We start from the raw sequence: 57,671 nt of genomic DNA, 5'->3' as shown, positions 1-57,671 counted from the left end.
TCGTGCTAAAGGTCTAAGCTACCGTTACATCATCATCAAGCACGCCCTTAAGCCGGCACTTCTTCCTGTTGTTTCTTACATGGGTCCTGCTTTCGTAGGTATCATCACCGGTTCTGTTGTTATCGAAACCATTTTTGGTCTACCAGGTATTGGTAAGCTATTCGTTAACGCTGCGTTTAACCGTGACTACTCGCTAGTAATGGGTGTAACCATCCTGATTGGTTTCCTATTCATTTTATTCAACGCGATTGTAGATATTCTACTTGCAATGATTGACCCGAAAATTCGCTACTAACAGGGACGTTTGGTTATGTTAACGAAAAAAGAAAACCTAGAAGCGATTGAGAAATTCTCCGAAAACTTGGAGATTGAAGGTCGCAGTCTTTGGCAAGATGCTCGTATCCGTTTTATGCGCAACAAAGCGGCAATGGTGAGCTTATTCCTTCTTGTTCTAATGACGTTGGCGGTGATTATTCTGCCAATGATCGCACCGCACACCTTTGATGATACTGACTGGTACGCGATGCACGTTGCACCGAATGCTGACCATTGGTTTGGTACCGACAGCTTAGGCCGTGACTTATACGTGCGTACGTTAATCGGTGGCCGTATTTCTTTAATGGTGGGGGTCATGGGTGCTTTTGTAGCCGTACTGATTGGTACGCTCTATGGCGCAGCATCTGGTTTTATCGGTGGTAAAGTTGACCGTGTGATGATGCGTATTCTAGAGATTTTGTACGCGGTACCGTTTATGTTCCTGGTAATCGTACTGGTAACATTCTTCGGTCGTAACATCATGCTGATCTTTGTCGCGATTGGTGCTATCGCATGGCTAGATATGGCGCGTATCGTACGTGGTCAAACACTCAGCTTACGTAGCAAAGAGTTCATCGAAGCGGCGCATGTGTGTGGTGTTAGCAACTGGAAAATCATTACTCGTCATATCGTGCCGAACGTACTGGGTATCGTAGCGGTTTACTCTACGCTGCTTATCCCAAGTATGATTCTAACTGAATCATTCCTATCATTCCTTGGTCTTGGTGTTCAGGAACCAATGACAAGTTGGGGCGCGCTTCTACAAGAAGGTGCACAGACAATGGAAGTAGCAATCTGGCAGCTGGCATTCCCAGCAGTGTTCATGGTTGTGACGCTATTCTGCTTCAACTACGTTGGTGACGGCCTGCGCGATGCGCTGGATCCAAAAGACAGATAATTAAAAGATAAGATTAAGGAAGCAATGATGAGCTTATTAGATGTCAAAGATCTGCGCGTCGAATTCACCACGCAAGATGGTATCGTAACCGCAGTAAACGATTTGAACTTCTCTCTCAACCAAGGCGAAACCTTAGGTATCGTTGGAGAATCGGGATCAGGTAAATCTCAAACCGTATTCGCAATCATGGGCCTGTTGGCTAAGAACGGTATTATTTCTGGTAGCGCAAAGTTTGAAGGCAAAGAAATCCTAAACTTACCAGAAAAAGAACTGAACAAAGTGCGTGCGGAACAGATCGCAATGATCTTCCAAGACCCAATGACATCACTGAACCCTTACATGAAAGTAAGTGATCAGTTGATGGAAGTGCTTATGCTGCACAAAGGCATGGGCAAAGCGGAAGCATTTGAAGAATCAGTACGCATGCTGGAAGCGGTGAAAATCCCTGAAGCGCGTAAGCGTATCACGATGTACCCGCATGAGTTTTCAGGCGGTATGCGTCAGCGTGTAATGATCGCGATGGCGTTGTTATGTCGTCCTAAACTGCTTATTGCCGATGAGCCAACAACAGCACTTGATGTGACGGTTCAAGCACAGATAATGGACCTGCTTAATGAGCTTAAAGACGAGTTCAACACTGCGATCATCATGATCACGCACGACCTTGGTGTTGTTGCAGGTTCGTGTGACAAAGTGCTGGTGATGTATGCAGGTCGTACGATGGAGTACGGCAACGTAAACGAAATCTTCTATAATCCAAGCCACCCTTATGCAGAGGGTCTGCTGAAGGCGATTCCTCGCCTTGATACGGAAGGTGAAATTCTGCCAACCATTCCTGGTAATCCACCAAACTTGCTTCGTCTACCACCGGGCTGCCCTTATCAAGAGCGTTGTCACCGAGTGATGGATCGTTGTAAGCGTGAAGCGCCAATTCTGACTCCATTTGGTGATGGCCGTCAGCGCGCATGTTTTTCTGAATGGGAGGCTTGGAACAAATGAACGAAGTAGATAAAAAGCTAATTCTGGACATTTCAGAGCTGAAAGTTCACTTCAGCATTGCGTCAAAATCGGCATGGCCTTGGTCAAAGCCTTCAAGCCTAAAAGCGGTTGATGGGGTGAACGTTCGACTATACGAAGGGGAAACACTTGGTGTAGTAGGCGAGTCAGGTTGTGGTAAATCGACGTTTGCGCGCGCCATCATCGGTCTTGTTGAAGCGACGGATGGCGAAGTAGTTTGGTTGGGTCAAGATCTAACTAAGATGAAAGACGTCCAACGTCGTGAAACGCGTAAAGAAATCCAAATGATTTTCCAAGATCCTTTGGCATCTCTTAACCCACGTATGACGGTTGGCGACATTATTGCTGAGCCTCTTGAAACGTTCTACCCAGAACTGTCTAAGCAGGAAGTGAAAGACCGCGTTAAAGAAATGATGGCGAAAGTGGGTCTACTACCAAATGTGATCAACCGTTATCCGCATGAATTCTCGGGTGGTCAGTGCCAGCGTATCGGTATTGCGCGTGCGCTTATCCTTAAGCCTAAGATGATCATCTGTGATGAACCCGTATCGGCGCTTGATGTATCTATTCAAGCTCAGGTTGTTAACCTGCTTAAAGAGATTCAAAAAGAACTAGGCCTTTCTCTGGTATTCATTGCGCATGATTTGTCAGTGGTTAAACACATCTCAGATCGTGTTTTGGTCATGTACTTGGGTAATGCTGTCGAGCTCGGTGAGGCGGAGGCGCTGTTTGCTGATCCTAAGCACCCATATACACGCGCATTGATGTCAGCGGTTCCGATTCCGGACCCGAACATTGAGCGCAGTAAGAAAATCCAAATGCTGGAAGGCGACCTTCCTTCGCCGATCAGTCCACCATCGGGTTGTGTGTTCCGCACTCGTTGCCCACAAGCAACCGAAGAGTGTGCGAAGACGAAGCCAACGATTCAAGGCAACGACGTTCACGCGGTATCTTGTTTGCACGTTAGTGTATAAATTCAGCCTGTGACGGGCTTAAGCGCGACACCTTCATCGGGTCGCGCTTTTTTTATGCATCTGATTTATACATTCGAATTTCTTGAACATGATGTCCTAAGTTCAGTGATTTTCTGTTTGATAGGAAACGCTAATATAGACATAAACAGAATGAGAGGAGCGCAATCATGGGTAAGTTGGTCGAAGGTGTTTGGCATGACGTCTGGTATGACACAAAATCAAATGGTGGCAAATTTGTGCGTGAAGATGCCGGATTCCGTAACTGGGTTAAAAACGAACCTGATGCGGAGTTTAAACCAGAGTCTGGTCGATACCATTTGTATGTCTCTCTTGCTTGTCCTTGGGCACACCGAACGCTCATCTTCCGCAAGCTGAAAGGCTTAGAACCACATATTGATGTCACGGTTGTTTGCCCTGATATGTTAAGCCAAGGCTGGCAAATGGGGCTTCCTGAGCCACTATTTGGTCACACTCGTATGCACCAAATCTACACGCAGGCCAAACCAGATTACACAGGCCGTGTAACTGTGCCTGTGCTTTGGGATAAAAAGACCAATACGATTGTGTCGAATGAGTCGTCAGAAATTATTCGTATGTTTAACTCGGAGTTCGATGAGTTAACAGGAAACCACGATGACTATTATCCAGAACAGCTAAAGCATGTTATTGACGAGTGGAACGATTTTGTTTATCCAAACGTCAACAATGGAGTGTATCGCTGTGGTTTTGCGACCACACAAGAGGCATATGAAGAAGCATTCGATTCTTTATTTGCTGCGCTAGATAAAATCGATTCGCACCTAGCGACGCATCGTTATTTAGCGGGGAATACTATTACTGAGGCTGATTGGCGTTTGTTTACGACTCTGATCCGTTTCGATGTCGTGTATGTGGGTCACTTCAAATGTAACAAGCAGCGCATCGCAGACTACGAAAATATTCAAGGATACTTAAAAGAGTTGTATCAAGTCGAAGGCGTCGAAGAAACCACGGATTTCTACCATATTAAACGTCACTACTATTTCAGCCACACTGGTATTAACCCGACGCAAGTTGTACCCAAAGGGCCTGATTTAGACTTAAACTCTCCTCATGGAAGAGAAATAATTAGCTAGTTTGCTGCCTCCATCAGAAATGAAAAAGTACTTAACGGTTAGCAATATCGTTAAGTACTTTGATGCCAACTAAATACTAGGAGCAGGAGAGTGACTCTTAAGTGTGCGCTCGTCTACTTAGCGCGTACGACGTCCATCACTAATTTTCCGTCGACTTTTACAGGGCCATCTTCTTTGGCTCCGAGTGTATATTCAAATACGCCAGTCTTCATTCCCCCTTTTTCTCCGTGGACCATTAGCATCAGCATGTCGCCAGACTCAACCGGTTCCATCAAAATTGCATTCACGTTCTCATTCTGTCCCATCTTTAGTGGGGCATAGCCGATAACAGGGCCAGGCTTCATTGATTCGTCCGTTCGGTGGACGACCATCCATCCGTTGTCGTCAGCATGAGCCATTTTTGCGGTTACCGTTCCTCCGGACATATCTTGATCAACGCCTTTAATGCTTGGGGCAGAAAAGCTGAATGAAGAAAAACTGAACAGAATTGCAGCTAAACCAAGCTTTAGCAGTGAGTTGTTGATGGAGTTGTTCATATGTATTCCTTAATTATGTGTGAGTTTGCTTAATAGCAGTCCATCTTCGTTACGTAGTTCGAGTAAGAAAGTTCAGTTGAAATGTAAATAATGCTGATAAATTGAACAGGGAGGGCCGCTTCGTTCTATTACGTTTTGGTGGTAGATAAAAGAATAATGAAATTATAAGACGCAATGGTAAGCAGGGAACCGGGGCCATTTTCTGATTATCCTCTCATCGTCACAGCTTCTTACCCATATTCAAATAAACTAATGATATAACAACCGCTTTTTAACGGGGTGATGCATGGATATCAATGAGTTTGTCAGTGGCGAGCATCTAATTTGGAATCTGCTTATTGCTCTATTACTAGGGGCAATTGTTGGCACCCAACGTGGCTGGGTGATGCGCAATAGCGTAGAAGGCAGTCGTGTAGCAGGCATTCGTACTTTTTCTTTAGTCGGTTTACTCGGTGGTTTAGTTGGCATTCTCGCCAACATCTATACACCTTTACTCATTGGTTTTGCGCTTATCGCTTTAGTCATCCTCACTTGCATCGCTTTTGTTATACAGCAGAAAAAGAGCGGAGATGTGAGCATCACTGGCGTGGTTAGTATCATGGTGGTGTTTGTTCTGGGTAACCTTACCGTGTCGGGTGAGGCTGTTTTGGCTGCAGCAGCGGCCGTTATTACCGCGGTGGTGCTTGATAACAAAAGAGAGCTACATCAAGCGCTACAAAAACTGCAAGAGTATGAGTTAGACGCAGCACTGCGTTTATTACTTATCTCGATAGTCATGTTACCCCTGTTACCAAATCAATCTTACGGCCCTTGGAATGCACTTAACCCGTATGAGATTTGGTGGATGGTTGTGTTGATCGCTAGTATCTCTTTTGTCGGTTATTTTGCGATAAAAATCGGCGGGGCGAAGCGAGGTATTTTGTTTACGTCTGTATTTGCGGGGCTTAGCTCTTCGACAGCATTAACGTTGCAGTTTTCCCATCTTTCTCGTGAGCAAGCGAGCATCAGCCCGTTACTCGCTAGTGGTATTCTTTTGAGCTGCGGAACCATGTTCCCTCGTTTACTTATCGTACTGTCCGTTATCAATCCACAATTAGTGAAACTGCTTTGGCCAATTGTGATGGCGATGATGGTTGCGCTGTACATTCCGGCATGGTGGATTTGGCGCAGAAGTGAAGTTGAGCAGATTGAGCAATCAAATAAGCAAACGAACCCTCTTGCTTTGCAGTCGGCACTGTTCTTTGGCCTCGTGTTGGCGGTGATTATGCTGCTTGCTCATGCTTTGTCTGACTGGTTCGGCAACGCGGGTGTGTTGATCCTTTCTGCTTTATCAGGGATTACTGACGTTGATGCGATCTCGTTAACCCTCGGGCGTCAAAGTACGCAAACATTGAGCGTGACCACTGCTGCGTTAGGCATTTTGATTGCCGCTTCGGTTAATACCATTGTGAAAATGGGGATGGTCATCGCGATAGGGGATAAGAAGCTTTGGCGCCGAATCGCACCAGTGATGACAGGTTGTGTTGTGGTTGGGGCTGGGGTATTTATGGCGCTGTATTCGTAAGAGCGTATTAGTGCTATAGCTAATAGCCTCTTTGCTGTGTGGCCAACAATAGAAAAAGCCCTCGACGAATCGAGGGCTTTGGATAGTTGTCCAACTAGATGTCAGAAGCGATTATTTAGCTTCTTGGTCTGCTTGGATTGCTGTTAGAGCGATTGTATACACGATATCGTCTACTAGCGCGCCACGAGACAAGTCGTTTACAGGCTTGCGCATACCTTGCAGCATTGGACCGATAGAAACTAGGTCAGCTGAACGTTGTACCGCTTTGTAAGTCGTGTTACCCGTGTTTAGGTCTGGGAATACGAATACTGTCGCTTTACCTGCTACTGGAGAGTTAGGCGCTTTAGACGCTGCCACGTTTTCCATGATAGCTGCGTCGTACTGTAGAGGACCGTCGATCACTAGATCAGGACGCTTCTCTTTCGCGATGCGAGTTGCTTCACGTACTTTATCAACGTCTGCACCCTTACCAGATTCACCAGTAGAGTAAGAGATCATAGCAACGCGAGGGTCGATACCGAATGCTGCTGCAGAGTCAGCAGATTGGATAGCGATTTCAGCAAGCTGTTCAGCGGTTGGATCTGGGTTGATCGCACAGTCACCGTAAACCAGTACTTGATCAGGCAGAAGCATGAAGAATACTGAAGATACGATAGACGCATTTGGTGCAGTCTTGATGATTTGGAACGGAGGAACGATAGTGTTCGCCGTAGTATGAACAGCACCAGAAACTAGGCCGTCAACTTCGTCGTTCTCAAGCATCATTGTGCCTAGGAATACTGAATCTTGTAGCTTCTCACGAGCCACAACTTCAGTCATGCCTTTCGCACCGCGCAGCTCAACTAGACGAGCAACGTAGTTTTCACGAACAGCATCGGCATCGATGATGGTTACGCCAGTACCTAGCTCAACGCCTTGTTGAGCTGCTACGCGACGGATTTCATCTGGGTTACCTAGAAGCACACAGTCTGCAATACCGCGTTCAGCACAGATTGCTGCTGCTTTAACTGTACGAGGTTCGTCACCTTCTGGAAGAACGATACGCTTGCCTGCTTTACGAGCAAGTTCAGTTAGCTGGTAACGGAACGCTGGTGGGCTTAGACGACGAGACTTCTGAGTACCTTCAGTCATTGACTCGATCCAGTTACCGTCGATGTGACCAGCAACGTGCTCGTTGATGAACTCGATACGCTCTTTATCGTCTGCAGGTACTTCGATGCTGAAGCTCTGTAGGTTTAGAGATGTCTGCCAAGTGTTACCTTGTGCTTTGAAGATAGGTAGACCAGTGTCGAACGCTGGTTTACATAGACCTTCGATTTCGCGAGGGATGTCGTAACCGCCAGTTAGCAGTACAGCACCAATATCCACACCGTTCATTGCAGCAAGAGAAGCAGCAACGATAACATCAGGACGGTCTGCAGAAGTAACAAGTAGAGAGCCAGGTTTGAAATGCTCAATCATGTTTGGCAGAGAACGTGCACAGAAAGTGATGCTCTTGATGCGACGAGTGTTGATGTCACCTTCGTTGATGATATCTGCTTTCAGGTGCTTAGCCATGTCGATTGCACGAGTCGCAATCAGATCAATGCTCCATGGCACGCAACCTAGTACACGAATTGGAGAAGTGTTGAAGATTTCCATCACTTTCAATTCGTTTTGTTTCGCGCTATCTGCATCGTCAAAGATTTCAGATAGGTCAGGGCGAGTACGGCCAGCTTCGTCAACAGGAGCGTTTAGCTTGTTGATGATAACGCCAGAGATGTTTTTGTTCTTAGTGCCGCCGAAGTTAGAACATGCTACTTCGATACGCTCTTTCAGTTGCGCTGGGTTATCAGTACCTGGAGTCGCAACTAGCACGATTTCTGCACCAAGTGTTGCCGCGATTTCCGCGTTTACTTGGTTTGCAAATGGGTGCTTACGAGTAGGTACAAGACCTTCGATTAGCGTAACGTCTGCGTCTTTGTTGATTTGGTTGTAACGTTCAACAACGGTTTCTAGCAGCTCGTCCATGTTGTCGTTACCGATTAGGCTTTCAGCAACAGACATCGCCATTGGTTCACCGATCTTCATATCGCTGTTGTGGCCAACGATAGTTGAAGTCAGATCTGGCTGATCACCACCTGAACGTGGCTGACAGATTGGCTTGTAGAAAGAAACTTTAACGCCTTTACGCTCCATAGCGCGAAGAACACCCATGCTAACGCTTGTTAGGCCAACGCCTGCGCTAGTAGGGATAAGCATAATAGTACGAGACATTCGTAGAGTACCTTTAGCTATTTGGGGGATAAAAGCTCAACTCTTATTCCATGAAGCTCGAAGAATAGGAGTTGAGCCCCTAAGAAATTCGTTTGAATGAAAATCTGGCTAGCCGAGTGGCTAGCCAGTAATTCAATTAAAGACCTGTCAGGCGTGCAGTGTCTTCAGCGATGACTAGCTCTTCGTTAGTAGAGATAACCATTGCAGGGATACGGCTGTTTTCAGTCGTGATAACGCCTTCGCCGCCGAAGCGAGCTTTAAGGTTAGCTTCGCTATCTACTTCGATACCGAAGATGCCAAGACGGTTTAGAACCATTTCACGGATAGGGCCAGAGTTCTCGCCGATACCGCCAGTGAAAGTGATTGCGTCTAGACGACCGTCCATTGAAGCAGTGTAGCCAGCTACGTACTTAGCTAGACGGTGGCAGAACACGTCCATTGCGCGTGTTGCTTCTTCTTTCTCACCGTAGTTGTCTTCAACGAAACGACAGTCAGAAGTCACTTCAGTTAGACCTTGAAGACCAGACTCTTTAGTTAGCATCGTGTTGATTTGATCAACAGAGTAACCTAGAGCGTCGTGTAGGTGGAAGATGATCGCAGGGTCGATGTCGCCACAGCGAGTACCCATTACTAGACCTTCAAGTGGAGTAAGACCCATAGAAGTGTCTACAGATTGACCGTTCTTGATTGCACATACAGACGCGCCGTTACCTAGGTGACAGTTGATGATGTTTACTTCTTCAACTGGTTTGTTTAGTAGGCCAGCAACTTCACGAGTGATGAACAAGTGAGAAGTACCGTGCATACCGTAACGACGGATACCGTGTTCTTTGTATAGGTTGTATGGAAGAGCGTATAGGTAAGACTCTTCAGGCATAGTTTGGTGGAACGCAGTGTCAAATACAGCAACGTTTTTCAGCTCTGGGAAGTTTTTCTTAGCCGCTTCGATACCGATGATGTGAGCAGGGTTATGAAGAGGTGCAAATGTTGCAGCGTCTTGAATACCTTTTAGAACTTCATCAGTGATTAGTGCAGATTGAGTGAACTGCTCGCCGCCGTGAACGATACGGTGACCGATTGCGCCTAGGTTAGCTTTAAGCTCTGGCTTAGAAGCAAGAATAGTTTCTACCATAAACGCTAGTGCTTCTTCGTGAGCTGCACCATTGCCTAGTTGAGCTTCGTGCTTGCCATCAAGTTTCCACTTGATGCGAGCTTCAGGAAGGTGAAGACACTCAGCAAGACCTGATAAGTGCTCGTCGCCGTTCTCGGCATCAACAACGGCAAATTTAAGAGAAGAACTACCGCAGTTTAAAACTAAAACTAGCTTAGACATGTATGACTACCTGTTATTCGTCTGATAAAAAATCAGTTAAAGAATGAAAAATTAATCACAAGAATAGCCGATACCCAGAAGGCTGCGTACTAATCCTGGTCAAAAATTGTTCTAATTCCATATAAAGAAATAGTGATGAACCCATCCATCACTATGATGCGATCCGTGCAGATAGATATCTCGGAGTTGCTTAAATTGTAAATAACAGCAACAATGAGATTGAGGGTCTGCAAAGGATAGCGATAATAAGCAATGATAACAAAAAAAATTTGAAAGAATATTAACTTTCATCAATTTTTTGTACCTTCAGTTGAAATGTTCAACTATTTTTTAGTGAGAGAGCGGTATGAGTAATAAAGTCGGATTGATCCATAGCCTGAAAGATGGCCAGAATTACATGGAGATCTGGCCGGTTCGTAAAGAGCTAAGCGCCATATTTCCGGAACAGCGTATCATTAAGGCGACTCGCTTTGGCATTAAAGTCATGCCAGCCGTTGCTGCGATCAGCGTACTCACTCAAATGGCATTCAACAATTACCACGCGTTACCTCAATCCATTGTTGTTGCCTTGTTTGCGATTAGCTTGCCACTTCAAGGCATTTGGTGGCTTGGTGCTCGATCCAACACGAAATTGCCGCCTTCTCTGGCGTCTTGGTATCGGGAGCTACATCAAAAGATTGTGGAAACAGGTTTTGCACTAGAGCCTGTTAAAGCTCGCCCTCGTTATAAAGAGCTTGCGATAATACTGAATCGAGCGTTTCGTCAGCTTGATAAGTCCTCACTAGAGCGTTGGTTCTAATCTAAGTTTTTTGAAATGGAGTGTGCATTAGCCGCTCCATTTTTGATCCTGCCTCTATTACCTACTTTGACGGTCGTTGATGAAGCGAGCGAAGCTTTGTTTACCAAAGATTCTTTCCGGATGAAGAAGTCCCCCGATCACAAATGTTGCTTTAGTGTTAAATCTTTCTTTTCTTTACTAAGACTTAGTAGTAATAATAAAAACAAGATGCGCAAGAAGTGCACAGTTATACGAACACAACATTACCCCCTTCAAACATTTGAATTCACGAGTCGATATTCATGTTGAATGCTCGCGAAACAAGGACGAAGTCACATCAAGGAGTTATGATGAAAACGAAACGTTTATTAGCCACTGCCGTTCTATCTGCTACTGCTATTTTCTCTTCTGCCAATGTACTGGCCGCCACTGCAACCGTTGCAGTTTCACAAATTGTCGAACACCCGGCGTTAGACGCGACGCGCCAAGGATTGCTTGATGGTTTGAAAGCGAAAGGCTACGAAGAAGGCAAAAATCTAGAATTTGATTATAAGACCGCACAGGGTAACCCTGCGATTGCAGTGCAAATTGCCCGTCAGTACGTCGGCGAAAATCCTGATGTGTTAGTGGGTATCGCGACGCCTTCGGCACAAGCCTTGGTGTCGGCAACGCGCTCTATTCCTGTTGTCTTTACTGCGGTAACAGACCCGGTCGGTGCGAAATTGGTTAAGTCGATGGAACAACCAGGCAAAAACGTAACTGGCCTGTCTGATCTTTCACCCGTTGCTCAGCATGTCGATCTCATCCAAGAAATTCTCCCTCAGGTGAAAAGCATCGGGGTTGTATTTAATCCCGGTGAAGCTAATGCCGTGACTTTGGTTGAACTACTAAAAGAAAGCGCAGAAGCAAAAGGCATACAAGTGGTTGAAGCGACCGCACTAAAAAGTGCTGATGTTCAGTCTGCGACTCAAGCCATTGCAGCGAAATCAGACATTCTTTACGCCCCAACAGACAATACAGTTGCAAGTGCGATTGAAGGGATGATTGTGGCAGCGAATCAAGCGAAAAAACCTGTATTTGGTGGTGCGACGTCATATGTCGAAAAAGGTGCGATCGCCGGTCTAGGTTTTGACTACTACCAGGTTGGTGTACAAACCGCGGATTACGTGGCGGCGATTCTGGATGGTCAAGAACCAGGCAAGTTGGATGTAAAAGTCGCGACGGGCTCTGACCTCGTAATTAATGAAAGCGCAGCATCTAAGCTCGGTATCAAGCTGCCAAGTTCTGTGGTTGAACGTGCGACAAGCATGCAATAAGTAACGCTCTTTTTTGGGGTTAGGGCCGTCACGTCTGTTGATAGAGGCTTGCCCCAAAATTGATACTCGCCGGACTTCTCGTGTAGAGCATTCTGCTAGAGAAGAATGGGAGTATACGTTAGAAGTCTTAAGTTCAGGTTGGTATTAGCCAGCCTGAACATGCAGAAAGGAGCAGTTATGTCTGCATTTGCTTTTTTTGGCGCACTCGAAATTGGCTTAATTTATGGCCTAGTTGCCTTGGGTGTGTATCTTACGTTTCGTGTTCTCGATTTCCCCGATTTGAGTGTGGATGGCAGCTTTCCAATGGGAGCGGCGGTGGCTGCAACGGCGATTGTCGCAGGTATTAATCCTTGGCTTGCGACAATAATGGCGATGATAGCCGGTAGTATGACGGGTTGGGTAACCGCTTTTCTGGCTGTTCGATGTGGTATTTTGCACCTGTTAGCTTCCATTCTTACCATGATCGCGGCATTTTCAATCAATATTCGTATTATGGGCAAACCTAATATGGCGTTGCTTGGAAAGGATACGATTCTCACTCCGTTTGAAGCATTGGGCGATGCGATGTTTATTCGCCCTCTGGTTGTTGGGGTCTTAGTTCTTCTGTCCGCTTTCTTTGTCATTCGCCTGCTGAACAGCGACTTTGGTCTTGGTTTACGAGCCACGGGCGTTAATGCGCGTATGGTTTCTGCGCAAGGGGCGAGCACTGGTTTTTATACCTACTTTGGGTTGGCTTTATCCAACGGTTTTGTCGGATTCGCAGGCGCGTTGTTTGCACAAACGAACAGCTTTGCAGATGTGACCTCTGGCGTGGGCACCATTGTGGTTGGTTTGGCAGCTGTGATTTTGGGCCAGACCCTTATTCCCGGGCGAAAAATTTGGGTTGCGGTATTTGCTGTCATCATCGGTTCGGTGCTTTATCGTCTTGCTGTAGCTTTCGCTTTGAGCTCTGGCATGTTTGGTTTACAAGCTTCAGACCTCAACCTGGTTACCGCAGTATTGGTGGCTGTGGCGCTTATTGCTCCAAAGCTAAAACAGAGCATGAGAGCGAAACAACGCGTTACCGATGCTAAACAAGCGGCATCAAAAAATGGTTCGGGGGAGGCGTTATGATTGAACTTAATAACATTCAGGTCACGTTCAACCCAGGGACGATTTTAGAAAATCGTGCATTGAAAGGCGTCTCTTTAGAGGTTCCAGAACATCAGTTTCTGACTGTGATTGGTTCTAATGGCGCAGGAAAATCGACGTTGCTTGGTGCGGTGACAGGTGAGACACCGATGATAGGTGGTCAGGTGATCATTGATGGCAAAGACGTCACCAAGCAGACGGTTGCCCAGCGTGCGACGCAATGCGCACGAGTGTTTCAAGATCCATTGGCCGGAACTTGTGGAGAGCTAACGATAGAAGAGAACATGGCTTTAGCGTACATGCGTGGTAAAAAACGCAGCTGGGGGTTGGCGCTCTCTACTAAACGTCGCAAGCTGTTCCAAGAGCGAATTAGCATCCTAGGGCTTGGTTTAGAAGACCGCTTGGGCGATAGCATTGGGTTGCTGTCTGGTGGGCAACGACAAGCCGTTAGCCTTGTGATGGCGACGTTATCGGAGAGTAAGTTGTTACTGCTTGATGAACACACGGCTGCGCTTGATCCCCGTATGGCGGCGTTTGTTATCGACTTAACTAAGCGTATTGTCGATGAGTTCGATTTAACCGTGATGATGGTGACGCATTCGATGAAAGACGCATTAGCATGTGGCGATAGGACCGTAATGCTTCACCAAGGTGAAATTGTGCTAGATGTGGCTGGAGAGCAGCGCGCTAACATGCAAGTACCAGACTTGTTGGATATGTTCTCCAAAGTGCGTGGTGAAGAGCTTGCAGATGACAGTCTCTTGTTGAACTAAGCAGTATCCTACTAGTTACTACGCCTACTAAGTGTGATCCTCCTTGGGAAAATTGGCTGATATGTCAACTCGCAAGGAGGATTTCTTGTCTCTCATTCTTCAATAACATAGTGGCATATCCGATGACGAGGAGTGCCCATAATGAACCTGCCATTTATTTTTCATAGTCAAACTATTGATGGTTTAGCTTTTAATCAAGAGCAAGTCACAGTCAGACTGAAAACCGAGACATTGGATTTTGATTCCGTATATGTGCGTCTTGAGCCGGACAATGAAGAATATCTGGTCGACATGGCTCAAATTGGAACAGCTGGGGAATTGTTACTATGGGAAGCATCGTTCCGACCAAATCGAGATCGAGATGTCACACATTATGTGTTTAAGCTTCTCAAAGACGGACAACAATACTGGCTCGATGCACGAGGCGTACAAAAGCGTATTCCACCCAAAGAGTTCCACTTTAAGTTGAATGTAAACCATCAACCACCAAGCTGGGTCCAAGAGCAAGTGTTCTATCAAATCTTTCCTGACCGTTTTTCTGCTAGTAAAAGTGAATCTGACATTCGTAAAGCTTATGCTCAGCATGATTCAGAAGCGATCATTAAATCGTGGGGAGAAGCGGTGGGGTCTCACAAAAATACAGGAGCAAGAGAGTTTTTTGGCGGCGATCTCAAAGGTGTGGAGCAGAAGTTGGATTATCTTGAGCAGCTCGGTGTAACAGCGCTTTACTTCAATCCGATCTTTTCTTCACCAAGTAATCATAAATACGACACCACCGATTATTTCACTGTTGACCTTATGTTCGGCACCAATGATCAGTTTGCGGAACTGTGTGAGAAAATCCGTGGTAAGAATATGAAGATTGTCTTAGACGCGGTGTTTAACCACACGTCAGTGCATCATCCTTGGTTTGATATCCAACAAAAAGGAGAAGGGGCGTATGGCAATCCGCAGTCAAAGTTCCGCGATTACTACTTTTTCGAAGGCGAAACCAATCACTATATTGGTTGGAAGGGCATTGGTAACTTACCGGTTCTGAACTTCGAAAATGAACAAGTGCGTGACTATATCTATCAAAGCGAAGCATCTGTTATTAAGCACTGGCTTAAGCCGCCATACTCAGTCGATGGTTGGCGATTTGATGTTATTCATATGCTTGGCGAAGGAGAGGGAGCGAAAAACAATGCTCATTATGTTGAAGCGTTTCGCCATGCGACGAAGTCAGTCAATCCGAATGCCTATGTGCTAGGTGAGCACTTTTTTGAAGCGACACAGTGGCTGCAAGGTGACCAAGAGGATGGGGCGATGAACTACTACGGTTTTGCTCATCCAGTTCGAGCTTTTATCGCGCAGCAAGATATTATGTATGAACCAATCAACATTGATGGTTTGGAGTTTAAAGCATGGTTGGACGAAGCCAGAGCAAAAATTCCATTTTCGAATCAGCTATCGCAGCTAAATCAACTCGATAGTCATGATACTGCTCGTTTTATCACACTGGTTGATGGTGATAAGCGTAAAATGAACATCGCACTTGCTCTGCTCATGACATACGTCGGTACACCTTGTATTTACTATGGGAGTGAAGTCGGACTAGAGGGAGGGCTGGACCCGGATAATCGTCGCTGTTTCCCTTGGAATGAAATCGAAAACTCAGCATGGCTGTCGATTTACAAGCAATGGATTTCGATACGTAAACAGTACAAGTCTTTACAGTCTGGTAGTATTCAATGGCTGCATTGCGATACCAACGTGCTGGCTTATGCGCGCGTACTTGGAAGTGAAGCGATCGTTGTTGTGATGAATCTAAGTGGCGATGAGTGTTCAATTGACTTGCCTCTGTGGCAACTTGGTTTGGAGGCTACCCATCTTTCGCCACTACTGGATGGACGCGAACTTATTGATTATAAGGGTCATCTTTCTGTCAATATACCTGCACAGAGCTTCAAATTGTGGCAACTGAAGTGACACTAACTTCTATATTGATTAAACTTCTTTAATATATAAACAGTCTCCTACAATGCGTACACATTTGTTGGTTATCTGATCAACTGGCGATGCGCACTACGCATTGCCAGTTGATAAGACAGCGTAATCCCATTGTTTGATAAGAGACGGTCTACCTTTCACATACATGGTACTCAATGGTTAACCAAAGGCGATTTAGTCTCTCATTTGTCATCTTTTTCCCCCTCGCATTATTTGTAGTGGTTTTGCTTGTTACGACAAAAAACTACTACGATGCGGTCAATCGCTATATTGATTCTGAGTATGCACGTATTGATCGTGCCATGTCCCGTGGTATTAAAGTCCTCACCGCCTTAGATTATAGTTTTACTAACTATACGAATTACGCTAACCCATTGTTTGAAGAGCACAATTCTTTAGTCAAAAAGGGGCTTTGTTATATTTGGCCGATAGACGTCTTATTGCTAGAGAGTGTCTACAGTGAGGGGTTACCTGCGGTTGATCTTGATTACATGATTGTGGGCGATGAAAGCTTATGTCAGCAAGGTTCAACGATTAACCAATTAGCTGAACAAAAGGCGGGTTTTGCACCGTCATTGTCTTTTCTGCACGATATTGAATCCCATATCGTTGGTATTCATTACATCGATAAGCGTGGTTACGTCATTTCGTCTCCTGACACGTACGCGAAAAACTTCACTAGAGAGCTTTGGTCAACGCTAAAAGCGCGCCCATTTTGGCAAAAAACCGCACAAGATAAAGTGAACATCACATTGGCCGGACCTGGGCCGATGTTGGATTCGATGGAAGGTCAAATCATTAGTATGACGGTGCCTGTTTACGAAAAAGGGAGGCATCAAGGTGTGCTGTCCATTGATTTTGATGTCAATGCGTTGATGGCTTCGTCGCTAGGTCTTGTTGGTAAGTTTCATTTGGTTTCCAATTTACAATCCATTCCTTCTAACAGTACACGTATCAAACCAGTCGAGTTAGAGCGATTGAGTGCGAATCACAGCATGTATTACGAGTACAACCTTTGGAATGAAGCTAAGAACCTAGCGGTTTTCGAAAAATACAGCCTTATTGTTGCGATCTCTATTTACGTTTTGAGCACAGTCGTATTGTTCTATGTGAATATGCATAGTGAGCGACGTTATTTTAAAGATCTCGCCGCCAGAGATCCGATGACGAGCTTGTTGAACCGTCGAGGAATGCAAACCGTGTGGCGCAATAAGATGACGAAAAAACAGGTTGCATTAGCAGTGTTCGATATTGATAACTTCAAGAAGATCAATGATACCTATGGTCATGATGTAGGCGACTCTGCGATTCAGCTAGTTGCAAAATGTATACGTGAAAATATTCGCCACACCGATGTCGCCTCAAGATTTGGTGGCGAAGAGTTCGTGTTGGCGATTTACGACGAAGACTCGGAAGGCATTAAGCTGATTCTAGAGCGGGTAAAAAAAGCCATAGACGAACGCTCGACACGCGTGACTAAAGAAGGTTTTACGATCTCTGGCGGTGTGGTGTTCAGTAAAGAGAACCGAGTGGAAAGCTTTGATGAGTTATTTAAAGCGGCGGATGAAAAGTTATATCAAGCCAAGAGTACAGGCAAAAATAAGATTTGCTACGAAGATCTAAGCGCTTAAAGGGCGAGCAGTTCGCCCTTTGCAATGCTCAGATTTTATGCAACCTGAGAATTTAACTCATCACGATAACGTTGAATATGCTCAACAATCGGCGCGGCTTTGTTAAACGTTCGGATTTCTCTGAATAGATCTTTTGCTTCAGGATAGGCCTGACGTAAGTAAGAGAACCATTGTTTTACACGGTTTGGATAGTACAAGCCTTTGTCGCCTTTCATCTCAAACTTGGAGTAGTAGATCAGTAGCTCAACCACCTCGGGCCATGACATTGGCTGGTGGTTGTGTTTTACCATGTTGCCCAAGTTAGGGATATTGAAAGCGCCGCGGCACACCATCAAAGAGTCAACGCCAGTCGTTTCAATGCAACGTTGACCATCTTCATAATTCCAAATTTCGCCATTCGCAATAAGCGGAATATCAAAACGTTCGCGAATTTGGTTGATGTAATCCCATTTTATCTCAGACGCTTTGTAACCACCCTGCTTAGTCCGAGCGTGAACGGTGAGTTCATTTGCACCAGCAGATTGAATGGCATCAACAATTTCAAAGCAATCTTCAGGGTTTTCCCAGCCAAGACGAATTTTTGCGGTCACAGGAATAGCCTCTGGAACAGCTTCTCGACAAGCTTTAACCACACGGTGAATTAGCTCAGGATGCTGAAGTAGAGCAGCACCACCCTTACTTTTATTGACCATTTTGGCTGGGCAACCAAAATTTATATCGATGCCTCTAGCGCCAAGGCTTGCCGCTTTAATTGCGTTCTCAGCCATCCAGTTTGGTTCTTGTCCTAACAATTGCACATGTACTGGCACACCTGATGCGGTTTGAGAACCTTGCAACAGCTCCGGGCATAAACGGTGAAATACATGATCGGGCAATAACTGGTCGATGACTCGAACAAATTCCGTAACACATAGGTCATAGTCGTTTATCTCGGTCAGGATTTGGCGCATCAAATGGTCTAAAACGCCTTCCATTGGGCCTAGTACAACTCGCATAGTTTGCCTAATACAGTTTGGTGATAAAAAGGAGGGCGATTGTAGCGATGTAAGCTAAGTTTGTCATTAAAAGACTCAAAGCACTCAATACAGTCAAACTCGCAACTCCCGGTTACGTGCTTTTATGCTCTGAGGTATAATGCCGCCAAATTTATGGGAAACCAGATGTCATGCAATACACATTGATTGAGAAAGGCGAAATTCACATCGATGAATCTTGCCTATTTATCGAAGGCGCAGTGCTCGCTGCTAATCTGACGACAAAACCACTCGCTCCTGAAAAGTGGTTAGAGCCGCTATTAGGTGAAGGATTCAAAGCGATTCAACCGGCAGTAGAAGAGCAAATTCACAAGCAGCACAACCGAATTCAACGAAACGAATATTCCGTGCTAAAGCTAACAGGCAAAGAACCTGAACAACTTGCTGATTTTGCCGAAGGCTTTATGTCTGTTTGGCCAATGATTGAAGAACAATGGCAAGACGTTGAGCTCAATGATGGATTGCAACGTATGCTACAAGCATTACTGACCACTTTGATGCTGGCTATCGATGAGTCGGCAACGCAGCAACAGATGCGCGACGCCGGTATTGAAACGCCTCCAGCTCTTGCAGACTTGGTCGACCAGCTTGATTTGATGGTTGGTGAAGTGGCGTTAGGAGCGGATGAGTTGATGGTAGGCAATAAGGCTCAAAGCCTAAACCCATTCAAAGGTATCGGGCGCAATGATCCTTGTCCTTGTGAGAGCGGCAAAAAGTTCAAGCAGTGTTGTGGTCAATCACGTGGTTGAGTTAACGTGGTTAAGTTAAATAGCCGCGATGTTTACTCAGTAAAAAGCCGACCATCTGGTCGGCTTTTTTCGTTATCATTTCTCTGAAGGATTAACGAATCGGATTAGTGCGTCTTGCTGGGAAGAATTGTGCGATCACAATTAATGCTAAAGCGATTAAATTGCCCGCGAAAATAACTACTAACCATTGTGGCATTGATAAATCGAGGAATTGCCAAACAATCTTCGAGCAATCGCCGTATGCTTCGAACATCCAAGGAACCCACTGATTAAGCGGAGCCCAGCTAGGGAATGTTACGAATAAATCACAAGTCGCGAATGGTGATGGGTTAAACTGATAATCAACGTGCTGCTGAGCAAGCAACAGTCCTTTGTAAGAGCTTAATCCCCAGCCAATCAAACCTAGCCAACGGAAAACTGGGTTATTTGGTGCCATAAGACCAACGATTGCAGCGACACCCACTCCCATCATCGCGACTCGTTCGTAGATACACATGACACATGGAGCAAGCATCATGACGTGCTGAAAATAGAGGGCACATGCTTCAAAGAAAACGACGAATAGCAGAAGCAGCAGCCACGATAAGCGTCCCTTCGAAAACTGGTTAAGTGAATTTAAAATAGTCACGTTTTTGTTCCTGTCTGAAATAGAAAAAGCTCTGAATACTCAGAGCTTTTTAACGTGGATAAGTTTCCTAATCAACTCAAATTTTAGTGACCGCCGGAGACTACGGGAGTCAGATCACCACTATGAGGTAAAATCCAGCCTGCATCGTAGAAAGAAGCCGTTGCAGGCTCTAGGAAGAACATAATGCCCATTAGCCCGACAATCGCAAGAACGATGGTGTAAGGCAGCGCCATGATAACCATTCGACCGTAAGACAGACGAATTAATGGAGCGAGAGCCGAGGTGAGTAGGAATAGGAATGCCGCTTGACCGTTTGGCGTAGCAACAGATGGTAGGTTAGTACCAGTGTTGATAGCAACTGCCAGTAAGTCGAACTGCTCGCGAGTAATGAGACCTTCAATGAGTGCTGTTTTTACTTCATTGATGTAAACCGTACCGACGAATACGTTATCCGACACCATTGATAGTAAGCCATTCGCGACATAGAACAGAGCTAACTGAGTGCCTTTATCTTCAACGGCAAGCACTGCGTCGATAACTGGTTTAAACAACTCTTGGTCGATGATTACCGCAACGATCGAGAAAAATACCGCAAGTAGTGCAGTGAAAGGCAGAGCCTCTTCAAACGCTTTACCCATGGAATGCTCTTCAATGACGCCAGTGAAAGCCGTCGCTAAGATGATCACTGAAAGACCAATTAAGCCTACCGCCGCCAAGTGCAAGGCTAATGCCACGATCAACCAAACGGCAATAAGCCCTTGAACCCATAGCTTTGCAACGTCTTGATTGGTACGCGTTTTGCGTTCTTCATTGTCAAAGTCAACGAGGATTTGACGAACGTTGTTAGGAAGTTTTGCACCGTAGCCAAACACTTTAAGCTTTTCGACTAGAGCACAAGTGATGAGACCGCAGAAAAATACGGGTAGCGTCACTGGAGACATACGGATTAGGAATTCACCAAATAACCAACCCGCTTGGTCTGCAATAATTAAGTTTTGAGGTTCACCTACCATAGTGGTTACGCCACCTAGCGCAGTACCTACACCAGCGTGCATCAACAATGAGCGTAAAAAGGCGCGGTAATTTTCTAAGTCATCACGCGTTAGCTCAGTGATCGTGTCATCTTGTGTGTGGTCATGGTCACCAATCGGGTTACCTGACGCCACTTTGTGGTAGATAGAGTAGAAACCGATCGCCACACTGATAACAACGGCGATAACCGTCAAAGCATCCAAAAACGCAGATAAAAATGCAGCGGCAAAGCAAAACGCAAGTGATAGAAGGGTTTTGGAGCGAATACCAAGTAAAATTTTGGTAAAAATGAACAGCAATAAATGCTTCATGAAGTAGATGCCCGCAACCATAAATACCAGAAGCAGTAATACTTCAATATTTGCCACCAACTCGTGCTTAACTTGCGCAGGGCTAGTCATGCCGATAGCGATGGCTTCAATAGCAAGTAAACCACCAGGTTGTAATGGGTAGCATTTTAATGCCATTGCAAGCGTGAAAATAAATTCAGCAACCAGCAACCACCCAGCAACAAATGGGTTTATTAGGAAGAATACAATCGGGTTAATTATTAAGAAGGCTATAATGGCAACTTTGTACCAATCAGGCGCTTTACCAAGAAAGTTCTTGATAAAAGCGTTTCCGAGCGATATCGGCATGATAATTCTCTTTATAACAAAATTATGAATAGACACTACAATAGTGCTTAAGTATCTGTTTGTTAGACTTATTAACTAGTCTTTTAAAACAATAACTTAGTAAAACAACAATCCTTTGTTTATTGCAGTCTTGCCAAGTTACTTCCCCTGAACTCAAGCACCGCTCACTTTCGACCGCAAACTCTACACTCAGGCATTTATTAGTCAATAACAAAACGTGATGCTACCGACTAAAATGACTTTTTAAATGTAATAACGCGATCAAAACGGCGTTACTATATCATGAAAGGCTCAAAAAAATCCTCTTGGATTTTAAATGACGGTCAGTGACGAGAAAAGGCAAATTAAGAAAGAATATTAACTGTGATATACAAAGTAATTTTTCATATTTTGAATATAAAATTGTGACGCAGTAGTCTTTATTTCTCCGCAATTTGTGAGCTGTTTAATTAAACGAAAATTCAGGTTTTACCGCTTTCACTCGCACGTCAGACCGTCCTAGATTGACATAACATATAGAGTATTAACTCTATATTGTGGAATCGTTTCAATTATTGATCGTAAATTTTCTCAAACCGTTAAGTAGTGGTATGATGAGTAGTATCGACCCTCAGAAATCAATATTGGATAAAAAGTAGAATGGTCATAAAGGCGAAAAGCCCTGCGGGATTCGCAGAAAAATATATTATCGAGAGCATTTGGAACGGCCGTTTTCCTCCTGGCTCTATTTTACCTGCTGAACGCGAGCTGTCTGAGCTAATTGGTGTTACTCGAACGACTTTACGAGAGGTTCTTCAACGACTAGCCCGTGATGGTTGGTTAACAATCCAACACGGTAAACCAACGAAGGTAAACCAATTTATGGAGACCTCTGGTCTGCATATTTTGGATACGTTGATGACATTGGACGTAGATAACGCAACAAACATTGTAGAAGATTTGCTTGCAGCACGTACCAACATCAGCCCTATCTTTATGCGTTATGCATTTAAAGCAAATAAAGATAACTCTGAGCGCACGATCAAGAATGTAATTGAATCTTGTGAAGCTTTAATGAATGCTGCTTCTTGGGACGATTTCATCGCTTCTTCACCTTATGCTGAGAAAGTCTTACAGAACGTGAAAGAAGACAACGAGAAAGATGAAGCGAAGCGTCAAGAAATCTTGATTGCTAAAACGTTCAACTTTTACGACTACATGTTGTTCCAACGCCTAGCATTCCATTCAGGGAATCAGATTTACGGTTTGATTTTTAATGGCTTGAAGAAGCTCTATGATCGCGTTGGTAGCTATTACTTCTCAAACCCAGCTTCTCGTGAGCTAGCGCTGAAGTTTTACCATCAGTTGCTAGAAACTTGTGAAAGTGGTCAGCGTGAACAACTGCCAGTTGTGATTCGTCACTATGGTATGGAAAGCGCGCTAATCTGGAACGAGATGAAAAAGCAATTACCAACGAACTTCACAGAAGATGACAGCTAAGCGCTGAGAAGTTAGATGAATGAAAAACCGCAGAACCTAAGGTCTGCGGTTTTTTTGTTTTTACCTATAGATACCAGTTACGTTCCTGTTGTGACAATTGGCACGGCATTGTATAGAGCTTATCTTGCTACAGAGAGTTTGGGCAACGGTAGATACAATGCTTCAACGATGTCTGAAAGGACGTGGTCGTAAGTATTGAAGATGGTCAACGATAAGTCTGATGTGACTCCATAAAGCTCTGCTTCTGTTAAATCGACATGACTTCCTGTCACATAGTTATTTAATGTCTGTATTGAGCGTGTGGAAGCAGGAGAAACGATACTAAGCGGAGCGATAACTGCTAATTGATTTAGCTTACGTGTCATAACCGATGCGTAATTTTTGAAACGCTCATTTCCCCCTTGCTCTCCCAAGTCTTGAATGCTAATTCTCAATTGAGTCAGGGTTTCTAAGCTATCCATGATGTTTTGCCAGTTCATGTGGTACTCATTATGTAGATCATCTCGTTGTTCTACCGCTAACCAAGCAATCGTGACTTCATCCATCAAGAACAAGCAATGACGAATTAACTTACCATGCTCCATCTGGTTCCTTGCAACACTGTGATCGTTCCATTGTTCAAGCAGTTTTCCTACTTTGATCTGCAGCACGCGATACATGGGTTTATTTTCAAAGCGTGAGGTTTCGACCAAAAGATGCAGTTTGTTGGTGAGATCGTTATGAAGGACTTCTAATTCTTGTTCGTTATTTTGTTGAAATTGAAGTGAGTAGTGCGTCGCAGCTCGATGGCGTCTCAGCAGGTGAACAACATCTCGCAACAATGTTAACAGCTGATATTTGCGCGCATGTTGCTGCTCTCGTTTAGAAGATAAGTGATATATTCCGGCTAAAATAGCGATGGACAATAGTGTGGAAATCAAAACAAACATAACCCACTCCTTGTTAGTGTTTGGACCTAACAAGGAAGATTGCAGTTTTGATGCCACTAATTAACTTCCATTAAAACAGTAAGTTAGACTTATGATGGGAAAGGTGCTGTACAAGTTTGGTGCGCAAACTCCCCAAAAGTGTGAATTCAGTCAAAAAAAGTCCCCGCTGAACTGGCGAGGACTTTTTAAATTTGATCGTAAAGCTACAACTTACATTACGCGCATGCCAGGTTGAGCGCCTTCGTGTGGCTCAAGAATCCATAAGTCGCTGCCACCAGGGCCCGCTGCTAGGATCATGCCTTCTGACATACCAAACTTCATCTTACGAGGTTTTAGGTTTGCTACCATTACCGTTAGTTTGCCTTCTAGCTCTTCAGGTTTGTACGCTGACTTGATGCCAGAGAACACTTGACGAGTTTCACCGCCGATGTCCAGTTGGAACTTAAGCAGTTTGTTTGCTTTTGGCACTTCTTCACAAGAGATGATACGAGCGATACGCATATCTACTGCTGCAAAAGCGTCGAACTCAATCTCTTCAGCGATTGGCTCTTTGTCTAGCTCAGTTTGGCTAGCCTTGTTCTTTTCCGCTTCTGCTTTCTCTTTCGCCGCCATTTCTGCCGCCGCATCTTCTTTAGATGCTTCGATCATCGCTTCAACATTCTTCGGATCGATACGGTTGAACAGTGCTTTGAACTTAGTGATCTCGTGGCCTGTTAGTGGCGCAGCGATGTTTTCCCAAGTCAGCTCTTGGTTTAGGAATGCTTCAGTACGTGCAGCAAGTGCAGGCATCACTGGTTTCAGGTAAGTCATCAGTACACGGAACAGGTTGATACCGACAGAACAGATGTCTTGTAGCTCCTGATCTTTGCCTTCTTCTTTTGCTACAACCCACGGTGCTTTTTCATCAACGTATTGGTTAGCTTTGTCTGCCAGTGCAGTGATTTCACGGATTGCACGACCAAATTCACGTGTTTCGTAAAGCTCAGCGATACGGTCAGCCGCAGCAACAAATTCGTTGTAAAGCTCAGGCTCTGCAAAGTTGTCAGACAGTTTGCCTTCAAAACGTTTTGCGATGAAACCTGCGTTACGAGATGCCAGGTTAACGATCTTGTTAACAACGTCAGCGTTTACGCGCTGAGTGAAGTCTTCAAGGTTAAGATCTAGATCGTCGATACGGCTGTTTAGCTTCGCCGCGTAGTAGTAACGTAGACACTCAGGGTCTAGGTGCTCTAGGTAAGTGCTTGCTTTTACGAAAGTACCTTTAGACTTCGACATTTTCGCGCCGTTTACGGTTACGTAACCGTGTACGAATACGTTGTTAGGCTTGCGGAAGCCAGAACCTTCTAGCATTGCTGGCCAAAATAGGCTGTGGAAGTAAACGATGTCTTTACCGATGAAGTGGTACAGTTCTGCTGAGCTGTCTTTCTTCCAGTACTCGTCGAAATCTAGGTCGTCGCGCTTGTCACATAGGTTTTTGAAAGAGCCCATGTAGCCGATAGGTGCGTCTAGCCATACGTAGAAGAATTTGTTCTTCTCACCTGGGATCTCGAAGCCGAAGTATGGCGCGTCACGTGAGATATCCCATTGTTGTAGACCTGATTCAAACCACTCTTGCATCTTGTTCGCGGTTTCAGCTTGTAGCGAGCCAGAGCGAGTCCACTCTTTTAGCATGCTTTCAAACTGAGGCAGGTCGAAGAAGAAGTGCTCAGAATCTTTCATTACTGGCGTCGCACCAGAAACCGCAGATTTAGGATTGATCAGTTCTGTTGGGCTGTAAGTCTCACCACAGTTGTCACAGTTGTCACCGTACTGGTCTTCTGACTTACATTTTGGACACGTACCTTTTACGAAACGGTCCGGTAGGAACATCTCTTTTTCTGGGTCGAACAACTGAGAAATTGTGCGGCTAGAGATAAAGCCGTTTTTCTTCAGCTCAAGATAAATGTGTGACGCTAGCTCACGGTTCTCATCTGAGTGTGTGCTGTGGTAGTTATCAAAGCTGATATCAAAGCCAGCAAAGTCTTTCTGGTGCTCTTCGCTAACTGCGGCAATCATTTCTTCAGGAGTAATACCCATCTGTTGCGCTTTAAGCATGATTGGCGTGCCATGAGCATCGTCAGCACAGATGAAGTTTACAGTGTTGCCGCGTAGGCGTTGGTAACGAACCCAAATGTCCGCTTGGATATGCTCAAGCATATGACCAAGGTGGATCGAACCGTTAGCGTACGGAAGGGCACAAGTTACCAGCATTTTCCTTGACGGAAAGTTTCTTGGATCGTTTGCCATACTTAATATTCGCTTTTCTTGATAGGTATAAATAAATTTTGATGGATAATACTACCCCATGAACTCACTAACTCCAAGGTGTCAAACTGCGGAATGCCTTAGTTTTTTTGGGGTTCTGGTTGAGGGAGGACGGTGTTAGCATGGCATCTAAAAGGAGGACTTATGCATCAGTTCACTTCAAAACAAGATTTTTGTCACTGGTTTAACCAATTCCAGCATCCACAGTTGGTGGAAAATTGGGCAGATATTCATGGCGCAATTTCGATTACGGCACAAGGTTCTGTTGAGATAACGTTGCCATTCGCAAGTAATGAGCTTCAAACCATATTGCATGACTGGATTAAACAGCAACAAACCGCAGATAAAGTGGCTGAATTCCCATTCAATATTCGCCTTGGAGTTAAAGCATTAGAAACTCAAGTGGCCAATCCGGTTAAAGGTGTTAAGAACATCATTGCCGTTAGTTCTGCGAAAGGTGGGGTCGGTAAGTCAACGACTGCGGTTAACATAGCATTGGCGATTGCTCAATCTGGGGCGAAAGTGGGATTGTTGGATGCGGATATCTACGGACCTTCCGTCCCTATGATGTTAGGGCAAGAAGATGCAAAACCAGAAGTTCGTGATGGTAAGTGGATGGAGCCCATTTTCGCTCACGGCATCTATACTCACTCTATCGGCTATTTAGTGGACAAATCAGAAGCGGCAATATGGCGCGGTCCAATGGCTTCAAAAGCGTTGTCGCAGTTATTAACGGAAACAGACTGGCCCGATTTAGATTATTTGGTGATTGATATGCCGCCAGGCACGGGTGATATACAGTTGACGTTGTCACAACAGATTCCGGTGACAGGTAGCGTGCTAGTCACAACACCGCAAGATTTAGCCCTTGCCGATGCAAGGAAGGGTGCGGCAATGTTTAACAAAGTCCATGTCCCGGTCATTGGTGTTGTGGAAAACATGAGTTATCACATTTGTAGTCAATGTGGCGCGAAAGAGCATATTTTTGGTATGGGCGGAGCTGAAAAAATGTCGCAAGAATTTGGCTTAGCACTGCTAGGACAAATTCCGCTTCATATCTCTATGCGAGAAGATATTGACGCTGGAGTGCCAACGGTAGCAAGACGCCCAGAAAGTGAGCATGCAGGGTATTATAAGCAACTTGCCGATCGCGTATGTAGCACGATGTTTTGGCAAGGTAAAGCAAAACCAGATGCGATTAGCTTTACAATGGTGAACTAAGTTTACTATGCCTGTTGGTTGATAATTGCACATTTTAACGTTTGCTCGGAGGTTAATCCTCTGAGCAGGCAGAAACTTATGACTAAACCCTAATTCCAACTAGTAACTATGGGGTGAACTCCCTATAATCAGGCAGTTTATCTTTTTATGTGACTAGAAATCATCATCGGGTGCAAACTAATGTCTGATAATAATCAATGCGTCATCGTAGGTATTGCTGGCGCTTCTGCTTCTGGAAAAAGTCTGATCGCGAGCACTATTTATAATGAGCTTCGCGCGAAAGTAGGCGATCATCAAATCGGTGTCATCACGGAAGATTGCTACTACAACGACCAAAGCCACCTAAGCATGGAAGAGCGAGTAAAGACGAACTACGATCACCCGAGTGCGTTGGACCACGACCTACTGTGTGAGCACCTTGAAAAATTGGTACGTGGTGAAGCAGTAGAAGTACCTGAGTACAGCTACACTGAACACACAAGAACAAGTAACACGACTACAATGACGCCTAAAAAGGTGATCATTCTAGAAGGCATCCTTCTTCTTACTGACCCTCGTCTTCGTGATTTGATGCACGCGACAGTATTTATGGATACACCGTTAGATATTTGCTTGCTTCGTCGTGTTAAGCGTGACGTGGAAGAACGAGGCCGAACTATGGAATCTGTTCTCAAGCAGTATCAACAAACAGTACGTCCGATGTTCATGCAGTTTATCGAACCTTCTAAGCAATATGCGGACATTATTGTTCCTCGCGGTGGTAAAAACCGTATCGCAATCGATGTATTAAAAGCTCACATTGCAAGACTTTTGAAAGCTTAAGCCTTTAGACGGCTATATCGCTTTATTTTTAAGAGAAGAAGTGGCACCTTAAGTGCCACTTCTTTTTTTGTTTTTAAATTAGTCAGTTGCAGGTTAAAACCAGACATTTTTCACGCTTTTGTGGAACTGTCAGCGGTAAATGGAGTCTGCGCTTATAATTGTAAAAACACTCGAGCAAGGAAAAACAAATGAAGAAACTGCTCTTAATTCTAGCAATACCGATTGTGGTCATTTTGGTCGCAATTTTAGCGTTAACCATCTTCGTCAATCCTAACCAGTTTAAGCCCCTTATTGTTGAGCAAGCGCAAAAGCAAACCGGTTTAGAACTAGTGATTGAAGGAGATATCAGTTGGCAATTTTTCCCATCGATCGGCTTTGAGTTGGGACATACAGAATTGCGAAACCCACAAGGCTTTAGTAAACCCAATTTATTCAAAGTTGATACCGTTGGTGTAGATATCTCTGTCATACCACTTTTTAGTCAACAGCTTGAAATTGGAAACGTCACGCTTGATGGGGCTGAGTTCTATATCGAAACCAAGAAAGATGGCAGCAAGAATATTGATGCATTGACGAAAGCCCAAACACAACAAGCAGAGCAAGCGAGCGATACTGCGCCTACGCAAAATGGTGAAACGCAGCCTTCTGGCTCTGATTGGAGCATTAATCTTGCTGGTGTTACGGTTTCTAATGGCTCATTAGAAATGCAGGATAAGCAAGCCGGTAGTTACACCAAACTTTATGATATCTCATTAAACCTTTCCGAATTCGCTTTTGACAACTGGACAACGGCTGATTTTGGCGTGAAGGGCGAAATGAATGACCAAAAGTTCACAGCGAAAGGTCAGGCCGACTTTAAGCTAGAAAAAGGTTTGGCAAACTACGCGCTAAAGAACATCAACTTTGATGCGACATACTCTGACCCTGCCAATAAGATTGAATCGGCAACGATCGGTTTAGATACGTTTGAATTCGATAAAGTAAATAACCTGACTTATGCCATGAAAGGCGACGCTGGTGGTATGAAGTTAGATATGCAGGGTGCTGGTCAACTTAGCGTGGACAAGGCTATCAGCAAAGTGCAGTTGGATAAGTTAACTCTTAAATCGACTTTTGAGGGGGATGCTTTACCTCAGTCACCGATGAAAGTCGACATGGTGTCTGATCTGTCTTTCGACCTAACGAAAAACCACCTGAGTTTTGTCCTAGAGAAGTTAACAGCGAATGCTATCGCCTTAGATGGTAAGGCAGATGTGACACTTGGCGATATTCCTAAAGTACGATTTGCTCTCCACAGCACAAATATCGATCTTGATGAATTCTTAGGATTAGATCAGCAAGATTCCGAAGGTAATAAGCCTGCTTCTGGTGGCGAGAGTGCTCCAGCTGGGTCTGAGGTTGAGCCTGATTTGTCTGCGTTGAAAACGTTAGATGTAAAGGGTGACATTACCATCGACAAATTCAAAGCGGCAAATGCGAAGATGGAAGCGGTAAAAACGAGCTTCACTGTAAATCGTGGCGTATTTGAGCTTACTTCATTTAGTTCGAAGCTGTACCAAGGCACAATCTCAGCGACAGCGAAGTTAGATGCACGCCAATCACCAGCGACTTACAGTGTGAAAAAGTCAATCAAAGGCGTGAAAGTTCAACCGCTACTTATTGATGTCGCTGATAACGACAAGCTTGAAGGGACGGGTAACATTGATGTGAATGTTACCGGTAAGAGTCTCACGCCTACCGGTATCAAGAAGAATCTTTCTGGTACGGTTGTTATCAATTTTGCTGACGGTGCGGTAAATGGCATCAACGTTGCTCAATTGATTCGTGAAAACTACGCGAAATTTAAAGGGCAAAAAGTCGAAGGCACCAATGAAGTTAAGAAAACAGATTTTAGTGCGATGACGGCGACATTGAAGCTCAATAAAGGTGTCGTATCAACGGATAATATGCAAGCTCAGTCTCCATTGCTCCGTGTTCGTGGTAAAGGCACCGCAAACTACATCAATGAAACTGTTAACTTTACTATCAGCACATCAGTCGTAGGTAGCCTAGAAGGCCAAGGCGGCAAAGATATAGATGAGTTGAAAGACATTACTATTCCGATCAATGTGTCTGGTAAGTGGGCGGATCCTAAATTCAAGCTCGTATTTGATGATGTTTTGAAACAGAAAGCTCAGAAAGAAATTGACCGTGGTGTAGAGAAGCTAACGGACAAGATCAAAGACGAAAAAACCAAAGAAGCAGTCGATGGTTTGATAAAGAATCTATTCAATTAGATTCGAGCCAAAGCAAAAAGGGTTGGCATTAGCCAACCCTTTTTTAATTCTGCTGGTGAGCTTTACCAGTCGACACCTTTCAGCGCTTTGACGCCTGACTCAAATGCATGCTTTACATTCTTCACTTCAGAAACGGTATCAGCCATTTCAATCAGAGTGCGATGAGCGCCACGACCAGTAATGACAACCGACTGCATTTTAGGGCGGTTGTTCAGCGCTTCAACGACCTCGTCTAAATCAATGTAGCCGTAGCTCACCATGTACGTCAGCTCGTCAAAAAGAACCACATCGATAGATTCATCTTTGAGCATGCGCTTACATTCTTGCCATATGCCTTGCGCTGCTTCGGTATCAGCGGCTTTGTTTTGAGTTTCCCATGTAAAGCCGGTCGCCATTACTTGGAATTCAACGCCGAGTTTCTCAAGTAGGTTGCGCTCACCATTGTCCCAAGTACCTTTAATAAACTGCGCGACAGCACAATTCAAACCATGACCCACTGCGCGTGCTATCGTACCGAATCCTGATGTCGATTTACCTTTACCATTTCCGGTAATGATCAGTAGCAGACCTTTTTCCTCTTGAGCAGCAGCAATTTTTGCGTCTACCTGTTCTTTGACTTTTTGTTGGCGAGCCTTATGGCGTGCTTCTTTATTTTCTTCGATAGACATAATACTTCCTCAATTCCTTTTTGTGCTTTGCCCAAGCTGATTTGGGTTCATTGATTTATCTCGCTATGATAGACCAACATATCGTGAAGAAAAACCACCGATAATTCAGGGAATAAAATGAAGAAAATACTTGTTGTTTGTATGGGAAACATTTGTCGGTCACCAACCGGAGAAGCAGTGTTAAGAGCGAAAGCTCAAAAGCTAGGCGTTGAAGTAGAGGTTGATTCGGCAGGTACAATTGGCTACCACGCAGGAAACCCACCGGATTCAAGAGCGATGGCAGCAGGAAAGCTGCGAGGTTATTTTTTTAAAGGAATGCAAGCGCGCCAAGTCACCATTGATGACTTTGACAAGTTTGACCTTATATTAGCCGCGGATAAAGCAAATTTGGCCGATTTATTGGATATTTGTCCGTTGAAGTATCGACACAAAGTATCGTTATTTTTAAGTCATTCTGGGTCAGGTTACGACGAAGTCCCTGATCCATATTATGGTGGAGAAGATGGCTTTGAACTGGTGCTTGATTTAATCGAAGAGGCATCAGACGCGATTTTGAAGAAGCTATAATCGCCGGGCTTGAAGACAATAGAAAAAGGGATGAGCTGAGCTCATCCCTTTTTATTCGTGTTAACCCGCGAGTATGTCGGTTGCGACTTTGTAGCTTGGGTCTTCCTTCACGTTAATTTCAACCAAGCTGCCAGCTTTGTCCAAAAGTTTACGACAATCTGGGCTTAGGTGACGAAGGTGCAGCGTTTTACCTTGAGCATTGTAACGCTCTGCTAGTGTTTCAATCGCTTCAATTGCAGAGTGATCAGTCACGCGAGAGTCTGCAAAATCGACAATCACATCTTTTGGATCTTCAGGCGCGTTAAACAACTCCAAGAAGTTAGCGGCAGAACCAAAGAAAATAGGACCGTGAATCTTGTACTCTTTTGAACCTTCCTCGTTTAAGCACGTGTCGGCATAGATATGCTTAGCGTGTTGCCATGCAAACATTAATGCAGAAACAATAACACCAACCGCTACGGCAACGGCTAGGTCAGTAAGAACAGTAACAACGGTCACAAGAACAATAACGAAGAAGTCTTGCTTCGGTACGCGACGCGCTAGTTTAAATGTTGCCCATTCGAATGTACCAATTACAACCATGAACATCACACCAACCAGAGCAGCGAGTGGGATCATTTCAATTAACGAAGAAGCGAATAAGATAAACATCAATAGAGCGATAGCAGCAACGATACCAGATAGACGACCGCGACCACCTGAGTTTACGTTGATCATCGACTGACCAATCATTGCACAACCACCCATAGCACCAAACACAGAACAAGTCATGTTTGCCATACCTTGACCGATACATTCGCGGTTAGATTGACCACGAGTGTTCGTCATCTCATCTAAAACTGTCAGCGTTAGCAGAGATTCAATTAGACCAATGGCCGCTAGAATGATCGCGTATGGAAGAATGATTTGTAGAGTTTCTAGCGTAAATGGCACCGCCGGAATAGAGAAGGTCGGCAGTGAACCTGCGAGTGTTGCCGCTTCATCACCAGACATTGTACGCAAGAAGTCAACAACAGTGCGAGTTTCCAGATCCAAACCAACCACTAAAGCAGTCACCGTTACGATTGCAACAAGTGAAGAGGGTACAGCCGTTGTGATTTTTGGTAGAAAGTGAATGATTGCCATAGTTAGCGCAACCAAACCAAGCATTAGTAGCATTTGGTCTTGTGGTAGCCAAGTAAGCATGCCGTTGATATCTGGCGCTTTAAACTGACCCAACTGAGCTAGGAAGATAACAATAGCCAGACCGTTCACAAAACCAATCATCACAGGGTGAGGCACGATACGGATGAACTTACCCAATTTAAACATACCAGCGGCAATTTGAAGTATACCAGCGAGCATGATGGCTGCGAATAGGTACTGGACACCGTGAGTCGCGACAAGCGAAACCATTACGACTGCCATGGCACCTGTTGCACCAGAGATCATGCCGGGGCGACCACCGAAAATGGAAGTAATAAGACCAACGATGAATGCAGCGTAAAGACCGACCATCGGATCTACGCCTGCGACGAACGCAAATGCGACAGCTTCAGGAACCAATGCTAGCGCAACGGTTAAGCCTGATAGCACATCATTTTTTACGGAGTGCTTAGAAAATTGGGGAAATTCGAACATGTTTGTTTTTAAGTTCTCTTTGCAATGAGTTAAACCCGACACATATTCGTATTTGCACAAGCCACTGAGTGGTTGATTTCTAATCAAACATTGCAGTGTAAACCGTAGTATTAAAAGAGCAGCATCAGAATGGTGTCGAAAACTTGAGTCGGCGCATGCTACCGAAAAGTGTGATTAAGTTCAAGAATGATACGAATAATGGCGTACAAATGTGATCACGAATTGGTATTTATATGAACAATTTATTGGGCAAATATGAAGATAAAAAAAGGCTACCATCTGGTAGCCTTTAATTTATTTATGCCGTTAAGCAGTTGAACGTAATGATTTAGCCTAGTTAAAGTTAGGCTTTGTCATCTCTGCCGATGCGCGGTTTTTAGCCACTTGGCTACCCGCACCTTTAGCTTGGTAACGTTCGGTTTTGAACGGCGCTGCTGCAACAGTGATTTCGCGTAGCTCTTGAGGGCCAGGTGCTTTTGTCATCGGTGCGCTAGCGTTTAGCTTAGCAGCAACTTTAATGGCTTCGACTTTAGGCTCTGGTTTAGCTACTGGCGCTTCGGCTGCAATCTCTTTTGCTGCTTCAACCACAGGCTCTTCAGCTGGTGCCGTTTCTACAATGGCATCAACCGGTTCAGCATGTTCAGTTGCAGGAGTTTCAACGATAGGCTCTACAGAGGCTGTTTCTACTACTGCCGATTCAGTTTTTTCTGCGATTACTGCTTCCACAACAGGTGCTTCTACTGCTGGAGATTCAACTTTCGCTTCAACTGTTTCTTGAACCTTTGATTCAACAACTGGTGCTTCTGTTACAACAGGTTGCTCGCGGCGAATAATCACTTTACCCATAGCCATTTCTGGGCAAGCAAAACCACCTTGCATTGTAGGTACTGCTGCTACTGCTTCTTCCTTAACTTGCTCTTCTTTCTTAGGTGCTGGTTTCGGAATGTAGCGTGGCATTACTTTACCCATAGCCATCTCAGGAGAAGCTACACCACCTTTACGCAGGCGGAACGGGTTAGGACGGCGATCGCGACCACGGCGACGGCGCTGACCGCTTGCACGCAGGTGACGTGGCGAACGACGGTTACGACGTTGCTTAGACTCTGCTTGCTTGTTGTCTTGCTGTGTTTCTACCGCTGCTTCTGTTGGCTTCTCAACTTTGGTTTCAACCATTTCTTGAGTCTTAACCGCCGTTTCTTCTGTTTTCTTCTCAACCGCTTCTTGGTCTTTAACGCGTACAGACTTGTTCAGTTTGCGACGTTGGCGACGCTCCTTCACTTTTTCTGCTTTCGCGTTTTGTTGCTTTGGTTTGCTCTCTTCTGGTTTTGTTTCAGTTCGAGCTTCTGCCGCTAGCTGCAGGCCTTTTTCCGCTACTTTTGCATTTGCTTTTTGCTCTTGGGCTTTGTCTGCTTGTTGAGCTTTAGGCTTACGCTTTTGGTTGCGGTTTTGCTGTTTATTGGTTTGTTGTTGCGCTTCGTTTTGCTCATTCGCTTGCTCATCACGAGGCTTACGACGACGTCGGTTATCACGGTTATCACGATTGTCGCGGTTCTCACGATTATCGCGTTGGTTGTTATTGCGACGACGATCATTGCGATCACGTTTGTTGCGTCGATTATCGCGATTTGGCTTTTTCTCTTCCTGAGGTTTCGGTTCTTCTTTTACCTCTTCAGAACCGCCGAATAGGAAACTACCAAGTGCTTTAAACAAACGGCTGAACAGTCCAGGTTTTTCTTCTTGTTCAACTTTCTGTTCTTTCTTCTTCGCCTCAGGGGCAGGTTTAGCTGCTGGTGCAGGTGCCGTTTGAGAAGGAGCCGCAAAGCCTTTAAGAACAGGTTCTTCGATTCGTTTAGGTTTTACGTCAACTTCCGCTGGCTCTTTACCTTCCGCTTCTTTCATTGCTTCCAGTTTTTTAGGAAGTAGGTAAGAAATCAGATCGAACTCTTCACCTTCACGAACACGGATAACTTCGAAGTGCGGCGTTTCCATGTCAGAGTTTGGAACAACCGTAATCTTCACTTCTTGAATGCGTTCGATATGGTTAACTGAACGACGTTTTTCGTTCAACAAGTAAGAAGCGATTGGCACAGGTACAACTGCGAGAACTTGCGCTGTATTGTCTTTCAGTGCTTCCTCTTCGATTAAACGAAGCACAGAAAGTGCTAGAGATTCGTTGTCGCGAACGACTCCAGTACCGCTACAGCGAGGACAGATGTGGTGGCTTGCTTCTGCTAGAGAAGGGCTTAAACGTTGACGTGACATCTCCAACAAACCAAAGCGAGAAATACGACCGATTTGTACACGAGCGCGGTCAAGACGAACGGCTTCACGTAGACGGTTTTCTACTTCTCGTTGGTGGCGAACAGGTGTCATATCGATAAAGTCGATAACCACTAAGCCACCCAAGTCACGTAGACGTAACTGGCGAGCAATTTCGTCGGCTGCTTCTAGGTTCGTGTTTAGGGCTGTTTCTTCAATATCGCCGCCCTTGGTTGCACGAGCAGAGTTGATATCGATAGACGTTAGTGCTTCGGTTGGGTCAATAACAATAGAACCACCAGATGGCAGACGCACTTCACGTTGGAAAGCCGATTCAATTTGGCTTTCGATTTGGTAGTGGCTGAATAGTGGAACTTCGCCTTCATATTTCTTAACGCGGTTAAGGAAATCAGGGCGCACCAATTGAATGTGCTCTTTTGCACGTTCGTAGATGGTGTTGCTGTCAATTAAGATTTCGCCAATATCACGACGCAAATAGTCACGGATTGCACGAACGATAACGTTACTTTCTTGGTGGATTAAGAATGGAGCAGGGTTCGAGTCCGCTGCACCTTTGATTGCACCCCAGTGGTTAAGTAGTACATTCAAATCCCACTCAAGTTCTTCAGCACTCTTGCCAACGCCAGCAGTACGTACGATTAGGCCCATGCCCTGAGGCAGTTCCAAAGTACTTAATGCGGCTTTTAGTTGAGTACGCTCGTCACCTTCGATTCGACGAGAAATACCGCCAGCACGAGGGTTGTTAGGCATCAGAACAAGGTAACTACCAGCAAGAGAAATGAAAGTAGTAAGAGCTGCGCCCTTGCTTCCACGTTCTTCTTTTTCCACTTGAACGATAACTTCTTGGCCTTCCGTTAGCACTTCTTTAATGCTTGGACGACCTTGGTAGGTGTAACCTTCAGGGAAATATTCGCGGGCAATTTCTTTGAGAGGGAGGAAACCGTGACGCTCGGCGCCGTAATCAACAAATGCGGCTTCTAAGCTTGGTTCGATACGTGTGATACGTCCTTTATAGATATTCGCTTTTTTAGATTCATGACCTGGACTCTCGATATCAAGATCGAAAAGTCGCTGGCCATCAACCAGAGCGACACGCAACTCTTCTTTTTGAGTTGCGTTAATTAACATTCTTTTCATTGAAAATTCTCGTTGTCTTTTCTTTTATATCTTTCTTGTCGACTTGCCACTGTTTTTTCGCTCTTTCACGGTGCCTGATCCCATGGCTTGTATTTTGCAGCCTCCCGGCTGGAAGGGGATGCTCTCGGGCACTTCAGTCATCACAAGCCTCTTGTGGTTTCTGTTGGAAACGTAGACTTGTGACCCGCTATTTGGGCGGTAGGTACTCAACGTGAATATGCGAGGAGTAGGGTGGCAAGAGTGTTGAATTCGATGTGTCTCACGCCAATGCTGCACTCGACCTTCAACGATCTACTCACATTGCTTGAGGATAAATGATTGGTAATGAATAAAATGTAACCAAACCTTCCTTAGCAGCTGTGAACTATAGCAGTGCGCGTGGCTATCAGCAATCTGCTTTCACGCAAACGATAGAAAATTTGCCGCTAAACTCAAAATTTCTAATTTATAACTGGCTGTTTCATAAGCAATTGAGATGTGTAAACTGATCAAGACAGAAAACAAATTGAGAACTCGATTGAGAGTTTTAATAATTTAAACAAAAGCTTGGCGAAATTTAGACCAGTTTGTACTATCAAGTGTTTCTTTTACGACAAGAATAATGTGAAGTCGCGCGAAATTGAGTTTACAATACCGCCCATGAGCGAAATAAGAACAAAAGTCCAGTTCGTCGACATTGACGAAGATATGGCGGGTCAGCGCATTGATAATTTTTTGCGCAACCAATTAAAAGACATCCCTAAAAGCATGATTTACCGAATCGTGCGTAAGGGCGAAGTACGTGTAAATAAAAAGCGTATAAAAGCAGAGTACAAGTTAAAAGCAGGCGATCTCGTTCGTATTCCACCGGTGACAGTCGAGAAAAAAGATGACGATGTCGCGCCAAGTACGAAACTAAACAAAGTCGCAGAGTTGGAAGATATGATCATCTTCGAAGATGATCATATGTTGATTCTAAACAAACCATCTGGTACCGCTGTGCATGGTGGCAGTGGCTTAAAGTTTGGCGCGATTGAAGCGCTTAGAGCTCTGCGTCCTCAAGCTCGCTTTCTTGAACTTGTGCATCGTATTGACCGTGATACTTCAGGTATCTTGCTGGTTGCTAAGAAGCGTTCTGCACTTCGTCACTTGCAAGCCCAGTTTCGTGAAAAGACAGTGAAGAAGTTTTACTTAGCTCTTGTCATGGGACAATGGAAAAGCAGTTGTAAGGTTGTGAACGCGCCACTGCTTAAAAACGAAGTGAACAGTATTGTTCGTGTTAACCCTAACGGTAAGCCGTCTGAAACGCGTTTTAAAATTTTGGAAAAGTTTGAACAAGCAACATTGATTCAAGCGAGTCCGATTACTGGTCGAACTCACCAAATCCGAGTTCATACACAATACACGGGCCACCCAATCGCTTGGGATGATCGCTACGGTGACCGTCGCTTTGATGCTTACACAGGTCAAGTTGGTTTAGACCGTTTGTTCCTACACGCGGCAAACATCAAGTTCCAACACCCATCAAATGATGAGTGGATGGAAATCAACGCACCGATGGAACCGAAGCTAGAAAAAGTGTTGGCGGGTTTAAGAAACGCGTAACCATGTTTTCCTCGTGGACACGAAAAGGGAGCCTGTGGTTCCCTTTTATAGTATTTGTATCAAAGGACATCGAGTCCTTGAACATGCAACATATCAATCAAATCAATCAATGGTAGTCCGACAAGTGTGTTCGGGTCTTTCCCCACCAATTTGTTAAACAAACAAATTCCCATTCCTTCGCTTTTAAAGCTGCCTGCGCAGTAAAAAGGTTCTTCCCTGTCGACGTAGCGTTCGATTTGTTCAAGCGTCAAATCTCTAAAGTGTACTTCGAAAGAATCAAAGCCGACTTCTGTATGGTTTGTGACGGTGTTATGTACCGCAAGACCGGTATAGAAAGTGATGACTTTTCCACTTTGAGACAAAAGTTGATTTATTGCGTTGTCTCTATTTAAAGGCTTGCCAACGATTTCACCATTAATGACACAAACCTGGTCACTGCCGATAACTAAACTTGCTTTATCCGTCTGGCAAGATGTTGCTTTCTCTTGGGCCAATCTTTGCACCAGTTCAAGAGGCGTTTCCTGGTCAAACGGTGTTTCATCGCAATCAGGTGATAAACAAATGAACGGTAGTGAAAGCTTTTCAAGCAGTTGTTTACGAAAAGGGGAGGTTGAAGCTAAAACCAGTTGGTAATTTTTCATTTTGAATTACAATTCGTGGGAGCATTTCCGATAGGATAATCGATCAAAAATGATTCTGGCTAATGCTCTGTATGTTAAGCGTAAAAAAGTACAACTTTTTTGCCTTTTTCTTTGACTAATTTTGATTTGGAAGATAATATTCGCGCCCTATGCAAAAGGTAAAAATACCGCGAACGGTTGACCCAGCAAAAGCTGCACAGAAACGATTGGATTACGATGGCATCATCCAAGCTAGTCTTTTCAAGCGCTTAGCGGAAACAACTGAAGGCGTAAAACGCGACGCAGAAGTCTCATTGTCATTTGGGATGGATGAACAGCGACTCGTTGTTATCTCTGGTAAAGCTAACATCGAAGTCGATTTAGAGTGTCAGCGTTGTAATGAGGTATTCGCACATGAGTGCGAAGTTGAGTTCCTTTCTACTCCTTACTACGGTGAGAAAACAGAACAGGAAGCACCAGAAATTTATGATTTGGTAGATCTAAATGAATATGGTGAATTAGACCTTATACAACTGGTTGAAGACGAGTTCATCTTAGCATTACCTCAAATTGCGATGCACGATGAAGCGGATTGTAGCGTTGATTCAAATAACATGGTTTTTGGTGAGATTCCTGAAGAAATTGAGGAAGAAAAACCGAATCCATTCGACGTTTTGAAAAGTCTGAAAAAGTAATAGGTGTGGTAACCGATTCTTCTTCAGGTTTTTAACCCAATAGTATAGGAGTAGGGTCAATGGCCGTACAGAAAAACCGTAAAACTCGTTCTAAGCGCGGTATGCGTCGTTCACACGATGCGCTAACTACAGCTGCTCTATCTGTAGACGCGACTTCTGGTGAAACTCACCTACGCCACAACGTAACTGCTGAAGGTTACTACCGTGGTCAAAAGGTTATCAACAAGTAAGGTTGAACCTTTGCAAAGTATTACCGTTGCACTTGATGCAATGGGCGGGGATTTCGGTCCACGCGTAACAGTGCCTGCCGCCGTGCAGGCACTGTCTCATTTCCCAGAGCTAAAAGTGATTCTTATAGGTGATCAATCTCTGATCACGTCTCAATTATCTCAACTCGGTACCTCGACCAGTTCCCGCTTGACTATTCTTCATAGTGAGAAAGTTATCTCGAACTCAGAAAAACCTTCATTGGCACTACGTAATAGCCAAAATAGTTCCATGCGTATGGCTATCGATTTGGTTTCTGAGCAGAAGGCGGATGCTTGTGTTAGTGGTGGCAACACCGGTGCATTAATGGCACTATCGCGTTTCATTCTTAAGTTACTTCCTGGTATTGAACGTCCTGCTTTAGTTTCAGCTTTACCGACGATTACTGGAAAGCGTACTTGGATGCTAGATCTAGGTGCGAATGTATCGTGCGATGCTGATAGTTTGTTCCAATTTGCTGTAATGGGCAGTGCATTAGCAGAAGAACACTTAGGTTGTCCTCCTCGCGTTGCTGTACTCAATATTGGCGCAGAAGAGATTAAAGGTAACGATTTAGTCAAACGTTGCGCAGAAATGCTTTCTCAGACCGACGCGATTAACTTTGTTGGTTATATTGAAGGTAATCAAATTTTGCATGATGTTGCAGACGTCATTGTATGTGATGGGTTTGTCGGCAACGTATGCTTAAAAGCCAGTGAGGGAACAGCTCAACTTTTTATCGAAAAAATTAAAACCAGTATGATGGCGTCAACGATAAAGGGTTGGATTGCTAGAAAGTTGTTTTCTCGGCTATTTAATGAACTAAAAACACTGAACCCCGACCAGTATAACGGCGCAAGTTTGCTAGGATTGCGCGGCATTGTCATAAAAAGCCATGGAAGTGCGGATGTATCTGCGATTGTCAATGCACTTGGCGAGGCAGTACACGAGGTCAAACGACAAGTACCAAGCCGTATTAGCGATCGTTTGGAAGCGGTTTTACTCGAGAGGCATTATTAGTCTTCATGTATAGCAAAATTTTAGGTACTGGCAGCTACCTGCCATCTCAGGTGCGTACAAACGCAGATCTAGAGAAAATGGTAGATACAAGTGATGAGTGGATCGTTGCTCGCACGGGTATTAAAGAGCGTCGAATTGCTGCAGAAAATGAGACTGTAGCGGACATGGCATTCTACGCAGCTGAAAACGCTATCGATATGGCGGGTATTGATAAAAACGATATCGACCTGATTATCGTAGCCACAACGAGCAGTAGCCATACTTTCCCTTCATCTGCGTGTCAGGTGCAGGCAAAGCTTGGCATTAAAGGTTGTCCAGCTTTTGACTTAGCCGCTGCTTGTTCTGGTTTTGTGTACGCATTATCCGTTGCAGACCAACATATTAAATCGGGTATGTGTAAAAACGTACTTGTTATTGGTTCAGATGCTTTGTCTAAAACGTGTGATCCGACAGACCGTTCAACCATTATCCTATTTGGTGATGGTGCTGGAGCCGTTGTCGTAGGCGCTAGCCAAGAGCCAGGTATTATTTCTACCCACATATACTCGGATGGTCAATTCGGTGAGCTACTAAGCCTACCTGTACCTGAGCGTGGTCAAGATGCTGACAAATGGCTTCATATGGCAGGTAACGAAGTATTCAAAGTCGCTGTCACTCAGTTATCGAAACTAGTAAAAGATACGCTTGAAGCCAACAACATGCATAAGTCTGAACTAGACTGGCTAGTACCGCATCAAGCGAACTATCGAATTATTTCGGCAACAGCGAAAAAGCTTTCAATGTCTTTGGACCAAGTCGTAGTGACATTAGACCGACACGGGAACACTTCTGCGGCGACAGTACCGTCTGCGCTGGATGAAGCTGTGCGCGATGGTCGCATTAAACGCGGGCAGACTTTATTGCTAGAGGCGTTTGGTGGCGGTTTCACTTGGGGCTCTGCTCTGGTGAAGTTCTAAGTTTCACGAGAATTCAAAATTTAAGGTGCACTTGTTGCATCTTATTTCTTTTTACTTTGCTTAAAGGAAAACAACATGAGCAAGTTTGCTATCGTATTTCCAGGTCAAGGTTCTCAAGCTGTAGGTATGCTTGCAGAACTAGGCGAACAATATGACGTAGTAAAACAAACATTTGCAGAAGCATCTGACGCACTAGGTTACGATCTATGGGCGCTTGTTCAAAATGGACCTGCAGAAGATTTAAACGAGACTTTCCGCACTCAACCAGCTTTGCTAGCTTCATCTGTTGCAATCTGGCGTGTATGGCAGGAGATCGGTTTAGAGCAACCAGCAAACCTAGCCGGTCACAGCCTAGGTGAGTACTCAGCACTTGTATGTGCGGGTGTTATTGATTTTAAAGAAGCAATCAAGCTGGTTGAATTACGTGGTCAACTTATGCAAGAAGCAGTACCAGCTGGTACTGGCGCAATGTACGCGATTATCGGTTTGGCTGATGACGCGATTGCAAAAGCGTGTGAAGACGCAGCGCAAGGCGAAGTGGTCTCTCCAGTAAACTTTAACTCGCCTGGTCAGGTAGTTATCGCGGGTAGCAAAGACGCAGTAGAGCGTGCGGGAGCGCTATGTAAAGAAGCTGGTGCGAAACGTGCGCTTCCTCTTCCTGTTTCAGTGCCATCACACTGTGCGCTTATGAAGCCAGCAGCGGAAAAACTTGCAGTAGCTCTTGAGTCTATCGAATTTAACTCACCACAGCTTCCAGTTATCAACAACGTTGATGTGGTCGCTGAGACAGATCCTGCAAAAATCAAAGATGCGCTTGTTCGTCAGCTACATAGCCCAGTTCGCTGGACTGAAACAGTCGAGCTTATGCACGAGCAAGGGGTAGAACAGCTTCTTGAGCTTGGTCCTGGTAAGGTTTTAACAGGTCTAACAAAACGTATCGTGAAAACGCTAACTGCAGCAGCAGTGAATGATGTTGCGTCGCTAGACGCGGCGAAGTAATCCATCAAGCGATAAAACTTGCGATAAGAAAAGGAAACACAACATGATGAATCTAGAAGGTAAGATCGCGCTAGTTACCGGCGCAAGCCGTGGTATTGGCCGCGCGATCGCGGAACTTCTTGTAGAGCGCGGTGCGACGGTTATCGGTACGGCTACTTCTGAAAGTGGCGCTGCTGCTATCAGCGAGTATCTTGGTGATAACGGTAAAGGTCTGGCACTGAACGTGACCGATGTCGAGTCTATCGAAGCGACACTAAAAACGATCAACGAAGAATTTGGCGTGATCGATATTCTGGTGAATAACGCTGGTATTACTCGTGACAACCTATTGATGCGTATGAAAGATGATGAGTGGAACGACATCATCGATACCAACCTAACGCCTATCTACCGCATGTCTAAAGCGGTTTTACGCGGCATGATGAAAAAACGTGCGGGTCGTATCATCAACGTAGGCTCTGTTGTTGGTACCATGGGTAACGCAGGTCAAACTAACTACGCAGCAGCGAAAGCGGGCGTGATTGGTTTTACTAAATCAATGGCTCGTGAAGTTGCGTCTCGTGGTGTAACAGTGAACACTGTTGCCCCTGGTTTCATCGAAACTGACATGACGAAGGCACTAAATGATGAGCAACGTGCGGCAACGTTGTCGAACGTGCCAGCTGGTCGTTTAGGTGACCCACGTGAAATTGCATCAGCAGTAGTTTTCCTTGCTTCTCCTGAAGCAGCGTACATTACTGGTGAAACTTTGCATGTAAATGGTGGCATGTACATGGTTTAATGAGACAGTTTGTGCAAAATAAGCTATTTTACATTGTGAAAAATAGCCTATAGTTGCAGTTAACTGTCATGAACTTGTCATGCTTATGCGCAAGATTTGTGCATGATTTAAGTCAAAAATGTATTGAAATTCGGTTAAATTCGCTAATTTTGTGGTTTGACCAGCAAGGACCCCCTTGCAACTTTCAATAGTTCGAATAAACTACGGAATCATCGCATTAGGCGAAATCTGTAAAGGAAAAGAAAAATGAGCAACATCGAAGAACGCGTAAAGAAAATCATTGTTGAACAGCTAGGTGTAGACGAAGCAGAAGTTAAAAACGAAGCTTCTTTCGTTGACGATCTAGGTGCTGATTCTCTAGACACTGTAGAACTAGTTATGGCTCTAGAAGAGGAATTCGACACTGAGATTCCTGACGAAGAAGCTGAGAAGATCACTACTGTTCAAGCTGCAATCGACTACGTAAACAGCGCTCAGTAATTAGCTCTCCCAGGCGGTCTCCTAGACCGCCTGTGTTCTTTCTAACTTCTTCTATCCTCTCATAGAAATATTCAATTCCCGGAGAATTATATCGTGTCCAAGCGTCGTGTAGTTGTCACTGGCATGGGTATGTTGTCACCGGTAGGCAACACAGTAGAATCATCTTGGAAAGCCCTGCTAGAAGGTCAAAGTGGTATCGTGAATATCGAGCACTTTGATGCTACGAACTTCTCAACTCGTTTTGCAGGTCTTGTTAAAGATTTCGATTGCACAGAGTACATGTCTAAAAAAGATGCTCGTAAGATGGATCTTTTCATCCAGTACGGCATTGCAGCGGGTATTCAAGCTCTTGATAACTCTGGCTTACAAATTACCGAAGAAAATGCGGCTCGAGTTGGTGTTGCTATCGGCTCAGGCATTGGCGGTCTAGATCTGATCGAAACAGGTCACACTGCATTAGTAGAAAAAGGCCCTCGCAAAGTTAGCCCATTTTTTGTTCCTTCGACCATCGTAAATATGGTTGCAGGTAACCTATCTATCATGCGTGGTCTTCGTGGTCCAAATATCGCGATTTCTACAGCATGTACTACTGGCCTACATAACATCGGTCATGCTGCACGAATGATTGCGTACGGCGATGCAGATGCGATGGTTGCTGGTGGCGCAGAAAAAGCGTCTACGCCTCTTGGCATGGCTGGCTTCGGTGCAGCTAAAGCGCTATCTACTCGTAATGACGAACCTCAAAAAGCGTCTCGTCCATGGGATAAAGGCCGTGATGGCTTCGTTCTAGGCGATGGTGCTGGCATGATGGTGCTTGAAGAGTACGAACACGCGAAAGCACGTGGCGCGAAGATTTACGCAGAACTGGTTGGTTTTGGTATGTCTGGTGATGCTTACCACATGACTTCTCCAAGCGAAGATGGCTCTGGTGGTGCACTTGCGATGGAAGCGGCAATGCGTGACGCGAACATCACAGGCACCCAAGTAGGTTATGTGAATGCTCACGGTACATCTACTCCTGCTGGCGACGTTGCAGAAATCAAGGGCGTGAAACGTGCTCTTGGTGAAGAAGGTGCGAAGCAAGTACTTGTATCATCAACTAAGTCTATGACTGGTCACCTATTAGGTGCAGCAGGCTCTGTTGAAGCAATTATCACGGTTATGTCTTTGGTTGACCAAATCGTTCCACCAACGATTAACCTTGATGATCCAGAAGAAGGTCTAGACATCGACCTTGTGCCGCACACTGCGCGCAAAGTTGAAGGTATGGAATACGCTATCTGTAACTCGTTTGGCTTTGGTGGTACAAACGGTTCTTTGATCTTCAAAAAGTTCGCTGAGTAACACTATCTAACCTTATTTAGGTAAGCGAAACTTGTATTCTAACGGCTCGATGCTTAGCATTGAGCCGTTTTGTTTTATTTGTTGTCTGCTAATTTGAAGGTACGCGAATGTTTTGGGTAAATGGAGTTCCACAAACGCATGTAGAACTGGGTGATCGCTCATTCCAATACGGTGATGGAGGTTTTACCACCATCCTGACCCAAAACGGAGAGTTGGTTTACTGGCAAGAACACATTGAGCGTATGAAGTCCTGCCTTGACGCATTGAAGATCTCTTCCCCTGACTGGCAAGTTGTGCATGATTGGGCAAGCAAAGCGGCTTTATCTGACGCACAAGCTGGGGTGAAAATTCACGTTAGCCGTGGTATTGGTGGGCGAGGGTATAGCCCTAATGGGATTGAAGGCCCTATCGTGACGATCTCCAATTTTGCGTTTCCTTCTCATTACTCTTCTTGGCAAGAAAAAGGCGTGGATTTGGGCGTTTGTGAGACTCGTCTCGGGATTCAACCTTTACTTGCTGGACACAAGCACAACAACCGTTTAGAGCAGATTCTCGCCAAGGCTGAAATCGACGATACCGAGTTTGCAGATGCAATAACGTTAAATGTGCAAAACCATGTCATTGAAACTACAATGGCCAACCTTTTTTGGGTTAAAGGTAATAAAGTATTTACACCGGAGCTGACCTTATCTGGCGTTGCGGGCGTAATGCGTCGTAAGGTGCTTGAGTTACTAAAAGTAAGTCATATTGAAGTCATCGAGGGGCGTTTTATACTTCCAGGTTTGCTGAGCGCAGACGAGGCTTTCATGTGTAACTCAATATTAGGTGTCGCACCAATTCGCAGCATAGTGGCATCTAACTCTAAGACTATATTTCCGATAGGAAAATTGACTCAACGACTGCAAGGGAATTTAACTACGTGATTAAAAAACTGTTGGCTTTTGTTGTGCTGATCGCAGTGATAGGCGCAGCAGCTGTTTTTTATATAATTTCACAGGCTAAACAATACGTTGAAAAGCCTATTCTATTGGAACAACCTCAGCTGTTTACTGTAGAAAGTGGTACAAGCTTTCATCATGTCATGCGCGCCTTAGTTGAAGATGAGGTAATTGAAACGTCGGAGTACATCCGTTTAATACCTCACTTATATCCAGAACTGTTGCAAGTGCGAGCGGGTACTTATCAACTAGAGCCTGGTATGTCGCTTTCGCAAGCATTGGAGCACCTGAATACCGGAAAAGAATACCAGTTTGCGATCACTTTTGTTGAAGGCAGCCGCTTTTCTGAGTGGGTAGAGCAATTGAAAAGTGCTCCTTATTTAGAGCATGACTTAACCGATCTATCAGAAAAAGACATGGCAGCAAAGTTGGGTATAGAGCGAGAAAAGCTTGAAGGACTGTTTTTAGCAGAAACCTACCATTACACGGCGGGTGCAAGTGAAAGCCAGTTATTAAAACGAGCGCATCGAAAACTCAATAAGATTCTGGATGCTAACTGGGAAGCTCGTCAAGAAAAGCTGCCATTGCAAGACAAATATGAAGCCTTGATTCTGGCGTCTATCATCGAGAAAGAGACGGCTATTGACTCTGAGCGTGAGCGCGTCGCTTCTGTGTTTATCAACCGATTGAACAAACGCATGCGTTTACAAACGGATCCGACGGTTATTTATGGTATGGGTGATGCTTACGACGGAAATATTCGTAAGAAAGATTTGCGCACGCCGACACCATATAACACCTATACCATCAATGGCTTACCTCCAACCCCAATCGCGATGGCAGGTGAAGCCTCTATTGAAGCGGCTTTGAATCCAGAAAGCAGTAACTATTTATATTTCGTAGCAAGTGGAAAGGGCGGACACGTATTTTCGAAATCCCTTGCAGAGCACAATCGTGCTGTTCGAGCCTATTTAAGAGAACTAAGAAAGAACAAATGATGAAAGCAAACTTTATTGTCGTTGAAGGCCTAGAAGGCGCGGGTAAAAGCACTGCGATTAAAACCGTTTTAGATACGCTAAAAGCGGCAGGTATTGAAAATATCGTAAATACTCGTGAGCCAGGAGGCACGCCGCTAGCAGAAAAGATGCGCGCTCTGGTGAAAGAAGAGCATGAAGGCGAAGAACTTAAAGACATGACGGAGTTGCTTCTTCTATATGCTGCACGTGTCCAGTTGGTTGAGAACGTGATCAAACCAGCTTTGGCGAACGGTCAGTGGGTGGTGGGTGACCGCCACGATATGTCGTCGCAGGCTTATCAAGGTGGTGGCCGTCAGATTGACGCGTCGCTAATGAAAAACCTTCGAGACACAACGCTTGGTGATTTTAAACCTGCTTTCACTCTCTATATGGATATCGACCCTCGCGTTGGGCTTGAGCGTGCGCGTGGGCGTGGTGAGCTCGATCGTATCGAGAAGATGGATATCAGCTTCTTTGAACGTACACGAGAGCGTTATTTGGAGATTGCTCATGCTGATCCTTCTATCATTATCATTAACGCTGAGCAGGCGATCGAAGACGTGTCGCGTGATATTCGGGACGCTCTTAACGAGTGGTTAGCTCGTCAATAATAAGTGAAACTTAAATTTAGGTGACTCATGTTAAATGATTATCCATGGTTGCAGCCAGTATGGGATAACCTCAAAGTAGGGCTAGAGTCGGACAGAATACCAGGTGCGCTTTTATTGCAAAGCGAGCAAGGCTTAGGCATCGAAAAACTTATCGAGTTTTTTAGCCAAGCACTTCTTTGCCAAAATGACGCCAGTGAAGCGTGCGGTTTTTGTCATAGCTGTCAATTAAATCAATCACACAACCACCCAGATTTACACTGGATCAAACCAGAAAAAGAAGGAAAAGCGATAACGGTGGACCAAGTTCGAGCTTGCAACCGTCTTGCTCAGGAATCATCACAGCTTAATGGTTATCGCCTATTTGTTATAGAGCCAGCGGACTCTATGAATGAATCGGCATCGAATGCATTGTTAAAAACGCTAGAAGAGCCTGGGGCAAAGTGCTTGTTTTTGCTCGTTACCCACAATCAGGAGCGCCTGCTTCCAACGATTCGTAGCCGTTGCCAACACTGGGTTGTTGTGCCGCCGTCAACGGAACAAGCGATGCAATGGATGCGCGAACAAGGGGCGCAGCAAGTTCCTGCTTACGCCTTAAAACTGAATATGGGCTCTCCGATAAAAACATTGGATGCGTTAAATAATGGCGATCTCGATGCTTACTTGGCTTTTGAGCGCACTTTTATTAAGGCGATGTCTTCTCCTGCCTCAGACATTTCTGAGTGTGCTTCTTTAATGGCTAAACACTCGGAGCAATCACTAGACTGGGCGTGGTATTTACTGACAGACGCTCAGAAAGCGCAGTTTGGTGTATCAGAAGCACAAATGCTTCCTGGCGCTATAAAGTTTCAGCCGAACAACTACAACGGTTTGTACTCATCAGCGAAGGCGCTGATGGACCTCAAAGCTCAGGTGCAAGCCTTTCCTGGTCTAAACCTTGAGCTACTATCAATGAACTGGTTAATTGAATCACGAGAGGCATTATGTTCGTAGATTCTCATTGTCATTTAGACAAATTGAATTACGACGATCTCCACATCAATGTGGAAGACGTTATTAACAAAGCTCAACAAGCAAAGGTAACCGAGCTGCTTTCTGTGGGAGTTACGCTGGATTCTTTCCCTAAAATGATGGAAATGATTGAGCCTTATGAGAATGTTTATGCTTCGTGCGGTGTACACCCACTTGATGTTGAAAGCGACTTTTCGATGGACGTGCTACGTCACCACGCATCGAATGAAAAAGTCGTTGCCATTGGTGAAACAGGCTTGGATTATCATTATAAGCCAGAAACGGCAGCGTTACAGAAAGAGCGTTTTGAGCAACACGTTGATCTTGCGGTGGAGCTTAACAAACCTTTAATTATCCATACCAGAAACGCACGTGCGGATACTCTAGATATTTTGCGTAAGGGGGGGGCGGAGAAATGTGGTGGTGTTATCCACTGTTTTACAGAAGATCTTCCATTTGCTGAAGCTGCACTTGAGCTGGGGTTTTATATTTCTATCTCGGGGATTGTCACTTTCCGTCAAGCTACAGAGTTGAAAGAAGTGGTGAAGACTCTACCTCTAGAGAAGCTTCTCATTGAGACAGATTCTCCTTACTTGGCTCCAGTCCCTCACCGAGGTAAAGAGAATCAACCTGCTTATGTTGTCGAGGTGGCTTCTTATATTGCGCAACTCAAATCGTGCTCTCTTTCTGAAGTGGCACAAAAAACCACCGAAAATTTCCGAAATCTTTTTTTGCGATGAAAAATCAATAAGAGCATAAAAAAGGAGCGTACGCTCCTTTTTTGTTGATAAAAACAACAGATATACTCATGAGTTTAATGTTTACTAAAAATGTTGATTTAATAACATTCAAAAATCACAAATGTAATTTTGTTACTAAAAATAACATTGGGGCGTATTTTATTTACGCCTTAAAATTAATTATATAAATAATAAACTCTTTATAAAACAGTAATATAACTGCAATGCAAACCTTTTCATCAGCTGTTTTTGGGTGTGATCCAAGACTTGTTTTGAAACTAAATTTCGTAACTGTGTGGAAAGTTTGAGGGTCATCAATATATATTTAGAGCCGGAAAATATAATGCAGTTGTGGTTACATTTTCATTGGGTGCTAACCTTTAGGCTACGGGGGTGTGCCGTTAGTGCCCAAATAATACTTATAAATTTATCAGGAGCATAAACATGTTTAAGAACCTTTTTGCTAACCTGCAAAAAGTTGGTAAGGCGCTGATGCTTCCAGTATCAGTTTTACCAGTTGCAGGTATTTTATTAGGTGTGGGTGCTGCCCATCTAAGCTTTATTCCAGAGATCGTTTCTAATCTTATGGAACAAGCTGGTGGTTCAGTATTCGGCCAAATGGCACTTCTATTTGCAGTAGGTGTAGCTCTAGGCTTCACTAATAACGACGGTGTTGCTGGTCTTGCAGCAATCGTTGGTTACGGCATCATGACTGCAACGCTAGGTGTAATGGCGGGTGTTATGGGTGTTGAGAAAATCGATACAGGTGTACTAGGTGGTATCCTTGTCGGTGGTGTGGCTGCTTGGGCATTCAACCGTTTCTTCAAAATTCAACTTCCAGAGTATCTTGGCTTCTTCGCTGGTAAGCGTGCAGTGCCTATCATCACTGGTTTTGCAGCGATCATCCTTGGTGTTATCCTTTCTGTAATTTGGCCACCAATTGGCGGTGCAATCTCTGCATTCTCTGATTGGGCTGCGCACCAAAACCCACAACTAGCATTCGGTATCTACGGTGTTGTAGAGCGTTCTCTAATCCCATTCGGCCTACACCACGTATGGAACGTACCGTTCTTCTTCGAAGCTGGTTCTTGTGTTAACGCTGCTGGTGAAGCTCAAAACGGCGTACTAACTTGTTACCTAGTTGCTGATGAAGCATCTCGTGCTGCTGGTAATGGCTTCGGTCAGCTAGCGGGTGGTTACATGTTCAAGATGTTTGGTCTACCAGCTGCAGCAATCGCAATTGCTCACTGTGCTAAACCAGAAAACCGCGCAAAAGTAATGGGTATCATGGCGTCAGCTGCACTGACTTCATTCCTAACTGGTATTACTGAGCCTATCGAATTCTCATTCCTATTCGTTGCTCCACTACTATACGGTATCCACGCTCTACTAGCTGGTTCTGCATACATTGTTTCTAACACTCTAGGCTTTGTACACGGTACTTCTTTCTCTCACGGTCTGATCGACTTCCTAGTTCTATCTGGTAACGCTCAGAAGATGGGTCTAATGATTGCTGTTGGTCTAGTATACGCAGTGATTTACTACGTAGTGTTCCGTGGCGTAATCACAGCACTTGACCTAAAAACTCCTGGTCGTGAAGATGAAACAGAAAGTGCGGCAGCAACTTCTGGCTCTGACATGGGTGGTGAACTGGTTGCAGCGTTCGGTGGTAAAGCTAACATTACTGGTCTAGACGCATGTATCACTCGCCTACGTGTCGCGGTTGCAGATACAGCAGCTGTTGACCAAGACAAACTGAAACAACTTGGCGCTGCTGGTGTTGTAGTTGTTGCAGGTGGTGTACAGGCTATCTTCGGTACTAAGTCTGACAACCTAAAAACTGAAATGGATGAGTGGATCCGTAACCACGGCTAATCACCGTCATTCATAACAATGAATAAAAGGAGGCTTCGGCCTCCTTTTTTAGTTCCTCTCTCATTGCTAAAAGTGCTTTCTGAGTGTGATCCTAAACTCATCTTTACTTTTGCCAGTCTTTTCATACATCGCGCTTACTCATCGTTGACATATTGAAGCACCACTATGTTTGAATAGCGCATGATGTTTTTTTAATAATTGATAACGTGTATGAAGAGCAAATTAATTTTATTAGCAGGACTAGTTTCTAGTACCGCAATGGCGGCAAATGAGCCAACGAACTTGTCTGTTGGTATGGCTGTCGATCAACAGTTGAGTGTTGTTGTTGAGTTAGATAATAAGTATCGCGGCATTATCGGTAACGATGGTATGGCGTTTGATTACATCGCTAAACGTGGAACATTCGATCAAAACATGCCTGTGACCTGGTATGTTGGCGTTGGTGGTTGGTATGAATGGGATGATGAGTTTGGCGTGCGTGTACCTCTCGGTGTGAACTGGGATTTATCACGCGGCTGGGATCTTTATGGTCAAATACACCCAGAGCTAGATCTTTACAAAGGTGCTGACTTACAACTTGGTGGTGCCGTTGGCATCAAATACAGTTTCTAGAATAAAAGAAACATAAAAAACGCCGGTAAATACCGGCGTTTTTTATGTTTGGAATGCAATACTGCTATTGTTTATCCATGGCTCGCTTGATACAAACGGCAGCGCCGCCCCAAGTGATACCTAAACCAATAACCATCATAATAATTGCGCTGATTGTCATTTCGCTGTCTCCTTGCGATTTACTGCGTTAATCACTAGACCAAAGATAAATAGTGCGGCGATAAGTGCCCAGCCTACAGTTAGATCATAACCACCGTAGCCTTCAGTAAATAAAGCATAAAGCTTAGTTGCTAAGATAATGGCGAGCATAATCGGTGTTACGAAGCGTAAACAGATCTCAAACCATTGACCAATAGAGAAATCAGAGCGCTCATTTACGTAATTACGCACTTCAGGCACGCGTTTCAATAGCCACGCCATCAATACAATCTCAACCAAGCCGCCTACCATAATGCCAACGTTGTTTGCGAAGTGGTCTACTAGGTCTAGCAGCAATAGACCGCCATTTGTTGCGAACGCCATAGAAACCACAAAACCAGTTCCGATTACCACGTTTGCAGCTTTTTTTCGGCTCCACTTTAGCTTATCGATGATGGCGGATGTTACGGCTTCCATGATAGAAATGTGCGAACTTAGACCAGCAACCACCAGTGCAAAGAAGAACAGAGGACCAAGAATATATGGTGCGGGTAATAAGTTAATTGCCGCAGGTAAAGTAACAAAAGCAAGGCCAACGCCTGCAGATACCACTTCTGTTAGCGGTTTACCTTGTTCTTGAGCCATGTAACCCAAGACAGAGAAGATCATAATACCAGCTAGGATGGAGAAGCCACAGTTGATCAACACGGTCATAAACGCGTTATTCGTGATGTCTGATTTTTCTGGCAGATAACTAGAGTAAGCCAGCATGATCGCGAAGCCGATGCTTAGGGTAAAGAAGATCTGACCGTACGCAGCTGCCCATACTTTCACATCCCAAATTTTGCTGAAATCGGGTTCAAACATGTAGTTAACGCCATCCAAAGCTCCTGGCAAGAAAACCATACGTCCGATTAAAAAAATCACCATCAAGAATAGTATTGGCATCATGATTTTAGATGCGCGCTCAATCCCTGATTTCACGCCTTTGGCAATGGCGGTATAAGTAATGGCCCAAGCAATCACCATAGATAAGGCTATCTTCCATTGAATACTGCCTAAGTCTGTTGGTGAGTTGTCACCTAACTTTAGGTACTCGCTAAAGAAAAATGCGTTTGTATCGGTTCCCCAACCTTGAGTGAACGACAACCCAAAGTAAGAAATTGACCAACCGATAACTGCAACATAGTAAACGGCGATAACTGCTGCAACACCAACTTGGAACCAGCCAAGCCATTCAAATTTAGAATGAATTTTCGCTAGCGTTTTTGGTGCTGAGCCTCGGTACTTTTGTCCCATACTGAACTCAAGGATCATAAATGGAATACCGGCCGTGATCATGGCGAAAATGTAAGGAATAAAAAATGCGCCGCCACCGTTTTCATAGGCCATATATGGAAAACGCCAAATGTTTCCCAAACCGATAGCAGACCCGACTGCTGCTAAGATGAATCCCGCTCGGGATCCCCATTGTTCTCGCTTCATATTTGACTCCTATACGACTCCCTGAGGAATGAAGCTCTCTCCGTAACACAGTAATATTTGCGCAAACCGTTGGAAGAAAGGACCGCTGTTATCCATCAGCTTTTCTATCCTTAATTCTAGCTTATTATAATTTTCTAGAGCTATATTCTGGTTACTGTGAGAGAAAGTAGATTATTAATCTTAAAGTTTTGATGTGTGTTTGATAAAACTGAAATATTTATCTGTTTTCACTAATCAGACTAACTTCTAATAATACTTAGCGCAATAGAATCTAAATGTTAACTCAGGTGCGTTGTCTGGTTTTAATCTTGTTAAATTTCAGTTTGATTATGGTTTTGTGTGGGGGATTGGTTGGTTGTATGGAATAAATGACTAGAATCCAATAATCGACTTGGTGTTTAAAACTATTTTGATGAACTAGGGCGTACGGCTATCTTTTGCGCACCCCGCTAGAGAATGCTTCGTTACTTTTCTAAGCGATGATGTTTAGATGATATTCTCTATCTGCTTTGTGTAGGGCTCGCCCAGCACTCTTTGTGGCGAGCCCTACGAAGTGAAGTGTACAAAAAATTAGAAACGGAAACTAAAACCAATATTTGATTGGAATTGGTTCATCCAATCGGTATCGAACTTAATGATGCAGTTTGAGCCGTCATTAGGTAGGGTGCAGGCTCCAGAGGTATCGTTATCAACCACCGTTCCCAACCATCTCAATTGGGCTGTCAACGCAAAGTTCTTTGAAAACTCATATTCCAGCCCTGCAAAAGCGCTAGCCGAAAATCCGTATTTTTTGTCTACCCAATCAACATCTGCGTAAGAGGCTCCCAAGCCAACACCAATATAGGTTTGCCAGTTTTCTGCAACAGGGTAGTACATGCTGCTTTGAAATTGCAGGTAATGGATGTCTGCCGAATTTGATAACTTTTCAAGTTCTGTTGATTGGTTGGAGTAAAATAATCCAATTCTTCCTTTCTCAAAAGGCGTCTCGATTGAAAGTGCGTAGTTCACTGCGGGATCGAGGTTGTATGTATTGCCACTTTCGTCTTCTACTTGACCGCCACCTGTATAGCCTATGAATGGAGTAACGATAATATTGGCTTGTGCACTTACCGCGGTGCAGAGCAGTATGCTTCCTACCAGCCAGCTGAGTTTTTGGTTCATGTCCTATCTCCTTATTATGACTAAGCTAATTGTGATGGGTTAGTCAAAATTGCGCGACTAAATTAAGCAAATCTTGAACATATTTCACACTGGTGTTATTAATTTGTTACATATTAAGGAGGTGTTTATGGAACACGATCTAAAATCCGCGTTAATCATCGTGGTGACTGTTTTTGCAGTACTTTTGTCGTTTGGCATCATTGCGATTACAACGGCTTAAGATAACTACTTTTACTAAGTGTTTTAACAAAATGGCGTGAGCCTATGATACGTAACAGCGGTATAATCACAGAAAGCCACACTGAGCTTGATGTCAAAGTTTATGAGCATTTCAGGCATGGAAAAACTGCTTTAGTCACGCAAGGTGGCGGGCAGAGAGGGATTTTTACCGCTGGCGTATTAGACGCATTTTTACTTTCCAACTTTGATCCTTTCGATGAATTCTACGGTACCTCTGCTGGGGCACTCAATTTATGTTCTTACTTATGTCGTCAACACGGTATGGGCAAAGCTTTTATTACCGAGCTGACAACGTCTCCCGAATTTTTTAATCTGTTTCGTTATATTCGAAAGCAGCAGTACTTGGGTTTAGAGTGGGCGTTAGAGCGGATTCAAGATTTCCCTTACAAGCTCGATCTTGATTTAGGCCGCAGTGCACTAGGAGGACGAGGTGCGTTTGCAGCGGTAACAAATGTAGAGACGCTATCGGATCAATATTTACCAATCTTGGGTGACACGTGGTTTAACACCATGTTAGCAACATGCGCGATTCCTAAGTTGTACCACGGACCTGTCGACGTTAATGGCAATAAGTTTGTTGATGGTGGTGTGTCAGCTTCTATCCCTGTTCAAGAAGCGTGGCGTCAGAATGCTCGCAACATTATTGTCATCCGAACAGAACCGTTCTCGGAGATTGAAGCGAGAGCGCAAAGTGAAGTAGGGGATGTGCCTGTCGAGTGGTATCGAGAGTCTATTAATTCGGTGCAGCAATCATGGCAGCAAAAAGTGAATCGATGGAAGTTGGATTGGGCTTCGTTCTTCCAACAAAAAATTAATGCCGCCCATCAGTCGAAGCTTGCCGGAAAAATGCTATTGAATGGAGGCCGTTGGTTGTTCGGTGCTGATAATTTGTATCGTCTAAGCCATTTAATCGGTGAGAATTTTGACTCAGGTTTAGCCGACATGCTGATGATTCACTATCAAACATTTGAGCTCACTCAGGCCTTTATATCTGCTCCACCTGACGACACTTTCATTTTACAAATCGCGCCTAAAGAGGGGCTTCGTTCTTCTTCTTTGTTAAGTGACCAAGAATCACTAGAGCATGATTATCAACTCGGACTTCAGGCGGGGTTTAATCTGGTTCAACTCTATGACCAACTGAATATTGAAATTGATGGCAGAGAGAGTGCATAACCTTTTGTATTAACGACATACGCTAAATACAAAGTGAAGTGTAAATAAATGAGGCTCCGTTTCGGAGCCTCATTCGTGTGCGTACCTAATCTCTGTGGTTAATAGGGTTAGGTATAAAGGTTATGCTTGCAGAATTCGCATGCAGTTGGTTGAACCAACGACATCCATTACATCGCCTTGAGTGATCATGACTAAATCACCCTTGTGCAAGAATCCTTGTTCTTTAAGGCTGGCAATCGCAGCTTGAGCTGTCGGTAAACCTGCATCACTTTTTGACTCGAAATATACCGGTGTCACGCCTCGGTATAATGCAGCTCGATTGAGCGTGGATTCATTACGTGATAAGGCAAATATTGGTAAGCCAGAGCTTAAGCGAGACATCATCAACGCTGTTCTGCCAGATTCTGTTAACGAGATCATCGCTTTAATTCCTTCCATGTGATTCGCAGAGTACATGGTTGCCATTGCGATGGTTTCTTCAGCGGTTTCGAAGGTGCGATCTAAGCGATAAGTGGATAGGCTTGCCTCAGACATCTTTTCTGCGCCCACACACACCTCGGCCATGGATTTGACCGTTTCTACAGGGTATTTACCTGCTGCGGTCTCTCCAGACAGCATCACTGCGTCAGTGCCGTCTAGAACCGCATTGGCCACGTCCATCACTTCAGCACGCGTCGGCATCGGGCTAGTAATCATGGACTCCATCATTTGTGTCGCAGTAATTACGATGCGGTTTAAGCTGCGTGCGCGGCGAATCAGTTTTTTCTGGACGCCAATAAGTTCAGGATCGCCGATTTCTACACCCAGATCGCCACGCGCAACCATCACCACATCGGATGCGAGAATAATATCGTCAATAGACTCATTAGTCGCGACGGTTTCTGCTCGTTCGACTTTAGCCACCAACATGGCTTCGAGGCCTGCATCTCTGGCTAG

At 44.6% G+C, this 57,671-nt stretch carries 52 protein-coding genes (2 of these 52 running past the window's edge); 36 read left to right on the top strand and 16 right to left on the bottom strand.

Annotated features, from left to right (window positions below; translation table 11 throughout):
• The 5 genes from oppB to ACWPOD_RS15390 all read left to right on the top strand — a co-directional run.
• Positions 1 to 295, top strand: partial view of an oligopeptide ABC transporter permease OppB gene (oppB, locus tag ACWPOD_RS15410; protein WP_006742810.1) — the 3' end only. The gene continues 626 nt to the left of window position 1, outside the view; 295 of the gene's 921 nt are visible here — the last part of the coding sequence; the start codon falls outside the window, past its left edge; the stop codon is at positions 293 to 295.
• A gap of 15 nt (positions 296 to 310) precedes the next feature.
• On the top strand, positions 311 to 1,213 hold the full coding sequence (oppC, locus tag ACWPOD_RS15405; protein WP_005396642.1) for an oligopeptide ABC transporter permease OppC: 903 nt from the start codon (positions 311 to 313) through the stop codon (positions 1,211 to 1,213).
• Between the two features lie 27 nt (positions 1,214 to 1,240).
• Complete coding sequence (oppD, locus tag ACWPOD_RS15400) at positions 1,241 to 2,212, top strand: ABC transporter ATP-binding protein (RefSeq protein WP_005396641.1); 972 nt, start codon at positions 1,241 to 1,243, stop codon at positions 2,210 to 2,212.
• The gene (gene oppF / locus ACWPOD_RS15395) at positions 2,191 to 3,204 is read left to right on the top strand and encodes a murein tripeptide/oligopeptide ABC transporter ATP binding protein OppF (protein WP_269819731.1); all 1,014 of its coding nucleotides are present in this window, start codon (positions 2,191 to 2,193) and stop codon (positions 3,202 to 3,204) included. The genes oppD and oppF overlap by 22 nt, the downstream gene beginning before the upstream one ends.
• Before the next feature lie 167 nt (positions 3,205 to 3,371).
• Positions 3,372 to 4,319 carry a glutathione S-transferase family protein gene (locus ACWPOD_RS15390; protein ID WP_048625772.1) on the top strand — a complete coding sequence of 316 codons (948 nt, stop codon included), beginning with the start codon at positions 3,372 to 3,374 and terminating at the stop codon, positions 4,317 to 4,319.
• 113 nt (positions 4,320 to 4,432) lie between these two features.
• On the opposite strand, the gene ACWPOD_RS15385 is transcribed toward ACWPOD_RS15390, so the two are convergent.
• Positions 4,433 to 4,855, bottom strand: coding sequence for a DUF7282 domain-containing protein (locus tag ACWPOD_RS15385; RefSeq protein WP_012841581.1), 423 nt, complete (start codon positions 4,853 to 4,855; stop codon positions 4,433 to 4,435).
• A 286-nt stretch (positions 4,856 to 5,141) separates the two neighbouring features.
• Between ACWPOD_RS15385 and ACWPOD_RS15380 the strand changes: the two genes are divergently transcribed.
• Entirely contained in the window at positions 5,142 to 6,419 is a 1,278-nt protein-coding gene (locus tag ACWPOD_RS15380) for an MgtC/SapB family protein (protein WP_065646642.1), read from the top strand.
• A gap of 111 nt (positions 6,420 to 6,530) precedes the next feature.
• On the opposite strand, the gene pta is transcribed toward ACWPOD_RS15380, so the two are convergent.
• Positions 6,531 to 8,675, bottom strand: a complete 2,145-nt coding sequence (gene pta, locus ACWPOD_RS15375; protein WP_005396636.1) for a phosphate acetyltransferase — start codon at positions 8,673 to 8,675, stop codon at positions 6,531 to 6,533.
• 136 nt (positions 8,676 to 8,811) lie between these two features.
• On the bottom strand, positions 8,812 to 10,008 hold the full coding sequence (locus ACWPOD_RS15370) for an acetate kinase (RefSeq protein ID WP_005396635.1): 1,197 nt from the start codon (positions 10,006 to 10,008) through the stop codon (positions 8,812 to 8,814).
• Between the two features lie 346 nt (positions 10,009 to 10,354).
• On the opposite strand from ACWPOD_RS15370, the gene yfbV reads away from it, so the two are divergent.
• The 6 genes from yfbV to ACWPOD_RS15340 all read left to right on the top strand — a co-directional run bounded on the left by yfbV (position 10,355) and on the right by ACWPOD_RS15340 (position 17,626).
• On the top strand, positions 10,355 to 10,807 hold the full coding sequence (yfbV, locus tag ACWPOD_RS15365; RefSeq protein ID WP_005380809.1) for a terminus macrodomain insulation protein YfbV: 453 nt from the start codon (positions 10,355 to 10,357) through the stop codon (positions 10,805 to 10,807).
• Between the two features lie 329 nt (positions 10,808 to 11,136).
• A complete protein-coding gene (locus tag ACWPOD_RS15360; RefSeq protein ID WP_047010059.1) occupies positions 11,137 to 12,102 on the top strand; it encodes an ABC transporter substrate-binding protein in 966 nt (321 codons plus the stop codon).
• A gap of 177 nt (positions 12,103 to 12,279) precedes the next feature.
• On the top strand, positions 12,280 to 13,215 hold the full coding sequence (locus ACWPOD_RS15355; RefSeq protein ID WP_167426370.1) for an ABC transporter permease: 936 nt from the start codon (positions 12,280 to 12,282) through the stop codon (positions 13,213 to 13,215).
• The gene (locus ACWPOD_RS15350; protein ID WP_114323289.1) at positions 13,212 to 14,006 is read left to right on the top strand and encodes an ABC transporter ATP-binding protein; all 795 of its coding nucleotides are present in this window, start codon (positions 13,212 to 13,214) and stop codon (positions 14,004 to 14,006) included. The genes ACWPOD_RS15355 and ACWPOD_RS15350 overlap by 4 nt, the downstream gene beginning before the upstream one ends.
• Positions 14,007 to 14,147: 141 nt before the next feature.
• Positions 14,148 to 15,974: a maltodextrin glucosidase gene (gene malZ, locus ACWPOD_RS15345; protein ID WP_167426371.1), complete on the top strand. Its 1,827-nt coding sequence runs from the start codon at positions 14,148 to 14,150 to the stop codon at positions 15,972 to 15,974.
• Positions 15,975 to 16,150: 176 nt separating this feature from the next.
• Positions 16,151 to 17,626 (top strand): sensor domain-containing diguanylate cyclase, encoded by a 1,476-nt coding sequence (locus tag ACWPOD_RS15340; RefSeq protein ID WP_167426372.1) that lies wholly within the window; start codon positions 16,151 to 16,153, stop codon positions 17,624 to 17,626.
• A gap of 35 nt (positions 17,627 to 17,661) precedes the next feature.
• Here the strand turns inward: ACWPOD_RS15340 and dusC are convergent, their stop codons facing one another.
• Positions 17,662 to 18,621, bottom strand: coding sequence for a tRNA dihydrouridine(16) synthase DusC (dusC, locus tag ACWPOD_RS15335; RefSeq protein ID WP_006742820.1), 960 nt, complete (start codon positions 18,619 to 18,621; stop codon positions 17,662 to 17,664).
• Between the two features lie 170 nt (positions 18,622 to 18,791).
• On the opposite strand from dusC, the gene ACWPOD_RS15330 reads away from it, so the two are divergent.
• Positions 18,792 to 19,409 carry a YecA family protein gene (locus tag ACWPOD_RS15330; RefSeq protein WP_167426374.1) on the top strand — a complete coding sequence of 206 codons (618 nt, stop codon included), beginning with the start codon at positions 18,792 to 18,794 and terminating at the stop codon, positions 19,407 to 19,409.
• Between the two features lie 91 nt (positions 19,410 to 19,500).
• Here the strand turns inward: ACWPOD_RS15330 and dsbB are convergent, their stop codons facing one another.
• The gene (gene dsbB, locus ACWPOD_RS15325) at positions 19,501 to 20,037 is read right to left on the bottom strand and encodes a disulfide bond formation protein DsbB (RefSeq protein ID WP_005396949.1); all 537 of its coding nucleotides are present in this window, start codon (positions 20,035 to 20,037) and stop codon (positions 19,501 to 19,503) included.
• Between the two features lie 83 nt (positions 20,038 to 20,120).
• The gene (gene nhaB, locus ACWPOD_RS15320) at positions 20,121 to 21,707 is read right to left on the bottom strand and encodes a Na(+)/H(+) antiporter NhaB (protein ID WP_005396952.1); all 1,587 of its coding nucleotides are present in this window, start codon (positions 21,705 to 21,707) and stop codon (positions 20,121 to 20,123) included.
• A gap of 639 nt (positions 21,708 to 22,346) precedes the next feature.
• Here nhaB and fadR point away from each other — a divergent pair.
• Positions 22,347 to 23,186: a fatty acid metabolism transcriptional regulator FadR gene (fadR, locus tag ACWPOD_RS15315; RefSeq protein ID WP_456232033.1), complete on the top strand. Its 840-nt coding sequence runs from the start codon at positions 22,347 to 22,349 to the stop codon at positions 23,184 to 23,186.
• A gap of 119 nt (positions 23,187 to 23,305) precedes the next feature.
• Here the strand turns inward: fadR and ACWPOD_RS15310 are convergent, their stop codons facing one another.
• Complete coding sequence (locus tag ACWPOD_RS15310) at positions 23,306 to 24,115, bottom strand: hypothetical protein (RefSeq protein WP_046874414.1); 810 nt, start codon at positions 24,113 to 24,115, stop codon at positions 23,306 to 23,308.
• 210 nt (positions 24,116 to 24,325) lie between these two features.
• Positions 24,326 to 26,401 (bottom strand): methionine--tRNA ligase, encoded by a 2,076-nt coding sequence (gene metG, locus ACWPOD_RS15305; protein WP_046874415.1) that lies wholly within the window; start codon positions 26,399 to 26,401, stop codon positions 24,326 to 24,328.
• A 162-nt stretch (positions 26,402 to 26,563) separates the two neighbouring features.
• Here metG and apbC point away from each other — a divergent pair, with 162 nt between their 5' ends.
• The 3 genes from apbC (at position 26,564) to ACWPOD_RS15290 (ending at position 30,738) form a co-directional block, all read left to right on the top strand.
• Positions 26,564 to 27,640 carry an iron-sulfur cluster carrier protein ApbC gene (gene apbC, locus ACWPOD_RS15300; protein WP_167426375.1) on the top strand — a complete coding sequence of 359 codons (1,077 nt, stop codon included), beginning with the start codon at positions 26,564 to 26,566 and terminating at the stop codon, positions 27,638 to 27,640.
• Positions 27,641 to 27,820: 180 nt separating this feature from the next.
• Positions 27,821 to 28,462 carry a uridine kinase gene (gene udk / locus ACWPOD_RS15295; protein ID WP_005396962.1) on the top strand — a complete coding sequence of 214 codons (642 nt, stop codon included), beginning with the start codon at positions 27,821 to 27,823 and terminating at the stop codon, positions 28,460 to 28,462.
• 188 nt (positions 28,463 to 28,650) lie between these two features.
• The gene (locus ACWPOD_RS15290; RefSeq protein WP_456232032.1) at positions 28,651 to 30,738 is read left to right on the top strand and encodes an AsmA family protein; all 2,088 of its coding nucleotides are present in this window, start codon (positions 28,651 to 28,653) and stop codon (positions 30,736 to 30,738) included.
• Between the two features lie 62 nt (positions 30,739 to 30,800).
• On the opposite strand, the gene cobO is transcribed toward ACWPOD_RS15290, so the two are convergent.
• Positions 30,801 to 31,406, bottom strand: a complete 606-nt coding sequence (gene cobO, locus ACWPOD_RS15285; protein ID WP_170902936.1) for a cob(I)yrinic acid a,c-diamide adenosyltransferase — start codon at positions 31,404 to 31,406, stop codon at positions 30,801 to 30,803.
• Between the two features lie 117 nt (positions 31,407 to 31,523).
• Here cobO and ACWPOD_RS15280 point away from each other — a divergent pair, with 117 nt between their 5' ends.
• Positions 31,524 to 31,973, top strand: coding sequence for a low molecular weight protein-tyrosine-phosphatase (locus ACWPOD_RS15280; RefSeq protein ID WP_456232031.1), 450 nt, complete (start codon positions 31,524 to 31,526; stop codon positions 31,971 to 31,973).
• 60 nt (positions 31,974 to 32,033) lie between these two features.
• Here the strand turns inward: ACWPOD_RS15280 and ACWPOD_RS15275 are convergent, their stop codons facing one another.
• Positions 32,034 to 33,593, bottom strand: coding sequence for a SulP family inorganic anion transporter (locus ACWPOD_RS15275; RefSeq protein ID WP_005380840.1), 1,560 nt, complete (start codon positions 33,591 to 33,593; stop codon positions 32,034 to 32,036).
• Positions 33,594 to 33,926: 333 nt separating this feature from the next.
• Positions 33,927 to 37,010, bottom strand: a complete 3,084-nt coding sequence (rne, locus tag ACWPOD_RS15270; RefSeq protein ID WP_006742828.1) for a ribonuclease E — start codon at positions 37,008 to 37,010, stop codon at positions 33,927 to 33,929.
• A 639-nt stretch (positions 37,011 to 37,649) separates the two neighbouring features.
• On the opposite strand from rne, the gene rluC reads away from it, so the two are divergent.
• Positions 37,650 to 38,594 (top strand): 23S rRNA pseudouridine(955/2504/2580) synthase RluC, encoded by a 945-nt coding sequence (gene rluC, locus ACWPOD_RS15265; protein WP_005396975.1) that lies wholly within the window; start codon positions 37,650 to 37,652, stop codon positions 38,592 to 38,594.
• A 59-nt stretch (positions 38,595 to 38,653) separates the two neighbouring features.
• On the opposite strand, the gene ACWPOD_RS15260 is transcribed toward rluC, so the two are convergent.
• Positions 38,654 to 39,235, bottom strand: a complete 582-nt coding sequence (locus tag ACWPOD_RS15260) for a Maf family protein (protein ID WP_005396976.1) — start codon at positions 39,233 to 39,235, stop codon at positions 38,654 to 38,656.
• Between the two features lie 149 nt (positions 39,236 to 39,384).
• Here ACWPOD_RS15260 and yceD point away from each other — a divergent pair, with 149 nt between their 5' ends.
• The 15 genes from yceD (at position 39,385) to ACWPOD_RS15185 (ending at position 52,535) form a co-directional block, all read left to right on the top strand.
• Positions 39,385 to 39,909: a 23S rRNA accumulation protein YceD gene (gene yceD, locus ACWPOD_RS15255; RefSeq protein WP_005396977.1), complete on the top strand. Its 525-nt coding sequence runs from the start codon at positions 39,385 to 39,387 to the stop codon at positions 39,907 to 39,909.
• Positions 39,910 to 39,968: 59 nt separating this feature from the next.
• Positions 39,969 to 40,139, top strand: a complete 171-nt coding sequence (gene rpmF / locus ACWPOD_RS15250) for a 50S ribosomal protein L32 (protein WP_005396978.1) — start codon at positions 39,969 to 39,971, stop codon at positions 40,137 to 40,139.
• A gap of 10 nt (positions 40,140 to 40,149) precedes the next feature.
• Positions 40,150 to 41,175 (top strand): phosphate acyltransferase PlsX, encoded by a 1,026-nt coding sequence (plsX, locus tag ACWPOD_RS15245; protein ID WP_012841590.1) that lies wholly within the window; start codon positions 40,150 to 40,152, stop codon positions 41,173 to 41,175.
• 5 nt (positions 41,176 to 41,180) lie between these two features.
• Complete coding sequence (locus tag ACWPOD_RS15240) at positions 41,181 to 42,131, top strand: beta-ketoacyl-ACP synthase III (protein ID WP_005396980.1); 951 nt, start codon at positions 41,181 to 41,183, stop codon at positions 42,129 to 42,131.
• 75 nt (positions 42,132 to 42,206) lie between these two features.
• Complete coding sequence (gene fabD, locus ACWPOD_RS15235; protein WP_456232030.1) at positions 42,207 to 43,130, top strand: ACP S-malonyltransferase; 924 nt, start codon at positions 42,207 to 42,209, stop codon at positions 43,128 to 43,130.
• 46 nt (positions 43,131 to 43,176) lie between these two features.
• Positions 43,177 to 43,911 (top strand): 3-oxoacyl-ACP reductase FabG, encoded by a 735-nt coding sequence (gene fabG, locus ACWPOD_RS15230; RefSeq protein ID WP_031780596.1) that lies wholly within the window; start codon positions 43,177 to 43,179, stop codon positions 43,909 to 43,911.
• A gap of 246 nt (positions 43,912 to 44,157) precedes the next feature.
• Complete coding sequence (gene acpP, locus ACWPOD_RS15225) at positions 44,158 to 44,391, top strand: acyl carrier protein (protein WP_004406112.1); 234 nt, start codon at positions 44,158 to 44,160, stop codon at positions 44,389 to 44,391.
• A 93-nt stretch (positions 44,392 to 44,484) separates the two neighbouring features.
• A complete protein-coding gene (fabF, locus tag ACWPOD_RS15220; RefSeq protein WP_005396984.1) occupies positions 44,485 to 45,735 on the top strand; it encodes a beta-ketoacyl-ACP synthase II in 1,251 nt (416 codons plus the stop codon).
• A 107-nt stretch (positions 45,736 to 45,842) separates the two neighbouring features.
• The gene (gene pabC / locus ACWPOD_RS15215; protein ID WP_258624195.1) at positions 45,843 to 46,658 is read left to right on the top strand and encodes an aminodeoxychorismate lyase; all 816 of its coding nucleotides are present in this window, start codon (positions 45,843 to 45,845) and stop codon (positions 46,656 to 46,658) included.
• Positions 46,655 to 47,671 carry an endolytic transglycosylase MltG gene (mltG, locus tag ACWPOD_RS15210; protein ID WP_170891255.1) on the top strand — a complete coding sequence of 339 codons (1,017 nt, stop codon included), beginning with the start codon at positions 46,655 to 46,657 and terminating at the stop codon, positions 47,669 to 47,671. The genes pabC and mltG overlap by 4 nt, the downstream gene beginning before the upstream one ends.
• Entirely contained in the window at positions 47,668 to 48,300 is a 633-nt protein-coding gene (gene tmk, locus ACWPOD_RS15205) for a dTMP kinase (RefSeq protein WP_031780597.1), read from the top strand. The genes mltG and tmk overlap by 4 nt, the downstream gene beginning before the upstream one ends.
• A 27-nt stretch (positions 48,301 to 48,327) precedes the next feature.
• Positions 48,328 to 49,290 carry a DNA polymerase III subunit delta' gene (locus ACWPOD_RS15200; protein ID WP_257896834.1) on the top strand — a complete coding sequence of 321 codons (963 nt, stop codon included), beginning with the start codon at positions 48,328 to 48,330 and terminating at the stop codon, positions 49,288 to 49,290.
• Positions 49,281 to 50,048 carry a TatD family hydrolase gene (locus tag ACWPOD_RS15195; protein WP_257896833.1) on the top strand — a complete coding sequence of 256 codons (768 nt, stop codon included), beginning with the start codon at positions 49,281 to 49,283 and terminating at the stop codon, positions 50,046 to 50,048. The genes ACWPOD_RS15200 and ACWPOD_RS15195 overlap by 10 nt, the downstream gene beginning before the upstream one ends.
• Positions 50,049 to 50,492: 444 nt before the next feature.
• Positions 50,493 to 51,923 (top strand): PTS glucose transporter subunit IIBC, encoded by a 1,431-nt coding sequence (ptsG, locus tag ACWPOD_RS15190; RefSeq protein WP_006743155.1) that lies wholly within the window; start codon positions 50,493 to 50,495, stop codon positions 51,921 to 51,923.
• Positions 51,924 to 52,133: 210 nt separating this feature from the next.
• Positions 52,134 to 52,535, top strand: a complete 402-nt coding sequence (locus ACWPOD_RS15185; RefSeq protein ID WP_005396996.1) for a hypothetical protein — start codon at positions 52,134 to 52,136, stop codon at positions 52,533 to 52,535.
• A 64-nt stretch (positions 52,536 to 52,599) separates the two neighbouring features.
• On the opposite strand, the gene ACWPOD_RS15180 is transcribed toward ACWPOD_RS15185, so the two are convergent.
• The 3 genes from ACWPOD_RS15180 to ACWPOD_RS15170 form a co-directional block, all read right to left on the bottom strand.
• Entirely contained in the window at positions 52,600 to 52,695 is a 96-nt protein-coding gene (locus ACWPOD_RS15180; protein ID WP_005372963.1) for a MetS family NSS transporter small subunit, read from the bottom strand.
• Positions 52,692 to 54,158 carry a sodium-dependent transporter gene (locus ACWPOD_RS15175; RefSeq protein WP_005398219.1) on the bottom strand — a complete coding sequence of 489 codons (1,467 nt, stop codon included), beginning with the start codon at positions 54,156 to 54,158 and terminating at the stop codon, positions 52,692 to 52,694. Before ACWPOD_RS15175 ends, ACWPOD_RS15180 begins: the two co-directional genes overlap by 4 nt.
• A 570-nt stretch (positions 54,159 to 54,728) precedes the next feature.
• A complete protein-coding gene (locus ACWPOD_RS15170; RefSeq protein WP_456232029.1) occupies positions 54,729 to 55,319 on the bottom strand; it encodes an outer membrane beta-barrel protein in 591 nt (196 codons plus the stop codon).
• 127 nt (positions 55,320 to 55,446) lie between these two features.
• Here ACWPOD_RS15170 and cydH point away from each other — a divergent pair, with 127 nt between their 5' ends.
• Together cydH and ACWPOD_RS15160 are read left to right on the top strand one after the other, a co-directional pair.
• On the top strand, positions 55,447 to 55,539 hold the full coding sequence (gene cydH, locus ACWPOD_RS15165; RefSeq protein WP_005372970.1) for a cytochrome bd-I oxidase subunit CydH: 93 nt from the start codon (positions 55,447 to 55,449) through the stop codon (positions 55,537 to 55,539).
• 44 nt (positions 55,540 to 55,583) lie between these two features.
• A complete protein-coding gene (locus ACWPOD_RS15160; RefSeq protein WP_005398215.1) occupies positions 55,584 to 56,735 on the top strand; it encodes a patatin-like phospholipase family protein in 1,152 nt (383 codons plus the stop codon).
• 120 nt (positions 56,736 to 56,855) lie between these two features.
• Here ACWPOD_RS15160 and pyk read toward each other — a convergent pair whose 3' ends face one another.
• Positions 56,856 to 57,671: the 3' portion of a pyruvate kinase gene (pyk, locus tag ACWPOD_RS15155; protein WP_005398214.1), read on the bottom strand. It continues 627 nt past the right edge of the window; the window shows 816 of its 1,443 coding nt (coding positions 628-1,443); the start codon falls outside the window, past its right edge; the stop codon is at positions 56,856 to 56,858.

The organism is Vibrio sp. JZG120 (assembly GCF_053890955.1).
This window is presented reverse-complemented; position numbering and strand designations above follow the sequence as displayed.

Coding starts and splice junctions, on each gene's coding strand:
- yceD (WP_005396977.1), top strand. CDS start 39,385: ATGCAAAAGGTAAAAATACCGCGAACGGTTGACCCAGCAAAAGCTGCA.
- cobO (WP_170902936.1), bottom strand. CDS start 31,406: ATGTCTATCGAAGAAAATAAAGAAGCACGCCATAAGGCTCGCCAACAA.
- ACWPOD_RS15170 (WP_456232029.1), bottom strand. CDS start 55,319: ATGAACCAAAAACTCAGCTGGCTGGTAGGAAGCATACTGCTCTGCACC.
- pabC (WP_258624195.1), top strand. CDS start 45,843: ATGTTTTGGGTAAATGGAGTTCCACAAACGCATGTAGAACTGGGTGAT.
- ACWPOD_RS15360 (WP_047010059.1), top strand. CDS start 11,137: ATGAAAACGAAACGTTTATTAGCCACTGCCGTTCTATCTGCTACTGCT.
- nhaB (WP_005396952.1), bottom strand. CDS start 21,707: ATGCCGATATCGCTCGGAAACGCTTTTATCAAGAACTTTCTTGGTAAA.
- ACWPOD_RS15180 (WP_005372963.1), bottom strand. CDS start 52,695: ATGACAATCAGCGCAATTATTATGATGGTTATTGGTTTAGGTATCACT.
- ACWPOD_RS15240 (WP_005396980.1), top strand. CDS start 41,181: ATGTATAGCAAAATTTTAGGTACTGGCAGCTACCTGCCATCTCAGGTG.
- ACWPOD_RS15195 (WP_257896833.1), top strand. CDS start 49,281: ATGTTCGTAGATTCTCATTGTCATTTAGACAAATTGAATTACGACGAT.
- ACWPOD_RS15330 (WP_167426374.1), top strand. CDS start 18,792: ATGCAATACACATTGATTGAGAAAGGCGAAATTCACATCGATGAATCT.
- ACWPOD_RS15185 (WP_005396996.1), top strand. CDS start 52,134: ATGAAGAGCAAATTAATTTTATTAGCAGGACTAGTTTCTAGTACCGCA.
- tmk (WP_031780597.1), top strand. CDS start 47,668: ATGATGAAAGCAAACTTTATTGTCGTTGAAGGCCTAGAAGGCGCGGGT.
- ptsG (WP_006743155.1), top strand. CDS start 50,493: ATGTTTAAGAACCTTTTTGCTAACCTGCAAAAAGTTGGTAAGGCGCTG.
- ACWPOD_RS15370 (WP_005396635.1), bottom strand. CDS start 10,008: ATGTCTAAGCTAGTTTTAGTTTTAAACTGCGGTAGTTCTTCTCTTAAA.
- ACWPOD_RS15390 (WP_048625772.1), top strand. CDS start 3,372: ATGGGTAAGTTGGTCGAAGGTGTTTGGCATGACGTCTGGTATGACACA.
- ACWPOD_RS15310 (WP_046874414.1), bottom strand. CDS start 24,115: ATGTTTGTTTTGATTTCCACACTATTGTCCATCGCTATTTTAGCCGGA.
- malZ (WP_167426371.1), top strand. CDS start 14,148: ATGAACCTGCCATTTATTTTTCATAGTCAAACTATTGATGGTTTAGCT.
- pta (WP_005396636.1), bottom strand. CDS start 8,675: ATGTCTCGTACTATTATGCTTATCCCTACTAGCGCAGGCGTTGGCCTA.
- yfbV (WP_005380809.1), top strand. CDS start 10,355: ATGAGTAATAAAGTCGGATTGATCCATAGCCTGAAAGATGGCCAGAAT.
- fabD (WP_456232030.1), top strand. CDS start 42,207: ATGAGCAAGTTTGCTATCGTATTTCCAGGTCAAGGTTCTCAAGCTGTA.
- metG (WP_046874415.1), bottom strand. CDS start 26,401: ATGGCAAACGATCCAAGAAACTTTCCGTCAAGGAAAATGCTGGTAACT.
- rpmF (WP_005396978.1), top strand. CDS start 39,969: ATGGCCGTACAGAAAAACCGTAAAACTCGTTCTAAGCGCGGTATGCGT.
- udk (WP_005396962.1), top strand. CDS start 27,821: ATGTCTGATAATAATCAATGCGTCATCGTAGGTATTGCTGGCGCTTCT.
- ACWPOD_RS15160 (WP_005398215.1), top strand. CDS start 55,584: ATGATACGTAACAGCGGTATAATCACAGAAAGCCACACTGAGCTTGAT.
- acpP (WP_004406112.1), top strand. CDS start 44,158: ATGAGCAACATCGAAGAACGCGTAAAGAAAATCATTGTTGAACAGCTA.
- ACWPOD_RS15275 (WP_005380840.1), bottom strand. CDS start 33,593: ATGTTCGAATTTCCCCAATTTTCTAAGCACTCCGTAAAAAATGATGTG.
- ACWPOD_RS15200 (WP_257896834.1), top strand. CDS start 48,328: ATGTTAAATGATTATCCATGGTTGCAGCCAGTATGGGATAACCTCAAA.
- rne (WP_006742828.1), bottom strand. CDS start 37,010: ATGAAAAGAATGTTAATTAACGCAACTCAAAAAGAAGAGTTGCGTGTC.
- oppC (WP_005396642.1), top strand. CDS start 311: ATGTTAACGAAAAAAGAAAACCTAGAAGCGATTGAGAAATTCTCCGAA.
- ACWPOD_RS15355 (WP_167426370.1), top strand. CDS start 12,280: ATGTCTGCATTTGCTTTTTTTGGCGCACTCGAAATTGGCTTAATTTAT.
- dusC (WP_006742820.1), bottom strand. CDS start 18,621: ATGCGAGTTGTACTAGGCCCAATGGAAGGCGTTTTAGACCATTTGATG.
- ACWPOD_RS15340 (WP_167426372.1), top strand. CDS start 16,151: ATGGTTAACCAAAGGCGATTTAGTCTCTCATTTGTCATCTTTTTCCCC.
- apbC (WP_167426375.1), top strand. CDS start 26,564: ATGCATCAGTTCACTTCAAAACAAGATTTTTGTCACTGGTTTAACCAA.
- oppF (WP_269819731.1), top strand. CDS start 2,191: ATGGGAGGCTTGGAACAAATGAACGAAGTAGATAAAAAGCTAATTCTG.
- oppD (WP_005396641.1), top strand. CDS start 1,241: ATGAGCTTATTAGATGTCAAAGATCTGCGCGTCGAATTCACCACGCAA.
- ACWPOD_RS15290 (WP_456232032.1), top strand. CDS start 28,651: ATGAAGAAACTGCTCTTAATTCTAGCAATACCGATTGTGGTCATTTTG.
- ACWPOD_RS15350 (WP_114323289.1), top strand. CDS start 13,212: ATGATTGAACTTAATAACATTCAGGTCACGTTCAACCCAGGGACGATT.
- ACWPOD_RS15280 (WP_456232031.1), top strand. CDS start 31,524: ATGAAGAAAATACTTGTTGTTTGTATGGGAAACATTTGTCGGTCACCA.
- ACWPOD_RS15385 (WP_012841581.1), bottom strand. CDS start 4,855: ATGAACAACTCCATCAACAACTCACTGCTAAAGCTTGGTTTAGCTGCA.
- fadR (WP_456232033.1), top strand. CDS start 22,347: ATGGTCATAAAGGCGAAAAGCCCTGCGGGATTCGCAGAAAAATATATT.
- ACWPOD_RS15380 (WP_065646642.1), top strand. CDS start 5,142: ATGGATATCAATGAGTTTGTCAGTGGCGAGCATCTAATTTGGAATCTG.
- cydH (WP_005372970.1), top strand. CDS start 55,447: ATGGAACACGATCTAAAATCCGCGTTAATCATCGTGGTGACTGTTTTT.
- ACWPOD_RS15260 (WP_005396976.1), bottom strand. CDS start 39,235: ATGAAAAATTACCAACTGGTTTTAGCTTCAACCTCCCCTTTTCGTAAA.
- fabG (WP_031780596.1), top strand. CDS start 43,177: ATGAATCTAGAAGGTAAGATCGCGCTAGTTACCGGCGCAAGCCGTGGT.
- rluC (WP_005396975.1), top strand. CDS start 37,650: ATGAGCGAAATAAGAACAAAAGTCCAGTTCGTCGACATTGACGAAGAT.
- ACWPOD_RS15175 (WP_005398219.1), bottom strand. CDS start 54,158: ATGAAGCGAGAACAATGGGGATCCCGAGCGGGATTCATCTTAGCAGCA.